Source organism: Colwellia sp. E150_009 (assembly GCF_053543955.1).
In genome coordinates, this window is the sequence record NZ_JBHFOM010000037.1 from 1 (window position 1) to 47,759 (window position 47,759).

A 47,759-nucleotide genomic window follows, 5' to 3' on the forward strand; every position below is an offset into this window, starting at 1 on the left:
AAACTTTTACCTTGTACTTTCGGCATAAAACTATCGCCTGATAATGCCATTGCGGGCATATCTAACCACCTTCCCAAAAAAGGTATCGCTTTACTTAACGGATGATTAATTTCAGTGGTATTTTGTTGTCCCCAAGTTGCTTGACTAAGTAACTGTTTATCACCAGAGCTTAAGGTAACCATATCATCAATGGTTTTTTGTAACGCTTGATTAAAAACAGCCTGCCAGCTATTAAGTGGCCGCATAAGGAAATTTTCAGGCTGTTGATTGACTAATTTCCACAAAGGGGTTTCTATTTGATGGCGAATACTACGAAAACTATAAGATTCACTTAAGTTATTTAATGTAGTATTAAGTTCACTAAAAATTAAATCACGCACATTAATGCGAAAGTTTCTAACGATGCGATAGCTTACTGAATCAATACTCGCACTTAATGCTTTGTCTTTTGATAACAAGTCTTTTACTTCGTTGAATTCAGGGTGTTTTGCTAATGTTTGTTCATTAAGCACTGTTGTTAATAAGAAAGACTGCCAAGGTTTTAAAAATTCGGCATGATCATCTAAACCTATTACTAGTAAAGATTTTTCGTCAAATGTTTTAAGGTTGAACAAATCATCACGAATTTGTTTTGCACGTGCACCTAGTGCATAGCCGCCATTACCAATTTTTTGTAGCATTTTTCCACCTACAACACGAGCGTTTGCTGTCCATAAACGACTACTTTCTGGATTCAAAATACGAGGGTATTCTTGAGGCGATAAATACCCCGCCCAACCATTTTTACCTTGATGCCAAAAAGTAGGAGTTTCGCCTATTCCACCAAATTTATTAGGTAAAGGTCCCATAATTGTCCAACCTAGGTTTCCTTTTTTATCACCTATTATAATATTTTGCGCAGGCATGCCACTTTTAGCTGCAATACTAAATGCTTGTGTCACCTGTGTAGCAAGCTCTAACTCTGTTGAAGCAAAATTGACCGCTTGTTTATCGTGCGCGACCCAGCGGTAAGCAAGTAGTTCGCCTTGATGGTTTTTGCCAATAACAGGTCCCCAAATGGTTTCCTTTATTACAACCTCAACGGGTTGCTCGTTTTTAATGGCAATGAGTTGTTTATGAAAAGTGAAATCTTTAACACCATCAAGAGTTAGGTATTGTTTGTCATTATTAATGCTTTTAAGTTTAATTACGTCATTATAATCACCATAACTATTCGTGAATCCCCAAGCAATATGACCGTTGCTTCCCACAATCATACTAGGCACACCAGGTAGGGTTGCTCCTGTCACTTTTATGTGTTGATTATTAACAGGGTATTCAAAGCTGGCTCTAAACCATGTATTTGGAACACGTAAGCCTAAGTGCATGTCATTTGCTATAATGGCACTGCCTGTAGATGTTAGCTGTCCTGATATTCCCCAATTGTTAGAACCTGGGAAAGCATCTGCTTGATATTTTGCTTGTGCTTCATTTCGGGCTACTTGGTTTGATGGTGCTATTTGGGGTAATGCTGCATTCGAGGCTGACGGCCAAGCCTCTTCAGGCATAGGTGATGGTTGATATTGACTATTATCAATGGCAGCATCCCATATACTGCCTTTAGGGTTTAAAAAGGCATAAACATCGGCTGATAATATAGCTTTCATTAATCCTAATGTGCGTTCACGTTGTCCATCTTTATATTGCAAATCTATATACATACTAAAAACCGCTAAAATTGAATCTTCTTCGCTCCATTGAGTCGGCTCTTGTTGCAATAGCAGGTATTCAAACGGGTGTGAACTTATGTATTTTAGTCCTTGATTCACACCTCTAGTATAAGCTTTTAGTAAGGCTTTTTGATCTTTAGGTAAATTATTAACTATTTCTATGGCTCTTTCTCTAAATCGATGAACACGAATTGATTTGTCGTAATTAAGCGCGACATTACCAAATAGACTGGACAGTTCTCCAGCAGAGTTTCGCCTTAGTAAATCCATTTGAAAAAAACGTTCTTGTGCATGAACAAAACCTATTCCAACGGCAATATCTAAACGATTACTGGCTTTTACTGTAACAATACCCTGTTCATCACGCTCTATGATTGCGCTTTTAATTAAGCCGAAAACTGTTTTTTTACCATCTAAAATTGGTAATGCTCCTTCTACTTGACTATATATCCAAGTAATACCAGAAGCGATAATAAGAGAGCTAATTAGTAATAAAGAAACAGCAATTTTCTTAAAAGGCGTAGTTTTTAACATAACATAGTCATAAAGCGTGTTGAAAAATTAATAATAAGTTGTGAATTAAAGAATAACTTATTAACACAAACTAACGAAGCTTTTGTTGATTTTATTAAAATGGTAAGAATGTAAAATACTAAGTGTATGTTTTTTATACTCAATAAGTACAGGTAAAAAAGTTGATTTTTATTTAGATTTTACGGTTAATCGAATGTTATAATTCCTGATTAGTTATTAGTGTGTATCGTTTTCGGAGTTTTAAGTGACAGAACCAGAATCAATGTCAAAACATGTACAAATTGGGGATTGGATTTTTGAAGTTAAAATGGTGAGAGCGTTAAAAGTTGCCGAGTATGGACAACCATATTCAGCTATTGCCAATTGCAATATTAATGGTGATGCAATGTACATTGATGGCTTATTAACCCAGGAAGGTCAGAACTTTACACGTAATGATTTTAAAATTTTTAATAATTTTTGTTATCAAATGGGGCTTAAGCAATGCTCATATCATCGATATCAAAATGGTGAGTCAAGAACCAAAGACGTCATGATAACACCTCCTGAACAAACAAATGTGGTCAAGAATGATAGGCATATCCAGCTGGTAAAATAAGCATACAGTTGGTTAAAGTATAGGTAAAACTAAATTACGCTTCTGTTGCTAAATGGTCATATTTAGCGGCACCACAAATTAATTACAGCTTCGTGCGAAAATTAGCTCCTTTTTCTAAAAAGCTACATTAATGTAGTCATCCTTGCAGAATTAATAACATTTTATGTTAACTGTTCATCTCGTAAAGAGAGATAAAGTGAACTGAAATATTATGAACAGATAAATTATTTAAGGTTTGTCTCTTTATCTTTTATTGTTAGAATAGCTTATTAGCAATAGTCATAAATAACAGTGCACTAACAAATATAGCATTAAATACGGTTAAAATTTATCATGGCATCACTTCAAGAACAATTACTTAAAGCCGGTTTAACGACCAAGCAAAAAGCACGACAAGCAAATGCGGATCAACGTAAAAAAAATAAACAGAAACGCAGTGGCGTTCAGCATGATGCAACGCTACAAGAACAAGTTAAACAAGATTTGGCGAAAGAGAAAATTGTCAAACAAGAAAAAGACAACGCGTTAAATGCATTGAAAAAGCAGCAATTAGCAGAGAAAGAACAAGTGTTACGAATCAAACAAATTTTAATTCATCACCAAATCGTGAATGTTGAAGGAGATAATGACTATAATTATACTTTTGGCAGTAAAATTAAAAAGCTATCGTTAGATTCCGCAACACACAAAGCATTAGTTAATGGACGCTTATCCTTATGTGGACTTGAAGATGTTACTTACCTTGTTACGAGAGAGACCGCTGATAAGCTAGCTGAATTGGATAAAAATGTTGTTTTAGTTCAAAATGATAAAATGATAGACGAACAGATTGATGAAGACGATCCTTATGCTGATTATCAAATTCCAGATGATTTAATGTGGTAAGTGGCAGCGAATACTTAGTGTAAACATAACTCTCTATAATCAGGTTATGTTTATTACTTAGATGAATATTAATAATAACTGACTAATACTATTACTTTTGTAATCCAGTATGTAATAATACAACTCTAGAAACCAAAATTGAGAGGGTTATATGGCCCACGAGGATAGTAGTAATATGTCAAATAATACTGAGTTGAATGCCGAAAATAGCATTAATGAACAAAAAACTACTCAACAACAGTTAGCTGATGCACATAATGAAATTGAAGATTTAAAGCTACAAATAGCTTGGTTAGAGCGCTCTTACGAATAAACCTAAATAGCTAATATTGAAAAGTCGATAAAAAGGCTAGCATAAAAAATTATGCTAGCCTTTTTGCTTTTTATGGAAGTGTATTTGTATTGTTTTATTGTTTCGATCATTTATATTTATATTTAAATGATCCATTACTTGCATTAGTGATAATTCGTGGTATTTTCGTCGCTTATTTTTCAATGTTTCAATATTTGTATAATTAAAGGAGTTTCCCATGCCAAAGGCAAGTGAGATTAAAAAGAATGCTGCGATAGAGCATAATGGTAAAGTTTTAATTGTTCGAGATATAACACGTTCAGTACCGCAAGGTCGAGCAGGTGGAAGTTTATATCGTATGCGTTTGTATGATGTAGTTACTGGCGGAAAAGTTGATGAAACCTTTAAGGCAGAAGATATGCTGAATTTGGCAGATTTAAGCCGTCGCCCAGCAATGTTTTCGTATATAGACGGTGAAGAGTATATATTCATGGATAATGAAGATTACACACCTTATAACTTAAACAAAGACAGTATCAGTGAAGAAGTGTTATTCATCAATGAAGAAACTCAAGGTTTATCAGTTATTATTATTGATGACGTCCCTGTAGGTATTGATCTTCCAGCCAGTGTTGATTTAGTTATCACTGAAACTGACCCATCTATAAAGGGCGCATCGGCAAGTGCACGAACAAAACCTGCAACATTATCAACGGGTTTAGTTATACAAGTGCCAGAGCATATTTCTAATGGCGATAAGATCAAAATAAATACTGCAGAGCATAAATTTATGGGTCGTGCAGACTCTAAATAATAAGAGCCGCGAATGCTAAAGGATAAGTAGATAAGCTAACAGAACAAAGCAATAAATTAAAATGGGTAAAGTATGACAAACAACGTTGAAAATTCTATTGGTACATTAGGGCAAAAATGGAATGAAATTGATAAGCTAAAATGGTTTGAACAACAAACCATTAAACGTTCGTATCAAGACGAGGTTATTAGTAAAATTACCCTTTTATCACCTACTTTTGACATTGTGGAATATGGTTATTTACCTGTAGATAAACAACGTTACCCATTATTTGCATTAAAAAGTAAACATTGGCAACGTGATAAAAAAACGCTACTGGTTACGGGAGGAGTACATGGCTATGAAACGAGTGGTGTACAAGGTGCTTTGCGCTTTTTAGAGAATGAAGCACTTAACTCAGATAACCAGCAATGTGCTAATTATAGTCAATTATTTAATTTGGTTGTTGCTCCCTGCGTTAGTCCATGGGGTTATGAAACTATTAATCGCTGGAATCCTAATGCGATAGACCCTAATCGTTCATTTTATGAAAATAGTCCTTCGCAAGAAGCGGCTAATTTAATGGCTTTTATACAATCACTTGATGTTGATATTTTTGCGCATATTGATTTACATGAAACAACAGATACAGACAATACTGTATTTAGGCCAGCTCTGTCAGCGCGTGATGCTATAGAACAAAAGAATTGGAACATTCCTGATGGGTTTTATTTAGTCGGTGACACGCTCAACCCCCAAGTTGATTTTCAGCAGGCTATTATTACCGCTGTAGAAAAAGTTACTCATATAGCGCCTGCCGATAAAAACGGTCAGCTTATTGGTGTTCAATTAGCACAATGTGGTGTTATTAATTATGCAGGAAGAGAGTTAGGGTTATGTATGGGGCTAACCGATGCAACCTATGTTACCACTACCGAAGTTTATCCAGACAGCCCTAAGTCAGATGATGAAAACTGTATTCTTGCACAGGTTGCCGCAGTAACAGGAGCACTGGAATACATCATTAATTGTGCTGGTGTTACCTAATAAGTCAGCGTTCAATTACCATTCGCTTTTTTCCCAATAAATCTCCCTGTGAATTAGCAATAACACCGTGAGTTAGTGAGCTTCAAAATCAACGTAACCACACGTCAGTTCAATTAAAGTACAGTTCATAAAAATGAAATATTACTGAAACCTAACCGTCATATTTCTATAACTTAAGTGTCACATTTACTCGTTAGACTTACCTCAATTATTTTATGACAAGAGATAGGTAAATCGATGAAATTATCACACCTTGCCAAAGCAAGTTTAATGCTTAGCTTTAGTACTATTACCTTGCTTAATGCTAGTGCTAACCAAGATGAACAGCTTGATAAAGTGGTTGCAGCAGGGCAAAAAATAAACCAATCAGCTGCTAATTCACAGTTAAAAGTAAACAGTTTAACCGAGCAAGTGCAAACTAAATTACAGCAGTTTAATACTGTTACTAAAGAACTTGACGGTTTAACTGTATACAACCAACAAATGCAAGCGCAGCTTGATAACCAAATGGCAGAGCTAAGCCAACTGGCTAAGTCAATGGAAGAAGTTAGCGTTATTGAACGACAAGTTTCTCCTTTAATGGCTCGTATGATTTCTACATTAGAAAACTTTGTCAAGCTTGATGTTCCGTTTCTACCACAAGAACGTAGTAAGCGCCTAAATGACTTAAATGACATGATGATTCGAGCAGATATTTCTGTGGCTGAAAAGTTTCGTCGTGTTCTTGAAGCTTACCAAGTTGAAGTTGATTACGGTCGTACTATTGAAGCTTATAGTGGTCTTTTAGCCCTTGGAGGACAAGAGATGGATGTAGACTTTTTACGTGTTGGCCGAGTGAGTTTTATTTATCAAACACGTGACGGTAGTCAATTAGGTCAGTGGGATCAAACTACGGGACAATGGCAAACGCTTTCACAAGACTACCGTTTAGGTGTCAATAAAGCTCTTCGTATTGCGCGTAAACAATTAGCACCTGATTTAATTATGGTGCCATTAACAAACACCCAAGCCAAGCTATAGCAGAGTAACAATCATGACTATCATTAAAACGGTTAAATCGATTACAACTATTAGCCAACATTGTAAAAAAACAATCACTTCGCTCACTCTTTCTCTTGCCATGGTATGTGGCGTAAGTGTGGCTCAGCAAGCGACTAACTTAGACGATTTATTAAACCAGCTTCAGCAGGGAAAAATTGCTCAATCTAAACAAAATAAAACAAGAGAAGCTGAGTTTAAAGCCAAAGTAAACCAACAACAATCAATGCTTGATGACATTAAAAGTAAAAGAAATTCAGCGATAGAACTGAGTGCACAATTAGAGCAGTTGTTTGCTGATAATGAAATTGAATTAGCAAATAAAACTGATGCACTTGACAAACGTTTAGGCGAATTAAAAGAGTTGTTTGGTGTATTACAGCAAGTGTCAGGCGATACTCAAAGTAAATTTCAAACCTCAGTAATATCGGCGCAGATACCAGCTCGTGGCGAGTTCTTAAATGAATTTTCTCAGAGCATGGGGTCAAGCAGTAAATTAGCCTCAATTGAAGAAATAGAACGTTTATGGTTTGAGTTACAAAGAGAAATGACTGAAAGCGGAAAAATTCATACCTTTAATCGTGAAGTCGTTTTAGCTAATGGTGAACGAAAAAATACTGATGTTACACGTGTTGGTGGCTTTAATTTAATTGCTGATGGTAAGTATTTAGAATACATCGATGAAACGGGCACTGTAGCTGAGTTAATTAGACAACCAGCAAACCGCTATTTATCGACAGTTGATGCTTTAACAACCAGTAAAGAAACCACTGCTTTTGCGTTAGATCCAACGGGTGGTTCAATTTTAAGTTTACTTGTACAAGCACCAGACACACGTGAACGAGTAGATCAAGGGGGGGTCGTTGGTTACATCATTTTAGCTATTGGTGCTGTGGGTTTACTCATTGCGTTAGTACGTTTCATTAATTTAGTGTCAGTTGGTGCCAAAGTTAATCGTCAACTTAAATCAGATAAAGCTTCAAATGACAATCCGTTAGGACGAGTCATGCAAGTTAAAGATAACAACCCAGGTTTAGATATAGATACATTAGAGTTAAAACTTTCTGAATCTATTTTACGAGAATTACCCAAACTGTCTAGCATGCTCACTTTGATTAAAATTATCTCTGTTGTAGCCCCTTTAATCGGCTTGTTAGGTACAGTAACTGGCATGATAAATACATTCCAAGCAATAACCTTATTTGGTACAGGTGACCCCAAATTAATGGCTGGTGGTATTTCCCAGGCATTAGTAACAACAGTACTTGGTCTTGTTGTTGCCATTCCTATGGTATTCCTATTCGCTTACTTAAATAGTCGCAGTAAAAATATTATTAATATTTTACAACAGGAAAGCACTGGAATAATCGCTCAACGCTCTGAAAATGCAGCATTAGCAGGTCAAGGAGCATAAAACGTGATTGCCTTAGCTGAAATGTACGATGCAATAGTTGAGTTTATGGACACTGGTGGGCAGGTTTTAACTGTGATTGGTTTTGTGATTTTTATCATGTGGTTAATGATTTTTGAACGCTTTGTCTTTATTTCATTAAGCTATAAAAGTGTTAAACAACATTTGATTAAAACATGGGAAAACAGAACTGAGCATACTTCATGGAACAGTGAGCAAATTCGCACCGCGTTAATTTCGCGCGGTGCAACTAAGCTGAATCGGAATATTGTTCTTATTCAATCACTTGTGGTGCTTTGTCCTTTGTTGGGATTGTTGGGAACAGTGACGGGAATGATTGAAGTATTTGATGTGATGGCTATTTCAGGAAGTGGAAATGCACGTTCAATGGCATCTGGTGTTTCAAGAGCTACTATTCCAACAATGGCGGGTATGGTTGGGTCATTATCTGGGGTATTTACGGTTGCTTGGATAAAACGCAATGCTAAAAAAGAAACAGAGTTATTAGCAGATAGCCTGATTGTTAAACATTAAAAGTATTAAGTAAACGGTGCCTTCAAAGTATGTCTTCAAGGTATGTATCCTGATCATTTGTTGATTAAGGGTTGTGTATTAATAAAGTAGGAATAAGAAATGCGTCATTTAAATAAAATGCTCCAAGCGCAAGAAGAAAAAGAAGAAATTGATATGACCCCCATGCTGGATGTGGTTTTTATATTGCTAATTTTCTTCATTGTAACGGCCTCGTTCGTTAAAGAAGCGGGTATTGATGTTAATCGTCCAGAAGCGGCGACAGCAGTAAAAAAAGAACGCGCTAATATCCTAGTAGCCATCAGTGATAAAGGTGATATTTGGATCAACAAGCGTAAAGTGGATATTCGTAGCGTACAGGCAAATATTGAACGATTAAAAGCTGAAAACCCACAAGGAACAGTTGTTATTCAAGCAGATAAAAAATCAACAACAGATACTTTAATTAAAGTAATGGATTCAGCGCGTGCAGCTGGTGTGTTTGATGTATCTATTGCTGCGCAAGACGCATAACAAAAGTGGGAGATATTTACGTGTCTACAATTATAGTTCGTAGTGGTGTTCGATATGTTATTGCTGGAGCCATGGCACTAAGTATGACTTTTATTTTACTTTGGGGAATGCAAAAGCTTATCGCTGGCGGTAATGACGTAATGAAGGAACCAATTAAAGGAAATGTACTTGATTTTATCCGCTTAAAAAAAGATGAGTCTGTTGTAAAAAAAGAGCGCAAGGTACAAAAACCAGCTAAACCCAAAGAGCCGCCTCCGCAAATGACAACACCACCAATGCAGCAAAGTAATCCCAATGCCGCAGCGGCAAAAAATAGCTTTGCTGCCGATATTCAAACAGATTCAGGTTTGGCTGGAGGTTTGAATTTGGATAGTGGTGATGGGGATTACTTACCTATTGTAAAAGTGGCAGCTGTGTATCCACGTAGAGCACAAGCCCGAGGAATTGAGGGGTTTGTTGTTGTTGAATTTACGGTAACTAAAACAGGTGCCGTAACAAATCCTATTGTTGTGCATGCAGAGCCTGAAGGGGTATTTGACCGTGCAGCACTCGACGCTGTGGTTAAGTTTAAATACAAACCTAGAGTCGTTGACGGTGAAGCAATGGCGGTTGCTGGGGTACAAAATAAAATTAGCTTTGAAATAGACGGATAACCAAAGTTTTACATAAAAATAGCGAATGGGAAAAAATTATGAAGATGAAAAACACCTTATTATTAACGTCAACATTAAGTTTGATAGTCTTGTTCTCATCAAATAATGTAATGGCAAACAATAATAGTCAAACCGAGACTGGGCAAGCAAATAGTCAACAAGAACACAAAAGTTATCGTGCGAGTAAAAAAGTGCCTGCAATGCGAAACCGTGTTTATACGCAACTTGCCCGAGCACAGAAACTAAGTGATGACGGTGACAAAGAAGCAGGCTTTGTTGTATTAAGTGAAGTGGAAGGGCAAATTGATAGTTTAAACGGCTATGAACAAGCCATGCTTTATAACTTCTACGGTTTTATGCATTACGCGAATGATGATATTGATAATGCGATAGCAAGTTTTACAAAAGTGATTAGCGATGAGAGTGCTATTCCAGATACCTTGCTTAGTTCTACACGTTATTCACTTGCACAATTATCAATGCAAAAACAAGATTACGCAAAAGCCCTATCGCATTTAAAAGCATGGAAAGAAACGCAATTTAAAGCATTAACGGCTAATCAAGAAATGCTATTTGCTCAAATTTATTATCAAGACAAGCAGTACGTTGATAGTTTGATGCATATTGAAAATGCAATTAAGGTTGCTGCAGAAAAAAATAAACAACCAAAAGAAAACTGGCTGGTATTAAAACGCGCTACACATTATGAATTGGATCAGCCAAAGCAAGTTACAGAAGTTATGGAACAGTTGGTACGTTTATACAGTAAACCACAATATTGGTTACAGCTTGCGGGTATGTACGGTGAAATTGGCGAAGAAGATAAACAAATTGCAGTAATGGAAGCAGCCTATCAAGCAGGTTATATAACAAAATCAAGTGAGATTATAACACTTGCTCAATTATACCAATTTCATGGAGCGCCATTTAAAGCTGCTAGCTTACTAAATAAAGCGATAGAGCAAGGCGTTGTTGTTGCCCAAGAAGATAGCCTAGCATTATTATCTCGTGCTTATCTCAGTGCAAAAGAGCCAGAAAAAGCGATTGTAGTACTGAATCAATTATCGAGTATTGCAGATACTGGAAAATATGACGCCTTATTGGCACAAACATATTTAAATACTGAGCAATGGAAAGAAGCTATTACGGCTGCTGATCAAGCGATTGTTAAAGCTCAAAGTGAAAGTAATCCAGAATATTTAGGTAATATGTATTTGGCCAAAGGTATGGCAAACTTTAATTTAAATGACTTTAATAAATCGCTAGATGCTTTTGTAAAAGCTGAACAGTTACCCAAAATTAAAAAAACAGCTCAACAATGGGTTAAATATGTAGAACGCGAGCAGGAGGTTTTTGAAAGACAACAACAAGTACGTTTAGCGATGCTTAACTAGTTTTAAGTCTGTACCATAATTATTGAGCGCCTTCGGGCGCTTTTTAAAATTAATACTCAATATAACTAATATTTATTAGTTGCGATAATCTTACGAATCAAATCCTCCTGCGGCTGTTTCTAAAAATGCTAATATTTCCTATTATATAAAGCTGTTATAGCCTATAAGCAGTTATCATTTCAGCCGTAAGTTAACTGTATATTATACTGCTGGAATAGTACTAAAGTACTGCACTATCGCTTTAGTTTAAGACTAAAGGCGTATATAAAAATTACTGTAAAAAAATTAGCATTAACACAATCTTACTTATTTAAATAAAGTATCAAATAAAAATTATTACAATGGGTACTAACAACCCTGAAGGAATATTTCATGAACGAATTAAAACCTTGTTATCCTGTTTCAGAAAAAGCTAAAGCGCATACTTATATTGATAGCGCAACCTATGATGCTATGTACAAGCAATCTATTGAACAACCCGATGTATTTTGGGGGGAGCAAGCTAAAGAATTTATTGATTGGTATCAGCCTTGGGATAGTGTTAGCCAAGTTGATTTGAAAAATTCAGAAATTAATTGGTTTTCAGGTGCAAAACTTAATGTTAGCTATAATTGTATTGATCGTCATCTAGCCACTAAAGCGAATGACACTGCTATTATCTTTGAAGGTGATGATCCTAGCGATGACTTAAAAGTAACCTATCAAGAATTGCATGATCATGTTTGTCGTTTTGCTAACTTACTAAAAGAGCGCGGCGTAAAAAAAGGTGATCGCGTTTGTATTTATATGCCGATGATCCCAGAAGTTGGCTACGCTATGTTAGCTTGTGCTCGTATTGGCGCAATTCATTCTGTTGTTTTTGGTGGTTTTTCTACAGAATCAATCAAAGCTCGTGTACTTGATGCTGAATGTAAAGTTATTATCACTGCTGATGAATCAGTACGTGGTGGTAAGCATATTCCACTGAAATCGAATGTTGATGCGGCTGTTGCTGATTGTCCTGATGTGCATTCAGTTATTGTTGTTACTCGTACAGGGGGAGATGTTCCTTGGAATGAGAAAGTAGATATCAACTATGCAGACGCAGTAGCTAATTTACCTGCTGTTTGTGAACCTGAAGTGATGGATGCTGAAGATCCATTATTTATTTTATACACTTCTGGTTCTACTGGTACACCTAAAGGTGTGGTACATACTTGTGGTGGTTATATTTTATATGCAGCTATGACCCATAAATATGTATTCGACTATAGAGAAGGTGAAGTTTACTGGTGTACAGCCGATGCTGGTTGGATAACGGGTCACTCTTATATTTTTTATGGCCCATTAGCAAATGGCGCAACTACGTTAGTATTTGAAGGTGTACCAACTTATCCTGATGCAGGACGTTTCTGGCAAGTATGTGAAAAGCATAAAGTTAATGTTTTCTATACAGCACCTACGGCTATTCGTGCCTTAATGAGTGTGGGTAACGAGCTAGTTGAGAAAGCAGATCTTTCTTCATTGCGTTTATTGGGCTCAGTAGGTGAGCCAATTAACCCTGAAGCATGGCATTGGTACTATGAAGTTGTTGGAAAAAGCAACTGCCCAATTGTTGATACATGGTGGCAAACAGAAACAGGTGGTATTTTAATTACTTCATTGCCTGGCGCTGTCGATATGAAACCAGGCTGTGCCGGTAAACCTTTCTTTGGTGTGCAACCAGCGTTGTTTGATAAAGACGGTAATACACTTGAGGGCGAAAACCAAGGTTTATTAGTGATGACAGCTAGCTGGCCGGGGCAATTACGCACAGTATATGGCGATCATAATCGTTTCTATCAAACCTATCTTAGCCAATATCCAGGTAACTACTTTACTGGTGATGGTGCTAAACGCGATGAAGATGGTTTCTATTGGATTACAGGTCGAGTTGATGATGTATTAAACGTATCAGGACATCGTTTAGGCACAGCTGAAATTGAAAGTGCATTAGTGCTTCATCCTGCTGTAGCTGAAGCTGCTGTTGTTGGTTACCCGCATGAAATTAAGGGGCAGGGCGTATACTGTTATGTTACCTTGATGGCGAATGCCGAAGAGTCTGATGAATTGAATAAAGAATTAAAAGAGTTTGTTGCTAAAGAATTAGGCCGCTTTGCTAAACCTGATTATTTACAGTGGGCTCCTGGTTTACCTAAAACACGCTCAGGAAAAATTATGCGTCGTATTTTACGTAAAATTGCTGAGAATGACGTAGATAGTTTAGGTGATACATCAACACTTGCCGATCCAAGTGTAGTTGAAGACTTAATTGCGAAACGTATTGTTCATACAGGCTAACAGATAGTAAGCATTTATACTGTTGTTGAATAAAAAAGCGCTTATTAGCGCTTTTCTATTTTGAGAAGGGTTTTAAAAATTTGAAAGGCTTGATTACAATCAAAATAGTAGAGGTTTTTTAACGTTACAATAAAGGTTCTGTTTACTTTGAGTTACTTATTTTATTGGAATGGAGGAAACCTTAATGGAGCAAAAAATGAACCGATGTGGAAAATGCCAACAATTCACCAGAACCCCTGAAAACCAAAAAGATATTTGTGGCGCTTGGGATCAGCCTACTATTGCTACTCGAGGAGCTTGTGAATTTTATATTCCAAAGAAATCAGTTAGTAATTTAAAGAATAAAAACTAAATTTTTTATCAAATTTTTCTACCATAGTGCTTTAATCCTCTAGTGGTTTTTCTTTTCTATTTGCGGGTTTTGCTAAAATTTCTAAATAAAAACTTTCTAATTTATGCTGAGCCGCATCATCAATACTTTTATTGAGTGCTGAAACATGAATAACTTCAGCTTTGTCTTGAGTATGCCCATATTTACAGTCAAAATCCCAAAAGTCGGCACCATCAGGTAATGGCTTATTTCTTTCTCTTTTCAAGTATTTTTTTACTTCATGTTTAATGGAATCAATCAGTCTTGGTGTTTTGATTTTTTTATGAGTTAATAAAAATGTTTTTTTCATGGTTCGCCTTGAATAAGTACTTATACAGATAGGTTTTAAATGTTTCTAATGGTTCACTGAATACATCACTGAGCCGAATATTGCCTGATAGTTTACCATAGCACAAAGTTGCTTTTTACTTTATCTTGCTATGAACGTAAAATATGTTTGAATTTCCACAAATACGCAATATAAAAGGATATTAATATGAACAGATTAAGTATAATTATGATGTTAGTGTTAATTACTTTTTCAGCTGCTAGCCAAGCAGAGAAAGTACTAACCAAAGAATTAATCATGTCGTTTCAACACATGTCAGAACAATGGGAAGCTTTAGAAGTTAATTATCCTGAATTATCATCACTTGAAGACTTTGATTTATATCAGCCCGACAAAATCATAGCTCAGCTTAAACATTCAAAAGCCTACCCTAAAATCAAATCAATGTTAGATCAGCATGGTTTTTCAAATGTTGACGAATATTATGATGTGGCTATGCGTGTTATGGGCGGTTTGATGAACTATCAAATGCAAAATATGCCTCAAGGCATTGATATTGACTCTATGATGCAAATGCTTAAACAGAATATAGCGCAGATGAAAGCGAGTAATGCACCTAGCTCAATGGTTGATGAAATGAAACAGCAATTGGCTGATATGGAAAAAAACATGACAAAAATGAAAGCCGCAATGAAGAATACCAGTACTGCTGATAAACAATTTTTTAATGACAATGCAGAATGGGTGATGTCTGTATTAGACGAACAGTAAAATTTATGGGACGTTGAAAACTCTGTGTCTGCTTATGTGTAGTAGCTCATATCTGATCTTACAATTTCTATGAATAGGTTTGGAATTCACCTGACAGGCAGTTATGAGCGATTAGCGGACATACCGAAGTGACAAACGATTAATCAGGGGACATCACGTCCTTTTCATTTCATTCGATTGCAATCTCTGTGGCAAACAATGCGAATTGGCTAAACAGCATCATTTATTTTCTTGGTTGCGAAAATGAAGTAACTTCTACATCAAGACTACGAATCACTAAATCAAATTTATCCAATAAATTCTGTGCGTTATTATAAAACTCGACACCTGTAATAGCTCTTATTGGCTTAAGGTATTCTGGGAATGGGACTTCTATTCCTGTTTGATCATTTTCATGTTGCAAAGCTCTTGGCTCTACAAGGCGGAACTCTTTTTCTTGCACATAATTAATGTCTTTTGTTGTAAACAACCTAGTTAACGCTTCTTCAGGGCAAAGCGCGAGTTCACGGGCGGAAATAAACTCTCCATTATATTTCCCTCCCCAATGCTCGCGTGAAGAGTAGGTTACAGGGCGAATATTACTACGTTCATCTTGCATATATTCATACTCAATACAATACCCCTGTTTATCAGCATAGTTATTCCACATTTCAGGATCATCAGAATCTCCAGAAAAGAAGCAGCAAATCCCCACAGGTTTAAATAAATTTTTCTTAAAAAAATTAGCTAAATAAGCATTACCTAATATTGCATCAAAATACTCAGGAGAGTTGGCGGGAAACCGATCTTTAGCATAGCATTTGGATATGTATTCTTTTAGCTTTTCAACAAAATCCTTGGTTAAGATTGAATCTGAATAATTAAATTCAGCGTGATAGTAATTTCGGAGGAAGTCATTAAGTAGACGATAGCTCTCAGGTGACATAGATGGCATGCTCAGACCTGCTATACGACAATCAAACTCGTCTTTGAACTTGTCTGGCCGAGCCAGCCATAACTGTTTATTAACCAACGTGTCACATCGTCCTTCTTCAAGCTTCTCAAATCGATACAACTTCATTATCGCTCCTCCAAATAATGAATAATTTCAATAAATAGCAGGTGCAAATTTTGCCCAAAACACCAACCAAAGATTGAGTATGCCTTGGGCAATTAAAGGTAGCAACTGTAATGTCTGCTTTTGGCACATTTGCGACTGTCAGATTTGATTGAGTACTGTTAATCGAGTATGAAAGATCAAGTTAAGACTTATTCAGCTTATGCTTGTAAACGTTTATCGAGTTTTAAAACCCTAGTGGGTGGTTTAAAACTCGATTTGACGCTTTCAATTTAATACAATGAATCTTAACTTAGCTCGTAAAAGATTTACTTTTTCTTTGGTTACAACAAGCTAATATTTCTTTCTTTTCACTTTCTGATTTCTCTTGCCAACCTATAATTTCAGATATGTGACGGTAGCAACCTAAACAAATGTCATTTTGATCCAAACAACAATTCCTTACACAAGGACTAAGCTCTTTTTTATTATCTTGATTTGAACGAGTTGACATACATTTACCATGAACTAAAGATATAACCATTTTATCTTAATAGATTAAATATACGCAATTCGCACATATTTTTGAACATAAAAGAAAGTCATTATGCAACATAGCAACCTCTACTTAAATATATAAATGATCGTGTTTACTTTGCTGACAAGGTGAACTATTTATTAAATTACTCAGGTGTTTTATCCACAAGAATATCAACTTGGCGTTTACTATTTTGCTGAGAAATAATAACTCGAATAGTTTTATTCTCATTGTTAAAAGTTAACATCAGGCGATCTCGCTTCCTTTCTTTAAAAATAGATTCACCAAATCTTTGCTCATAAAAATCAATTATTTTATCTTCAGATGAAGAGGTGAAATAATTTAAAACAGCAGGTATGTCATGAGTGAAATTTGCAAAAACATGTGCATTATCTATAACAGGAATAAAAACAGAGTGAGGAGCATCCAGCGCAAACACTGTGGTGTTTACACTCAATAAAACTGCCCCAGCGAACAAACTATATTTATTCATGCGTGCTTTTGTCATTTCATCACTTCCTGTTATGTTAATTCCACTTGTTTAAATATATATTATTTTTATATAGAGTGCGATAGAGCTAATTAATGATATAAAAACTAATGATATAAAAACTAATGATATAAAAGCTAAGATGACAAAAATTCGTCACGGTAATGATCAACCCAAAGCGCTGTTGCACCGCAAATTGCAACGGGCATGATAATAAGGTTTACAATGGGGATCATGGCAAATATTGTTACAGTCACTCCAAAGCTATAACTTAATCCTTGCTGTTTTTTCAAGGCTTGTTTCATCTCGTTGAAGGGAATTTTATGATTATCAAAAGGGTAGTCTTTATATTGTACTGCCATCATCCAAGCGACGAATAAAAACCAAATTATTTGGCCCACAACGGGTAGTATCCATAGCAAAATGAAGAAACCAAAAGCCCGAGGAATATAATAAGCGAGCTTTGTCCATTCTCGCGCTAAGGTTCTAGGAATGTCTTTTATAATGGCTAACATATTATCGTCAGAGGACGTAGTACCGACTAATATATTTTCTATTTTTTCAGATAATAAACCATTAAAAGGTGCTGCTAACCAATTGGCGGCAGTACTAAATAAAAATGAGAAAATAATGAGTATTGTGATAACTGCGAATGGCCATAGTATTACGTTAAGCCAGTCTAACCAACTTGGTAACCATGCCATTATGGTAGCCATGTAATATTCAAGTTCTTTATACAAAAAATAGAATGCACAACTAAAAAGTATTAAATTAATCAATAAAGGAATAAGAACAAATCGACGGATCCCTTTTAATCGGATAAGCTCAAAACCTTTAAACAAATACCCCGCACCACTTTGGGCAAGGGGAATATGTGATGGGTGAAAATTATTTTTGTGTGAATTAGGCATGTATAAATAGTAACATATTGATATTAATGAATAGATTATAAAGTTTGTTTCAAGGTATTTACAATACTAACATGTTACAAAATGCCACTGTTTCTGTTAGAGTTTACTCTATATAATAAAAATACCAACTTTTTCTTTAAAGTATCAAAAGACAGGCATAAAAATGGAAGATAATTTCAGAAACGCATTAATTATTCTTAGCGGTGTTATTATTGCTGCTATTTTTATTCATGGTTTGTGGACCATTAGAAAACAGAAAAACCCTTATAAGCTTAAAACTAGCCAAACCAAAGTAGAACCTATATCGAGAAACTTTGATGGAAGTGGTTTTGATCAAGATGGCGTAGGACAAGTTAAAATATTAAAACAGGCAAACGAGCCAAAAGTAGAAAGTGAAAAAGACTTTGAACAAGCGATTAGCCTTGAAGAAATCAGCCATTTAGAAAATGGTCAAAATGATGAGTCGTATAGTCGGTTTTCTTCTAAAGAACAAATATCTGAACATGATACTGAATATAATAAGCCAAGTAATCCAAATAATACTGACGAAACGGTAAAAGAAAAAATCTCATTAGAGCAACCTATGTATCAACAACCTGTTACAAAGGCTAAACCGTCAGTGGTAAAAAATACTAAAACAGTGAATAAAAAAACTATATCAAAAACTCCTTCAGCATCAGAGATTAAACGTAATCAAATAGAAATCAATTTTGGTGAAGGGCTCACCGCTGATGAGCCAGTACCCAATGTGAATGTTGATGAGATAGATACACCAGCTAAAGAATCAACGCCAGCTAAGAAGGTTGATAAGCTTGCACCTGATACACAAGTTATTATTTTAAGTGTAGTGATGCCTGAAAACCACCAAATGTCAGGAGCCGCGCTTTTACCCAGTGTATTAACGTTGGGCATGAAGTATGGTGACATGAATATTTTTCATCGGCATCAAGACAATGCGGGTAACGGCCCTGTTACCTTTAGTTTGGCAAATATGCTGAACCCTGGTTCGTTTGATTTAGATACGATGGAAACCTTTGTTACGCAAGGGGTTAGTTTATTTATGACATTGCCTAACGCTGGTGATCCTTTTGCCGCGTTTGAACAAATGTTGTCAGCAGCTAAACAATTAGCCGCAGAATTTAATGCGCAGTTACTTGATGACAAACGTAATGTAATGACCAAGCAAACAGAACAACATTATATAAGTAAAATACGCGAATTTGACCGACAATATCGCCTTGCTAGTGTTGAATAATAATCTATATATTAAGTGCTGTTTTTAGAGTAATAGAAACAGTAACGCTATTGCGCTTTTCTTTGTTTTATCGAGTTAATTATCTATGTCAACAACCAAGTCTATACACCCCTTATCAGCACGAGTAAAGGAACTTCATCAAGAAATAAACCATTATAATTATCAATACTATGTACTTGATAAACCCAGCGTACCTGATATTGAATATGATAGATTATTACGCGAATTACTGATTATTGAAAAAGAGCATCCAGAGTTAAAAACTGTTGATTCACCTAGCCAAAAAGTAGGCGGTGAAGCACTTAAAGTATTTACTCAAGTGACTCATCAAGTACCTATGCTATCTCTGGATAATGTTTTTTCTGTTGAAGAATGGGATGCATTTATCAAACGTATTCAAGACAGGTTGGGAAGTAATAAAAATTTAGTTATTTGTGCTGAACCAAAACTTGATGGTTTGGCGGTTAGTTTACGTTATGAACAGGGTATGTTAGTACAAGCGGCTACCCGTGGTGATGGCGCTACAGGTGAAAACATCACTGAAAATATTAGAACAATTAAATCTATTCCCCTGAAGCTTATGGGGGAATGTGATATTGATTATCCTGATATTTTAGAAGTTCGTGGTGAAGTTTTTATGCCAAAAGCGAGTTTTGAACAATTAAATAAAGCGGCAATTAAAAAGGGGGAGAAAACTTTTGCGAACCCTCGTAATGCCGCAGCAGGTAGTTTACGCCAGTTAGATTCAAAAATTACCGCTAAACGCAATTTAGATTTTTATGCATACGGATTTGGTTTTGTTAGTGCACTTAAGCGTAATGTTCTAAATGGAAGTGAAGCAACCTTTTTAAAAAATTCACACTATCAACGTTTATGTCAGATTAAATCGTTAGGTTTACCTATGTGTCCTGAAGTTCGCTTGTTAGAGAGCCAAGAGGAAGTACTGGCTTTTTATCAAGATATCCTTAATAAGCGAGACAAATTAACTTATGAAATAGACGGTACCGTTCTAAAAGTTGATGATATTGCCTTACAAGAACGGCTTGGTTTTGTCGCCCGAGCACCACGTTGGGCAATGGCTTATAAATTTCCAGCACAAGAAGAATTAACCATCGTTGATGATGTTGAATTTCAAGTAGGGCGCACTGGTGCAATAACGCCCGTTGCGCGTTTAAAGCCAATTTTTGTTGGGGGAGTAACTGTTTCAAATGCGACTTTACACAATCAAGATGAAATTGAACGTTTAGGTTTAAAAATTGGTGACACTGTTATTGTACGTAGAGCGGGAGATGTAATACCTCAAATTGTTTCTGTGGTACTTGAAAAGCGTAATGATGATGCTAAAGATATTGTGTTTCCTACAGTATGCCCTGTGTGTAATTCAAAAGTGGCTCGTGCAGCAGGAGAAGCGGTATTGCGTTGCACTGCAGGCTTGTTTTGCCAAGCACAACGCAAAGAAGCAATTAAACACTTTGCTTCACGAAAAGCGCATGACGTTGATGGTTTAGGTGATAAATTAGTAGAACAGCTTGTTGATGAAGGATTAATTTCAACACCTGCAGATTTATTTAAATTAACCGAAACAGACATAAGTACTATGGATCGTATGGGGGTTAAATCAGCAAAAAAACTCATTGCATCCATTGACAAGGCAAAAGAAACAACTTTAGCTAAATTTATCTATGGACTTGGTATTAGGGAAGTAGGTGAGGCAACAGCGACGAACTTAGCGAATCATTTTTGTACCTTATCTGCAATACAAACGGCAAACTTTGAGGCATTAAAAACCGTTGATGATGTTGGTGAAATTGTTGCTAAAAATATCATTAATTTCTTCAAAGAAGAGCATAATTTGGCTGTGATCATGGCATTAAGTGCAGAAATGACATGGCCTGATATTGTTGTAAAATCAGTAGATGAACTCCCTTTATCAGGACAAACATTTGTGTTAACTGGCACGTTAAGTCAAATGGGGCGAACTGAAGCGAAAGCTGCACTGCAACGATTAGGCGCTAAAGTTTCTGGCAGCATTTCAGCCAAAACGCATTTTTTAGTGGCGGGAGAAAAAGCAGGCTCAAAACTAACCAAAGCGCAAGATTTAGGCGTTGCTGTATTAACAGAAGATGATTTAGTAGCGCTATTAGCAAAGTACCATTAATATTCAATTTTCTAAATATATAACATAAAAAAAGCTTTATTGACCATGTATAAATTTTGTATTGTAGTATTACTGATCTGTATGCAAACACGCGCTATAGCTGAACCTAATAGTGCAGGTAAAGCCGAATTGACTAGTCAACAAGCTAAGGCACTTCAATCATTAAATGACGTAGAAGAGCAACAAACAAGACGAATTAGCAAAACATTACGCTTGAAAATTACTAAGTTGAGTGATAACCGAGGACAAGAATATATAGGTGCCACTGTAAGCCGCGCAGAGTTACAGCCATATTTAGCTAAGCTAGAGTCTATACTTGGCGCGAATTTTCAACAATACCGTGAACGGCAAGCAGCGCGTGATCATCAATTATTTCATATGACTATAATTAGCCCACCCGAGTATCAAGTTGCAGACAAAACAGACATTGAAAAACTATTGTCTTTAGACGTTATCAATGGCAGCTTTTCAGGCGAGGTTAATGTCACACTACTTGGGTTAGGTAATGTACAATTAGATAACAAAGAAACATATTTTATTGTTGCACAAAGTAATGATGCTCAGATGATTCGTCAACACTTTCTATTGAAAAACAAAGATTTTCATATAACGTTAGGTTTTAATCCCGATGATATTTATGGCGTAACAAAAAATAGCAGTACATTAATCAAAGAATAAAACATAAATTATTAGTCTCAAATTTGATTAAATCAAATTCCAACCAAACTACCAGTGCGAAAGCTAGCTGAAATTAAACGCTAGCTTTAGTCATTTTCCAAAAAGCAATGCCTGCAGTAAAAAATAAGATCATTGGATAAAACGCATGAGAAATTACTGCTAAGGGTGATATCCCTAGGGTGGTACCTAATAATAGCGCTTGTGCGCCGTAAGGTAACAACCCCTGGTTAATGCAGGCGAATATATCTAGTAAACTAGCGGATTGCGCAGGTGTTAGCTCTCCGTCAGTTGCTAATTCTTTTGCAGTTTCACCTGTAATGATAATTGAGACAGTGTTGTTAGCCGTAAAAAAGTTACAACCAAAGGTTAATCCCGCAATACCTAGGCCAGCAGCACGTTTTTTATTTTTAGGGCTTAATCTTCTTGCCAATGACTCAATTGCTTTTGTTAAAGCAGACAGCCCACCTTGATGACGAATTAACTCACTTAACCCACCAATAAATAAAGACAAAATAAAAATATCTTGCATACTAGAAAAACCTGAGTTGATGTCACTAATCCAAGCTGATAATTGGTAATCATTTGTTAGTATGCCAATAGCGGCTGCTAATACTATACCTAAAGAAAGTACGACAAAGACATTTACGCCTGATAATGCAAGCACTAGAATAACCATATAAGGAATGAGTCCAAAAACAGCTGGATCGCTTGTCATTTCATAATCGATGTTTTGGCCCAAAGTAGCAAAAATAACGAGGCAAATAATTGCGGCAGGTATAGCAAATTTAAAGTTTACTTTAAATTTGTCTTTCATATGCGCGCCTTGGCTTCGAGTTGAAGCAATGGTGGTATCTGAAATGATAGACAAATTATCACCAAAAATGGCGCCTGAAATTAAGCAACCTGCGATTAAAGCCGAATCAATACCCGCTGATTCAATAAATCCTAGCGCAATGGGGGCAATAGCAGCAATTGTCCCCATGGATGTCCCCATTGCAGTGGATAAAAAAGCAGCGACTAAAAATACCCCTGGCAACAACAAGTAAGTTGGAAAAATAGCTAAACCTAGCTGAACACTCGCATCTACACTCCCCGTTGCTTTTGCTACGCTAGCAAATGCACCAGCAAGCAAATAAATAATGCACATAGTAATGATATTGGCGTGGCCAGCACCACTAATAAACTGTCCTATTTGCTTTTCAATCGGCTCCTTATTAACGACTTTGCCTAAAAAAATAGCAACAAAAACAGCTGGAATAATAGCGATACTCGCAGGGAGTTGATAAAAAGCAAAATCACTGCCTTGAAACGTGAGAATTATACCTGTGCCTAAAAATATACCAAGGAATACAGCAAAAGGTAGTAGCGCTAATAGTTTTTTTTTAGCTGGTGTAGACTCTGTTGCAGCCGTTGTTGTGGTCATAAATTATATTCTTATTAGGGTGTGATGACCCTTTATGTAAATTGCTAACTCATTATATTCGTTAAATCATCGATGTGTGAAGTAATGTTTTGCATTCATTCGCTTATAAAAAAGAACAAATAGCCATGCTTGCCCCCTACATACCCGTAAAGGTTTATGATAAACTCTCGCGAATTATTTAATTCCTATTAATTTAAAAATAAGTGAAAGTTATGTCTGAAAACAAGTTCGAAACGATAGAACAACGTGTAAGCTATGGTGTAGGTCGTCAGTTAGGTGATCAATTGCGTAACAACCCATTTAAAGATTTTGATGTTACCGCAGTGCAAGCCGGTATTGCTGATGCCTTAGTTAATGCCGATAGCCAAGTATCAGATGAAGATTTAAATGATGCTTTCTCAGTAGTCTCTAAAAAATTGCAAGAGCAAGAACAAGCTATTGCTAAAGAAAAAGCAGCTGAAGGTGAAGCTTTTCTAGCTGAAAATGCTAAACGTGATGAAGTTACTGTAACAGAGTCAGGTTTACAATATGAAGTTATTACAACAGGTGATGGCGAAAAACCAACGGCGGCAAGTACTGTACGTGTTCATTATCACGGTACTTTTGCTAATGGTGATGTGTTTGACAGTTCTGTAGAACGTGGTCAGCCAGCAGAATTTCCAGTGGGCGGTGTTATTGCAGGCTGGACAGAAGCGTTACAGTTAATGACTGAAGGCAGTAAGTGGAAATTAACCATTCCATATAACTTAGCTTACGGAGAACAAGGTTCACAAGGTGCAATACCTCCTTATGCAACCTTAGTTTTTGATGTTGAGTTACTAAGCGTCGTTAGCTAGTTTAGCTATTTTAAAAGCCCTCATTTGAGGGCTTTTTTTTAATTGATATAAATGGATGAGGGTAAAAGTGCAAACGGAAAAAATTGTCAGCTTATTTAATGAATATATAACGGCATTTAAACAGTATAAACTTAATGATGTTGTAGAATACTATCACTTACCTTGCACGTTACATACTCCAGATAAAGTGGTGTTACTGGAAAAAAAAGCTGAGTGTATTCAAGAGTTAGAGACTATTTTTAGCCAATTAAAGCAAGCTAATACCCGCGATATTCTCGCAAGAGAAGCAAGTTACTCATTAGTAACTGACCATGTATTATTAGCCTGTATTCATTGGACGTTCATTGATGAACAAGGAGAAACGTTTGCTGATTTTTGCGCTATATATCATGTAATTTTAATTGGTAATCAATTGAAGATAATTAATGTGGTTTCCCATGAATTAGATAATTTAATCGTATTAAACTTTCCCTTTGAGTTAATTGATTAATGAATTGTTCTTAAGCAGAGGGTAGCAATAGTCTAATAGTCATAGTTTATTAGTAAATAATTTAATAATAGAGAAAAAAATGAAAGTAAAAGTAGCTATCTTAGGTTGTAGTGGCCGTATGGGGCGTAATCTTATTCAAGCAGCCCATGAACATGAAAATATTGAATTGGTTGGCGGTAGTGTTCGCACAAGTTCCTCTTTTGTTGGGTTTGACCTAGGTGAATTGGCGGGTATTGGCGCTATAGGGTTAACGGCTTCAACTGAGTTAAGTCAGTTAACTAATGCAGATGTTTTTATTGATTTCACTTCAATAGAGGCAACACTTGAAAATATTAATTGGTGTCAAAAGCATAATAAAGCAATAGTGATAGGCACAACTGGCTTTAGCGATGAACAAATTATCCAGATAAAAAAAGCAAGTAATTTAATCCCTTTAGTATTGGCACCCAATACATCAGTAGGTGTAAATTTAATGTTTAAGTTACTTGAAGTGACAGCCAAAGCAATTGGTGACCATACTGATATAGAAATATTTGAAGCGCATCACAGATTTAAAAAAGATGCACCTTCAGGCACTGCTGTAAAAATGGGGCAAGTGATAGCCGATACATTAGGGCGAGATCTAAATAAGTGCGCAGTGTATGGCCGAGAAGGTATAACGGGTGAAAGAAATAAAGAAACAATAGGTTTTGCTACGGTAAGGGCAGGGGACATTGTAGGAGAGCACACCGCATTCTTTGCTGATTTAGGTGAACGTATAGAAATTACACATAAAGCTAGTTCTCGTATGACTTTTGCTTTAGGGGCTATGAGAGCCGCATTTTGGTTGAGTGAAGCTGATAATGGTTTTTACGATATGCAAGATGTTTTAGGGTTAAAGTAATAGATAACTACTGTTTTTAGGTGTTTCGTGGTTAAAAATGATTTAATCACATAAAAACATCATTTTATAAAATTTTTACTAGACGTAAGGAAGCTACAAGCGTAAAATAAGTGGATTTTGTCAAAAGTTTAGCGGAAAGCTGGTTTTTGACATTTTTTATGTGCAAATTTTGTGATTGTTTTGCATTTATTTTAAAGGAAATTTTAAAGTGCTCTAAATGACCTTTAAAATATATGTGTTGCATTCTTTTCTTCTTTTTGGAGGTTACATTGGCTATATCTGCTATTTTAGTACTGGAAGACGGTACTGTATTTAAAGGCACCGCAATTGGTGCAACGGGAACGGCTGTTGGTGAAGTAGTATTTAATACTTCAATGACAGGCTATCAAGAAATTTTAACTGATCCTTCCTATGCAGAGCAAATTATCACCCTGACTTACCCACATATTGGTAATACAGGAACAAACTGTGAAGATAAAGAGTCAGACACTATTTTTGCCAAAGGTTTAGTTATCAGAGACTTACCATTACTAGCAAGTAACTTTAGAAGTGAACAAAGTTTAAGCGAATACTTGGTTAGCAATAATATTTTAGGTATTGCCGATATTGATACCCGTAAATTGACTCGTGTATTACGAGAAAAAGGCGCGCAAAATGGCTGTATTCTAACACTTGATGATGTCAGCGATGACAGCTTACCGGCGGCACAAGATAATGCGTTAGCACAAGCAAAAGCATTTCCTGGCCTTAAAGGAATGGACTTGGCTAAAGTGGTTTCTACAAAAGAGATATATCAGTGGACATCAGGTAGCTGGTCGTTAGGTAGCCCTATGGGAAAAGGTTTCTCTGAGTCAGAAAAGTTTGACTTTCATGTGGTTGCCTATGATTTTGGTGCGAAAAGCAATATTTTACGTATGTTAGTAGATCGCGGTTGCAAATTAACAGTAGTGCCAGCACAAACGTCTGCCAAGGATGTTTTAGCAATGAATCCTGATGGGATCTTTTTGTCAAATGGTCCTGGTGACCCTGAACCCTGTGATTATGCAATTACAGCTATTAAAGAATTTTTAACAACAGATATACCAGTTTTTGGTATTTGTTTAGGACATCAACTACTTGGTTTAGCTAGTGGTGCCAAAACTATTAAAATGAAATTTGGTCATCATGGTGCTAACCATCCAGTAAAAGATTTTGCTCGTGATGTGGTAATGATTACGTCACAAAATCATGGTTTTGCTGTTGATGAGGACAATTTGCCAACCAATTTACGCGTAACGCATAAATCATTATTTGATGGTTCATTACAGGGTATTCACCGTACAGATAAACCAGCGTTTAGCTTTCAAGGTCATCCCGAGGCAAGTCCTGGACCACACGACGCAGCACCATTGTTCGATCATTTCATTGATCTAATTAATGAATATAAAGCCGAAAGTAAAGTAGACCAAGCTTAAACCCACCCTTGACAAGAGAAGATAAGAGAGAATAGTGACATGGCAAAAAGAACCGATTTAAAAAGTATCTTGATCTTAGGTGCAGGGCCGATTGTTATTGGTCAAGCTTGTGAATTTGATTATTCAGGCGCGCAGGCTTGTAAAGCATTACGTGAAGAAGGTTACCGAGTTATTTTAGTTAATTCTAACCCTGCAACCATCATGACAGATCCGGATATGGCAGATGCTACTTATATCGAGCCTATTCATTGGGAAGTTGTTAGAAAAATTATTGAAAAAGAACGTCCTTGTGCCGTACTACCTACAATGGGTGGCCAAACAGCCTTAAACTGCGCGCTAGAGTTAGAAGCAAAAGGCGTGTTAAAAGAATTTAACGTTGAAATGATTGGTGCCACCGCTGATGCTATTGATAAAGCTGAAAACCGTGAGCGTTTTGATAAAGCAATGAGAAACATTGGACTTGAATGTCCTCGCGCTGAAATTGTGCATTCAATGGATGAAGCACATGAAACGTCTAAGCGTATCGGCTTCCCTTGTATTATTCGCCCATCATTTACTATGGGGGGGTCAGGTGGTGGTATTGCTTATAACCGTGAAGAATTCGATGAAATTTGTACGCGTGGTTTAGATTTATCACCTACGTCAGAATTATTGATTGATGAATCATTAATTGGTTGGAAAGAATATGAAATGGAAGTGGTTCGTGACAAAAATGATAACTGTATCATTATTTGTTCAATCGAAAACTTTGACCCTATGGGAATTCATACGGGTGATTCTATTACCGTTGCCCCAGCACAAACATTAACGGATAAAGAATACCAAATCATGCGTAATGCATCACTTGCGGTACTTCGTGAAATTGGTGTTGAAACGGGTGGTTCAAACGTACAATTTGGTGTATGTCCTGATACTGGCCGTATGGTTATCATCGAGATGAACCCTCGTGTATCTCGTTCATCAGCCTTAGCGTCAAAAGCAACAGGTTTCCCAATTGCTAAAATCGCTGCTAAATTAGCGGTAGGCTACACATTAGATGAATTAACGAATGATATTACTGGTGGCAAAACACCTGCGTCATTTGAGCCAACCATTGATTACGTTGTCACTAAGATTCCACGTTTTAACTTTGAAAAATTTGCAGGTAGTGAAGACCGACTCACTACTCAAATGAAATCTGTTGGTGAAGTTATGGCGATTGGTCGTAATCAACAAGAGTCTATGCAAAAAGCGTTACGTGGCCTTGAAGTGGGCGTAAATGGTTTTGACCCAATGGTTGATGTTACACAACCAGGTGCGAAAACAAAAATAATGCACGAATTGCAAGAAGCAGGTTCAGATCGTATTTGGTACATTGCTGATGCATTCCGTCTGGGGCTTTCAGTTGACGATATTTTCCGTTTAACCAAAATTGATCGTTGGTTCCTTGTTCAAATAGAAGATATTGTTTTAGAAGAAAGTAAAGTCTCAGAAGGCGGTTTAAAAATACTAACCGATGATTATTTACGTAAACTTAAACGTAAAGGCTTCTCTGATGCTCGTCTCGCTGATGTTATTGGTGTTGCCGAAGCAGAAATTCGTAAGAAACGTCATAAAGCTAATATTTTTCCTGTGTATAAACGTGTTGATACGTGTGCGGCAGAGTTTAGCTCTGACACGGCTTATATGTATTCAACTTACGATGAAGAATGTGAAGCAAACCCTACTGATAAAGAATCAATTATGATTTTAGGTGGTGGGCCAAATCGCATTGGACAAGGTATTGAATTTGATTATTGTTGTGTTCATGCCGCATTAGCCCTACGTGAAGATGGTTATGAAACCATTATGGTTAACTGTAACCCTGAAACCGTTTCTACCGATTATGATACGTCAGATCGTTTATACTTTGAGTCGATCACTTTCGAAGACGTGTTAGAGATTGTTCGCATTGAAAAACCAAAAGGTGTAATCGTGCAATACGGTGGTCAAACCCCGCTTAAATTAGCACGTGCGTTAGAAGCCGCAGGAGTCCCTATTATTGGTACTTCGCCTGATGCTATTGACCGTGCAGAAGACAGAGAACGTTTCCAACAAGCTGTAGATCGTTTAGGCTTATTACAACCTGAAAATGCTACCGTTACTTCTCTTGAAGAAGCGATGGCTAAAGCTGAGGCTATTGGTTTTCCATTAGTGGTTCGCCCATCTTATGTATTAGGTGGTCGTGCGATGGAAATTGTGTATGATTTAGATGATTTACGTCGCTATATGACAGAAGCGGTAAGTGTATCAAATGATTCACCTGTGTTACTTGACCACTTCCTAGACGATGCTATAGAAGTCGATATTGACGTTATTTGTGATGGTACAGATGTTGTTATTGGCGGTATTATGCAACATATTGAACAGGCGGGTGTTCACTCTGGTGATTCTGCTTGTTCATTACCAGCATATAGCTTAAGTCAAGAAATTCAAGATATTATGCGTAAGCAAGTGACTGACTTAGCTTTTGAATTGGGTGTAGTTGGTTTGATGAATACACAAATGGCTGTTAAAAATAATGAGGTTTACTTAATTGAAGTAAACCCTCGAGCTGCACGAACTATTCCTTTTGTATCTAAAGCAACGTCAGTTCCTTTAGCTAAAGTTGGTGCGCGCGTTATGGCAGGTAAAACACTGAAAGAATTAGGTCTTACAAAAGAAATTATTCCTGATTATTTCTCTGTAAAAGAAGTTGTTATTCCTTTTAATAAGTTCCATGGAAGTGATCCGTTAGTTGGGCCAGAAATGCGTTCAACAGGTGAAGTTATGGGTGTAGGGAATACGTTTGAAGAAGCTTATGCCAAAGCTAATTTAGGTGCAGGTGAGTCTGTTCCTAAATCAGGTCGAGCATTAATTTCTGTGCGTAATTCGGATAAAGTTCGCGTGGTTGATTTAGCTAAACAAATGGTTGCTTTAGGCTATGAACTTGATGCAACGCACGGAACAGCGATTATACTAGGTGAAGCGAATATTCCTGTGCGGTTAGTGAATAAAGTACATGAAGGTCGTCCACATATTCTTGATAGAATTAAAAATAGTGAATATAGTTATATCATTAACACAACGGAAGGGCGTAAAGCTATTGAAGATTCTAAAGTGTTACGTGGTGGTGCATTACGTTATAAAGTTGCTTATACTACAACATTAAACGCTGCATTTGCTGCTTGTCAGGCACATTCTGCTGATGATAGAAATACGGTAACATCTATTCAAGAATTGCATAAGCGTTGTAAATAAGCGATTATTGTAGAAAATTTAAACCTTAAAACAAGCGCGAAAAATACCTGCTCTAGCATTATTAATGTAGCTGGATTTTAATCGCGCAACAATAAAGATTATAAAATTATGAGTCAATACCCTATGACTGTTCACGGTGCCAATGTGCTGCGTGAAGAGTTGAATATGTTAAAAACAGTTAAACGCCCAGAAATTGTTGCTGCTATTGCAGAAGCACGTGAACATGGTGATTTAAAAGAAAATGCTGAATATCATGCTGCACGTGAACAGCAAGGTTTTTGTGAAGGTCGTATACAAGATATTGAAGGCAAGCTTGGTAATGCACAAATTATTGATGTGTCAAAAATTCCTAATACAGGTAAAGTGATATTTGGTACTACGGTAACGTTATTGAATATTGACACTGAAGAAGAGGTTAAATATCAAATTGTTGGTGATGATGAAGCCGATATTAAGCAAAATAGAATTTCAATTAATTCACCTATAGCGCGTGGATTAATTGGAAAAACTGTCGATAGCGAAATTGAGATTGTTACCCCCGGCGGTGTAGTTGAATATGAAATTATGGCTGTAGATCATATTTAATAGATGAGTTAATTTATTTACCTAAATCATTGTTACTAAATTAATAAAACCCAAAACTATACTTAGTTTTGGGTTTTTTGTGTCTGCTATTTCAATAATTTGAATGGTCTTACGATCGGTGATGATTTATACCAGTTTCATACCTAGAAAAAATTGCCAAATACAAGACATTTATTTCAATAACTATTTGTTCTAATTACTAAATAAATAACGATGTAGTTGGTGGTTTTAGCAAGTAGAAATGATCACATAGTTAGTGAGATTGCTATTATATATGGTATAGTTGTTAGCATAATGAAAATCGGATTCTTACAAATAAAAGGACTTATTATGAAGGTATTATTACCACTCGCTTTTTTATTCTTAACACATCAATGTGCTGCCGTAGTCACCGAATGGATTGATTTTAATCTTGAACATGGTCATGTGAAAATACCTGCTACTATTGCAGATATTGATACCTATGCAATGCTTGATACGGGATCTCAATTGAGTGGTATTAATAAGGCTTTTGTTGCAAAGCATCAATTAACATTAGATAAAGGTAGTAAAAGAAAAGTTAGAGGTGTTTTTGGTGTAGAGAATAAAACTACATTTACTAATGTTCCAATTAGTTTTTTAGGCATTGAAACTACGGTTGATAAAATTACTGAAATGAATTTAGGGCATCATTCTAGTGGGCTTTTGTTTGGTAGTAGTTTTTTTGATAAATTTGTTACTCAGTTTGATTATCCTAATAGAAAAATGCGATTGGTCAGTGAAGATTCTATAGATGTTGCTAAGTTTCCAAATATAGAAGCAAGAAGACAGAAAGTTACAGGTATGTTGATTGTTAAAGTGGGTTTAGCCGACAACAAACACTTATGGTTGATACTTGATACTGGAAATTCAGGGGGGTTAGTAGTTGATCGTTCAGTAGCCAATAAAATGGGGTGGTTAGAAGGAATAGAAAGCGAGTCAACGATAACGATGGGAGTTAATTCTTTAAAAGAAACAGAAAGCTTTAGAATTCCACAATTAAAGTTTGGTCCATTTGAGCTGGAAAATGTATTGGTAACCATACCAGCCGAAGGTAATAATTCTACTTTAACTAATCAACATTATTGGGCTGGTTCAAAAATTAAAGGCAAAAAAGTTCAAGGTATAATTGGTTATGACATTTTGAAACATTTTTTAATTACTGTCGATTATAAGCGTGGGCATGCACATATTGGTTTGCCTGAGTAATGGTTTGATATGTTATACAATAGTAGACGATTAGTAATAAAAGAGTTTTAATAATTGTTATAAAGACTTAGAGGAAGAATATTCTTTAGAAGGGGTCTTTTAATATTTCGTCAACAATCCAATCATCGTCATCATTTTGAATTAATAAAAGGCGTTTCACATGATTTATTTTTCTGTCATTGTGAGTACCTACTAAAAAAATGGTCACCGCGATTTTGTCTTTAAATCGCTCTCTAATTTTTACGCCATTATCATCTGGTCTTATTTCAATGATTTTTTCAAAAGGCATATTAAACAGATGCCTAGCAACTGACTGAGATGTTTTGTAATGCCGCAATAACCGCCCCAATTTCAGGCCTGATACCGAAGCAGCTTTTTCAATATTTTTCTCAATGTAGATAGCTTCAAAAAAAGCAACAGCAACAAATTTTGGGTTTTCAATTTCGTGAATTTCTTCTTCACCACAAGCACTTAGGAAAAACAGAAAAACGAAAATAATAGAAAATTTTTTATACATAAGATGACGTTATTAAGTGAGGTTATGGTGTGTAAACTAAGCATAACGTGAATAGCTTAGTTTTTTCAATATAAGTTTTTTAATATACGATTAAACATCGTATATTAAAAAACTTATCCAATAAAAAAGGTGCCGAAGCACCTTTAAAGAATAGGATTCTATTAGATTGTTTTTACTGCACTAATTCTTTTTCTGTAAAGCTATCACTAAATAAAGCACTTGATAGATAACGCTCTGCAGAGCTTGGTAAAATTACCACAATGGTTTTACCTGAGTTTTCAGGTTTTTCAGCAAGTCGTTTTGCTGCAGCTACTGCGGCACCTGACGAAATACCAGCAAGAATTCCTTCTTCTTTCATTAATCTGTGTGACATTGCCATAGAGTCTTCATTAGATATTTGCTCTACACCATCAATAAGATCTAAATCTAAGTTACCAGGAATAAAACCTGCACCAATACCTTGAATTTTATGAGGGCCTGGGGTTAACTCTTCGCCAGCAAGTTTTTGCGTAATAACAGGTGAGTCAGTTGGCTCAACGGCAATGCTTGAAATTGCCTTACCTTCTGTTAATTTTATATAGCGGCTAATACCTGTAATTGTACCACCAGTACCAACACCAGAAACTAAAATATCAATTTTACCTTCAGTATCACGCCAGATTTCTGGGCCAGTAGTTTTTTCATGAATTTGTGGGTTAGCTGGGTTGTCAAATTGACCTAATAATACATATTTTTCAGGATTAGAGTCTTTAATTTCTTGTGCTTTAGCAATAGCACCGTTCATGCCTTTAGCGCCATCAGTTAATTCAACTTTTGCGCCTAGAGCCGATAATAACTTACGGCGTTCTAAACTCATTGTGCTTGGCATAGTCAAAGTAATACCATAACCTCTTGCAGCAGCAACAAAAGCAAGCGCAATACCTGTGTTACCACTTGTTGGCTCTACGATTTCTTTTCCTGGACTTAGTAGGCCTTTTTCTTCTGCATCCCACACCATGCCTGCGCCAATTCGGCATTTAACGCTAAAGCTTGGGTTTCTTGATTCTACTTTGGCAAGCACGGTTGCTGCTGGTGTGCCATCGCTAGTTTTGCTCGCAATTACGCGGTTTAGCTTTACCAAAGGCGTATTACCTATGGAGGTTGAATTATCTTCAAATATATTAGACATTGCAGGTTCCTGTGACTATGTTCACTTAATTATATTTGTTAAGATTAGCGCTTTACGAGAGAAAAAGAAGTGATATTTTGTTATAACTTATATAATTTTATGGAATAGATAAATGATTATCTAGTACTATTTTAAAAAATTAAAGTATCACGCTATTATTAACTATCACTCAGCATGATTTTTGGAAATAAAAATATGAGCGCATTTCAAGGCACAAGCAATTATATTGCATCAAATGACTTACAATTAGCGGTTAATGCCGCTATTGCTTTAGAGAAACCATTGTTAATAAAGGGTGAGCCAGGTACGGGTAAAACCATGTTAGCTGAAGAGCTAGCAATGAGTTTAAACGTGGAACTTATTCCATGGCATATAAAGTCAACCACTAAAGCACAACAAGGTTTATATGAATATGATGCCGTATCACGCTTAAGAGACAGTCAGCTAGGTAACGAAAAAGTCAATGAGATAAGTAATTACATCATTAAAGGTAAATTGTGGCATGCCTTTACTGCTGATAACCGCCCCGTTTTATTAATTGATGAAATTGATAAAGCAGATATTGAATTTCCAAATGACCTTTTATTAGAACTCGATAAAATGGAATTCTTTGTTTACGAAACGCAAGAAAAGGTTATAGCTAAACAAAGACCAATTATTATCATAACGTCTAACAATGAAAAAGAATTACCCGATGCTTTTCTTAGACGTTGTTTTTTCCATTACATTAATTTTCCTGAAAAGGATGAAATGCAAGCAATTGTTGATGTGCACTTTCCAAACATTAAAAAAACGTTATTAGATGAAGCGCTAGCTTTATTTTTTGATTTGCGAGAAATGCCAGGTTTGAAGAAAAAACCATCGACCTCGGAGCTTATTGATTGGCTTAAATTATTATTGGCCGAAGATATATCAGAGGAAATATTGCATGAAACCAGACAGAAAAAAGTGATACCTCCTTTGCATGGCGCTTTATTAAAAAATGAACAAGATGTTCATTTGTTTGAAAAGCTTGCTTTTATGCACCAGCGTCACCGTTAGGTTTGAGGTGAATTGGTATGTTAATTGATTTCTTTTGTAAGGTGCGTGATTACAAAGTACCTTGCACCTTGCGCGAGTTACTTGATCTTCTGCGAGCGTTAGAGCAAGGCGTTGTTTTTGCAAATATTGATGACTTTTATAGTTTAAGTCGAACCATTTTAGTTAAAGATGAAGCGCACTTTGATAAATTTGATCGAGCCTTTGCTGATTACTTTAAAGGAGTGGCAAGTTTAGAGTTAGATCTATCAAAAATACCAGAAGATTGGTTAAAGAAGCAGCTTGAAAAACAACTGACTGATGAAGAAAAGGCTAAAATATCTGCGTTAGGTGGTTTAGATAAATTAATGGAAACGCTGGCGGAGCGACTAAAAGAACAAGAAAAAAGACACCAAGGGGGTAATAAGTGGATAGGCACAGGAGGTACATCTCCTTTTGGCGCTTATGGTTATAATCCAGAAGGTGTCCGCATAGGACAAGAAGGCTCTAGGCATCGAAAAGCAACGAAAGCATGGGATAAACGCCAATTTAAAAATTTAGATGCGAATGTAGAAATAGGCACTCGTAATATGAAAGTGGCATTGCGTAAATTAAGGCAGTTTGCGCGTACGGGCACGAGTGAAGAACTCGCCCTTGATGATACTATTGCATCAACTGCAAGAAATGCTGGCTATCTTGATATTAAAATGAAACCAGAGCGTCATAATGCCATCAAGGTGCTGATGTTCTTTGATATTGGTGGTTCAATGGATGACCACATAAAAGTGTGCGAACAATTATTTTCTGCAATTCATGGTGAATTTAAACATTTAGAATTCTTTTATTTTCATAACTGTATTTATGAAAACGTTTGGCGAGATAATAGTCGAAGGCAAACTGAAAAAATAGATTTACTACAAGTTTTACACACCTATAGTCGTGATTATAAGGTGATTTTTGTGGGTGATGCGACTATGGGACCATATGAAATTACTTACCCTGGTGGTAGTGTTGAATATTGGAATGAAGAACCAGGCAGTGTGTGGATGAAAAGGTTAACCGACCATTTCGACAAAGTAATTTGGCTAAATCCTCAAGCAGAGCAACAATGGTCTTATTATGCATCCATTCAAATAATGCAGCAACTAGTTGCAAACAAGATGTATCCATTAACACTGGCAGGATTAGGGCAAGGAATTAAGGCATTAATATAAAATAAATAGGTGTTTAATATTCAGAGGCTTCAAATAATTCACGCACTTATAATTGCTAAACGCGTGAATTATTAGGTGAATATGCTTACAGCGAAAAAGCATAGCTAACTTTTGTAAAAAAGGTTTTTTCTGCACGGGTTAACTTAGTTAAGTCATTGTCTTGATAGCTATTGTCAGAGTAACCTAAGAAAAATACAGTTTGTGGGTTAAGCTTATAAGCATAAATAAGTTGGCTTGATAAATCTTTAATGTGTTCATCGTTAAAATAGTCAACATCATTATAAATTAGACTGAGTTTTAGGTAACTTTGAATATCAAATTGGTAAGATAAACGTAATTCTGAAATATTTGCTTTATAAACGTTAATATCTTTATTGTTATTTTGAGCATTTAGTTTACTGTAGGTTTGATAAAAATCTACTTCTAAATGGTCGGTTACAAAAACAGTGATATTACCCGTGGCTTCAGTTAAATCGCCTAAACGATTATGTGCATAATCAATTTTATCGCCAAGCGCCATATCAAGAGAAATATAGGTACGGTTGTTGATATTGGCACTGTAATACAACTTAAACTGATTTTCATTAAAAGACGTGGTGTTATTATCAATATTTGAATTGTTGTGATCATGACGAAGGCCGACTTTTTCACTATGAATTAAGTATAATTCAAGTATTGATTGTAGAGACCCATCAATAGCAAAACCAGCTGTTAACTCGCGTTCAATTAATTCGTTATTAGTATTGTGAATGATTTTCCACTCACCTGAAACTCTTGCTTCTTGCCAGATACTATCTTGTTCAGAATAAAATGTTCTTTCTAATACAGCTTGATCTATCTTTATATCCGCTTTTGGCATATAACCTAAATCAGCACGAAAATCAGCCCCAATATTTTGATGATCCAATTCAATTAACCAATATTCTGAGTTATGGGTGTAATTTAATTTAAATGCTTGGTCAGTAAAACTGTTATTGTTATGTTTAAAGGGCATGTTTGCGCTTAGTTCGTTAGGATATAAGGTGTCTGAGTTCAATACTTGTGCTTTTATTGCATCAGAATCAGACAAACGGTAGCGTGCATCTATACCTACAACATAGTTATGGTAGTTATTTGCTGAACGTAATGTTGCGATAGAGCCCAGTGTTAAGTTTTCATCAAAATCATACCGATAACGCAACGCACTTGTGTTACTTTTTTTGTTTAAAGTAACGAGGCGAGAATCTAAGTTGCCAGGTAAAAGTATGTTGGTTTCAGTGTCATTGGTATTAAAAATACCGTAACTGTGTTTATCAACCCTACCCGTTACTTTTATGCCATAATCTGGGTTAGCGATGTTACGGGTATAAACCAAGTTAAAATCACTACTGAAATAGTCGCTGTTATCTAAGAAAAAGGCACGTTTTTCTTCATAGAATAATGAAAAATTAGTATTAACGTTTAGTTGACCACTATCACTTTCTACCGTTGAAAAGTCAGGGTTTATTGTCGCATTTAATAAGTTATGGGCATTGATTCCCCAGCGTAAATCAAGACCAGCTTCAATATCATTATCAGCAGACCAGTTACTTTTTACGTCACTGGTATCAGCAAAAATATCACGCGTCTCATCTCTGGTTGCTGTTAATGATGGTGTTAAACGTATGTTTTTTCCTATATTGGCATTTTTAAAGCCTACTGCTTCTGGGTATTGACAAAGCCAGCAAGGATTGTCTCGATTAATAGGAACATTAGAGATGCGTAAATTTGTATCTCTAGGGTAGGTTCTAACAAGCTCTATAGCCCATTTTTTTTCTTGTCCGTCGCTTTCAAAATTTAATATATTGTAGGGAATTGCTATTTCTACTTGATAACCTTGCTCCGTTTTTTTACCAAAAGAAAACCAAAGGCCATCCCAAGAAGTATTCGCTTGGCTGGTTATTTCATTGAAAGTTGCATCGTTCTGTACACCGTAGGGATTAACAAAAAACTCATAATTTAAACGACGGTTATTGTGTGTATCTAGTTTAATACCCACTAAATCATGAGACCAAGCATTGTCACGGTCGGTGAAAAAACCTTGAATATTCTCAGGGGTAGGATCATCGGCAACAAATGCCACATAAAGGAATTTACCATTTTCTATCAATTTTGCTGTTGTTTTTATTGGGCTAGCAAGGTTATTCCATGGATTATTTACAATACTTAGCTCTATTGGTAGGGCGTTAGACCAAAGGTTGTCGTCTAATTCACCGTCAATTGTGATTTGCCCGTTAGCGTAGGGAATATTTAAAGGATGTAATGGTATGTTTTGGTTGAGAGTAAGTACATCGATTGCTTGTACAGCTGAGATTGGTGATACCAGCAAAAAAGCAACAAAAAGCACTAATAAGTTATTATAACTTAGCTTTTGCATAAATCGTCCGTAAGTTTTTGATTTTTATATTTATTATTTTATTGTTGTAATTCTAGTACGTTGAGTTAAGTAGAATTAAACTCAAATCGTTATGACATAAAAATAACCCGTACAAATTTTAGGTGAATTGTTACAAATTTAATTCATTAACACAATATCTACTTGTGAATACATCAATTTTGAATCGCTATTACCAAGAGTAGAAGCAGTGAATAAATTATTTTAAAAGATAAGCTAAATTATTGCTGGTATTAGGTTACAGTCTGATATTAACAAGTTAATATTGTATTGAGATATTTTAACTACCCGTTTTATGAGTGTTTACATGCCATTATCTATCATTGACATTTTTGCTTTATTAGTTTTTTTCCTTTGCTGGTCTGGTTATACGTGGTTTGCTCGCAAAAAAGCAAAAACAACTGATTGTTTAGCACGAAGTTTAAATCAACACAGAATTTACTGGATGTATGAAGTTATCACCAGAGAGGTAAGAGTAGGAGAGGCTGCTTTATTGGCGAATTTAGAACGAAATATCACTTTTTTTGCTTCAAGTACTTTATTGATACTCGCTGGTTTGTTAACGCTTTTTGCTAAAATTGATACGTTAGAAATGGTAATATCATCGATGCCTTATGCTGATCATCCTAGTCATTTAGCAATACAATTTAAGTTAACCTTGCTTGTATCAATTTTTGTTTTGTCATTCTTTCAATTTACTTGGTCTATGCGACAATATGGTTTTGTTAATGTTATGGTAGGTGCTGCTCCTATTGATGTTTCAGGTTTAAATGAAAATTTAAAGGCATATGCAAAACAAATGTCAATTGTACAAGACCAAGCTGCGCATTCGTATAATTATGGACTGCGTTCTTATTATTTTGCTTTAGCAGCAATTTGTTGGTTTTTTCATCCATTGTTACTTATTGTGATGAGCCTTTGGGTTGTTTATACCTTATACACTCGTGAATTTAATTCAAAAGCGGTGAAAGCAATTACAGCAGGGCAAGAATATTTAAAGCTTGAACGTAAATCGACAAAAAACCGTAAGGACGTTGGGTGAGCAATAAATATTCCAAAAAGTATCAACGTTATTCGGTTGAAGATTTTGATAGTTATGATTGTTTAAAACTATCTAAACGTTTTTATTTGGTATTGTTATTCATTTTACGTGGTTATATCGTTTGGTTGATGTCAGTTACCAATATGCGTGATAGAGTGAGTATTATTTCTTGGATTTATCCCGAAACTTCCTTATTTTACTTAAGCTTACTTTCGGGAGCTATTGGCTTGTTTGTAGTGCTTATTATTAGCTTACGTAGGCCTGAAGCAGCTAATTGGGTACAAGCAGCGTGGCAACACTGCCGAACAATTATTATTGTGGCATTATTGTTTGATTTACTTACCCATATGGTTGCCTATTTTTATTGGCAGTTATTTTCGCTAACATGGGTTTTTATTCAAATAATCATTAGCGTTGCCTTGATTGTACTATGCTATAGCAGTGAACGGTTTAAAATAAACCTAGAAGAATTTCCACAAAAAATACCAGAAAAATAATTTTATAAATGAAAAAAGATAGAGATAGTTATTGTGAGTATGAGTAGTTTTTCGAGTAACAATGAGTCCAAAGCCGATCTTAAACAAGAAGAACGTTTGATTATTCTTGATACTGAAACCACCGGCATAAACCCGAGAGAGGGACATAGAATAGTTGAAATAGGTTGCGTAGAAATGATTAATCGCCAGTTAACAGGGCGCACGTATCATGCCTATATAAAACCGCTTGACCCTCGTGGGCAAGTTTTACAGATGGACCAAGAAGTTATTAATGTACATGGTTTAACTAATGAGTTTTTAGATGACAAACCAACTTTCTCACAAATAGTTGATGAGTTTATTGATTTTATTCGCGGTGGTGAATTGGTGATTCATAACGCAAAGTTTGATGTGGGGTTTATGGATCATGAGTTTTCATTATTAAATTTTGCAGAGCGTTCTCGCAATAAAGTGCCAATGACAGAAGATATTTGTACTATTACAGATACTTTAAAAACATCAAAAGATGAGTTTGGCTCACCGAAAACGTTAGATTATTTAGCGCGTTTTTATAAAGTAGATAAGTTAATAGATCGTACTTATCACGGCGCTTTAATTGATGCTCAATTACTCGCGTTTGTTTACATTGAGATGACCCGGGAACAAGCTACCTTTAATTTATCTGTTGGTGATAATAACGGTGGTGATGAAAATGCTATTAGACGATTGCATAGTGATAGGACAAAACTAAAGGTTCTTACTGCTTCTGCCGATGAAGTGGAAGCTCATGTGAAAAGATTGTCGGTTATTCAGGAAAAAGGGGGAGAGCCACTTTGGAAATTACCAAATCATTAGTATTTTTCTATCTGCTATTAATCAATGTAAATTATGCTTTTTCAGTAGAAACAACACAAGAAGCAATAAATGTAGAGCACGAGAGTAAAACAGTTCAAAACGATGAACAATTGTCATTAAATGGAGAAATAGATTTTTATCACACAGATAATGTCACTAATGAAATTCCTTATTTTGACAACCGCTTTCGTATTGATGCTGAGTTAGATGAAGTAACACTTATTTTTTTCAGAAAAAGAGGAAGTAGACCTGTTATTCTGGTACAACCTGACGGTAAAAAAATTCGGGTACATGATTATGACCAAGCAAATGTACAATGGCATGATGCAAGTACATTTGACATGATAAAAATAATCAAGCCTACGCCTGGCCCGTGGCAAGCTATTGGTGACATTTTACCTGAGAGTAAAATCTTAGTTATGTCAGAAGTTACTATTGCAGTTGATCCTTTACCTGAGGTTGTACTTTCGGGAGAAACCTTAAAGATTGTAGGTAAGCTGTATAACGGTAATAAGAAAATTGATATTTCTGCATTTAAAGATGTTGTACAGCTAGACGTGAATTTTTTTAGTACAAACAATTCAGCTTACGATAATTTTGGTCGAGATGCTTTTAAATTAGCATCATTTGAAGATAATGGGCGTGGTTTGGATGAATATGCAGGTGACGGTATTTATACAGGCGAATTTGTTTTAGATTTTGCTTCAGGTGAATGGCAACCTGTATATAAAATTAAATTACCCCTAATAACAAGAGAACTTAGACAAAAGCCTATTTTTTTAAATAAATCACCTATTACTCTCTCAATAGAAACATCAGACACAGAAGCAACGGCACACAGTTTACTGATCACTATTGATTCAACCCATGTTGATCCTAGTAGTTTAGTTTTTCAAGGCAAAACAACTTTTCCTGATAGGCAAACAAAATCTTTTTCAATTATTGAAGATGAAACACCTGAATTTCCTGAAAGTCGAATTAAGGATATACCTTATACTGAACCAGGCATTCACCGAGTTAATTTAAGTGCATTTGGTAAAACCATATCAGGTAGAGAATTTCGTTTAGTTGTGCCAGAATTTACTTTTAATGTAAAAGGGGCTCTGAAACAAATATCGTTAACAACGCCTGAGAAAAAAAATGAAGTTCAGGTAGAAACGCCAGAACAAATTCTTGCAGCACAAAAAGCTAAGCTTGCTGAAGAACTCGCTTTACAACAAAAAATAGAAGAAGAAGAAAAGACACAAACAATATTAATGATAGCGGTAGTGAATGGTATTATTATTATATTAGCCTCTGTATCTTTTCTGGTGATGCGTAAAAGAAAAATAAAAAAGAAATAAGTAGTAATATAATTTAAGCTGCTTGTAGTAGAGAATAAATTGTTACGCTAGTTAATGTAACAATTTATCTTAAGTTGAAAATTTAATAAAATCATTAAATGCTGCTAAATCAATAGGTCTAGAGATAAAATAACCTTGCACTATATCGCATTTCATACTTTTTAGCATGTCCCAGTCTTGTTGTGTTTCTACTCCTTCAGCAACGCTTTTTACTCGTAGTTTATGAGCCATATGAATGCTTGACTCTACGACAATCCGTAAAGCTTCATTGTCAGCAAAGTCTTGTACAAATGATTGGTCAATTTTTAATTCGTTGAAGGGAATTCGTGTGAGTTGTTGCATGCTAGAATACCCAGTACCGTAATCGTCGATAGAAAGTGAAAATCCGTTCATGCGCAAACGGGTTAAGTTTTCCATTGCATTTGCAATATCCGTCATTGCTGCAGATTCAGTAATTTCTAACACAATGTATCTGTTCTCTAAGCCCGATTTTTTTACAATATTAGTAATTTTTTCTGCCAAGTCTTGATCACCCAGCGAAGCTAATGAAATGTTGACTGATACAGAAATAAAATGGCCATTGTCGTGGAATATACGACAGGCAGCAGCCGATTGCTCTAGCATATGAAAGGTTAATTCATCGATATTATTACTATTTTCAAGAATAGGGATAAAGGCATATGGACTGACTATTCCATGTTTTGGATGAATCCAACGTGCTAGTGCTTCAGCGCCAACTAAACGGCTTGACTTTAAGTCCACTTTAGCTTGAAAAAATGGTACAAATTGTTTGGCATGAATACCCGTTAAAATTTCTTCTAATGTAAAATGTCTTTCTGCAGTAATATTAGATGTTTTTGGGTTTTCTATGTGTTCAAACTTACTGAGTAATGTTTTAAGTTGAGTCAACATAATAGGTTTTTCTACTGCGCCCAGTAGTTGAATACCATGCATTTTTGCAATCTTTCCCGCGGCAACAAGTAACTTACTATCCAACGAACTAATAATAATAACTGCAATGTTTTGGTAGGCCCCACCTAAACGGCGAAGGAATTCTAAACCATCCATTTTAGGCATATTTAGGTCACACAGGACAATATCTGGTTTGACTTTCTCGCTGTGGACTATTTTTAGCATTTGTCTGCCATCGCTCCCTTCACGTATTGATGTTACACCTAATGTTTGAAGCATTTTTATAAGCATTTTACGTTGAAACTCATCATCTTCCATCACACAAAGGTTTAATTTATCAATATTATCCATTATTTTTTCACTCCTAGGATGTATGTCTCTACTCGTTGTATTTCTGAATCTAACACTATGCTTGCTTCTCTCGCACTAGGGACATCTCCATTGCTAGCCGACTGTTCAATTGCTAAACAAGCTTTAGCCATAGCTTCTGCCCCTACCATTCGACTAGAGCCTTTCATACGATGAGCTATATCTTTAATATTCTTTTGTTCCTCTTGTTCTAACATCTGGAGTAGTTCTTCATAGTCAGTTCGTATGTGTAGTATAAAATCCTGCAATATTTGAAGTTGCTTGCCACTGTCTGATTCAATCTGTTGTAGTACAGTATAGTCAATAGGTGTAGAAATTCGACTATTGGTGGCATAATTGATTGTAGAGGGACATTGGTTATGATTCATCTCATCAATAGATAACCATTTTGATAGCATTTGTTTTAATTGGATTAAGTTTGCTGGCTTTACTAACAGATCGTCCATACCCGCAGCGAGGCAGTTTTTTGTTTCTTCAGAAAGGGCATTGGCGGTCCATGCTATAATAGGAGTTCGAGGTAAGTTGTTTTCTGCTTCTTTTTTACGAACTTCAAGAGAAAAAGCATATCCATCCATTTCTGGCATATGACAGTCGGTAATAACTAGGTCAAAGCGGCCTTCTAACCACATAGATAACGCGACCTTACCATTTTCGGCTGATTCAGCTCGAAGACCAAGTAACTTGACTTGACGAGCTAATAGGTCGCGATTAATCGGATGGTCATCAACTGTCAGTACCAATGGTGTATTGATGTTTTTACTAAACAAGGGCTCAACTGCTCGTTGTGATACTTCTGGATGCAGACAGGTTATTTTTTCTGCAGGCTCGCCTGAAACTGGCAGTACCAATGTAATGCTGAAGGTTGCTCCCTGTTCTGGTTCGCTTTCTAATAAAATTTCACCGTCGAGCATATCTGCAAGACGTTGGCAAATTGCTAGCCCTAAGCCTGTTCCACCATACATGCGCGCAGTGTCAGAACTTTCTTGCCTATATCGTTCAAACAGATATTTTTGATTGTTTTTAGAAATGCCAATACCCGTGTCTCGAACTGAAAAACGAATGCGTTCTCCACTTTCGTGTACTTCTATTAATTCAGCAGTTAATTCAATTTCGCCTTTTTGAGTAAACTTAATAGCGTTACTGACAAAGTTATTAAGTACTTGTGATAACCGTAAAGGATCAACAAGATGTGCTGAACTGAGGCGTTCATCACTGTATTGTTTGATCATGAGAGATTTAATGCTGGCGGCACGTGAATAGGTATTAACAACTTCCTGTAATAATTGGGGTATAAAAGTAGAACAAGGCGAAATTTCTAGCTTTCCTTCTTCAATTTTAGACCAATCTAAGATATCGTTAACAATCCGTAATAAGTTTCTAGCTGAATCCCATGCTGCCTGTAGTGTTTCAACTTGATCTTTTTTCAGCGGGGCCATGGAAAGCACTTCTAACATACCTAACATGCCAGTAAGCGGGGTACGAATTTCGTGACTCATGGTGGCTAGAAAAGAATCTTTTGCCCGATTAGCCATTTCTGCTTTGTTTTTGGCCGAAAGTAAAAGCTGTTTGGCCTGCTTTTGTTCGGTGATGTTGCGAAATGAAACAATGACACCAATAACATTTCTTTCGCTGTCTCGCATAACTCTAGCGGCATAAGATACTGGTATATTGGTACCGTCTTTACAGCGAAACAATTCATCATCAACTTGACGAGGTATTTCATCATTGAGTGTTGCATAAATAGGACACTCGCAACTTAAATAAGGGGAGCCATCAGCGCGTGTTTGATGTATTATTTCATGTGCAGGTTGCCCTATTATTTCTTCGTTATCCCACCCCAATATTCTTATAGATGCTGGGTTTTCTATCATTATGTTTCCATTAATATCAATGCTATAAATGCCTTCACTCACAGCATTAAGAATGGCTAGAATGCGGGCTGAGCTGTTACGTAACGCCATTTCTACTTGTTTGCGGTTTAAAATTATTCGAGCAACAGATATGCTAGCCAACCCGAGTAGTAAATAAATAACACCTAGCAATACTTTACTTAAAGGTTGATTGTAAATGGTATTAACAGAAAGAGCTGTGTGTGGGATAAATGATACAATCTTCCAATAATGATCATCCATCGTAACTGAATTTAACGTTGTAACTGAATTTAACGTTGAATCTTGCCAATTTGATAAATGGTAGGCTGTGGTAAAAACAAAGAGTCCTTCTTCTGTGAGTAGAGTACCTTGTTTAGAAGAGGATACAACTTGCCAAACATCAGGATAGTCATGTCCAAAAGTTTGATTTTCCTTACCAAGCATAAATCCCCATTCATCTTCATGATTAGGGCCAGATAACCAGTATCCATCTCGATTGAGCAGCATGGTTGAATAGAGCGCTTGTTTTTCTTCACGAAATATACGCAATAATTTGCTACCAAGATAATTAAGTAGAATAATGCCTTTTTTATTATTGTTATTGTCAAATACTGGTGTGCCGTAACGAATGACAGGCTTAAAAGGTCTTTCTAATTTGCCGAGCTCCATATTTAAATCTAATGGCGAAACGAAAATCTCATCTTTATTGAGTTTAATTGTATCTATGAAATAATAACGCTCTCTCTTATTTTGCAATTTATTACTAGGTACAATGGCAGGATAACCGTTATTATAATTAACGCGAAATACTTCGTGACCATCAGTGTCTAAATAACGCATTTGATCATAGCGTTTTGTTTCTCTGCTAAAATTAAGAAAAAAGTCTTCTATTTTTGTTTTTAATAGGGGGTTTCCACTATTAACATACTCTTGAAATAAGGGCATGTTAACGATTACTCGTAAGTCAGTATCAACTACCGACAGATCTCTTGTAACACGCTCTTTAACAAGCTCAATACGGTTAGCTTCTTGGGATTTCTTTCTGTTTATTTGTAATTTTTTGTCTACATTAACACTTAGAAAAAGAATGCTGGTGAGTATAAAAGCAATAGGCAAAAAAATCAGAGCAGAGCGTTTAAGCAATGATGCTATTGGAATATCAGAAAGGTTTTTCGTGGGAACACCTTGCATACCTTTTACTCCTTTAAAAGCAACGAAATTATCCTTAGATTTATTTATAAAGGCTTTTTTATAAAAACGTTAAAAATAAATCTAATCAGGCACACTAGTAATACATACCATGTTTTTTTAGTCTAATACAAGGATGATTACTAATTCATCAATAGATATTTATACGCGTTAAAATATTTTGTTTAGATGTAATTGTTTGGCATTAGCTGCTTTAAAGGGGGCTCTTGCCGTTAATCTAGCTAAGTAAGCTTGAGTATTTGGGCCAAACTTATCATCAATACTTATTTCTGTTGCAAGAATAAGTGCGTAACCAACACAAATATCTGCAATGGTAAATTTATTAGCACACAAATATTCTTTATTCTCTAGTGCTGATTCAATACATCTTATACGGCTATTGAACCATTTGCGGTAATCTTCAACAACTTGTGGCTGAAGTCTTTCGGTAGGCTCGTATCGTGAATATCGAAGTACTAAGGTTTGGGGGAATGTAAAGGTAGTATCGCTTCTATGCAGCCAATTCAAATAACTACCATACTCTGGATGTTCACTTGATAAACCAATAGTTGAATCTTTGTATTTATCGACTAAATATTGGCAAATAGCCGTTGATTCGGTTAATGTGATAGCCCCGTCAAGTAGTGTTGGTACTGTGCCTAAAGGGTTGATTTCTAAGTATTCTGGAACTTTATACCTAGGTGGAAACTCCATGTTAACTAGTTTGCAGTCAATATTCATTTCTTCAAGTGCCCATAAAGGGCGTAAAGAGCGAGAATCCCGACAATGATAAAGTGTTAGTTCAGACATAAATAATACCAATTTGATTAAATTTCTTCCCAACTCAGAGCTTCATTAGCGAGCTTAGAACAAGGAAAATTGAGTAAACATAGTTACTCTATATTTCTTCAATTTTGTGATGTTATCAGTTTGCTAATGAGCTCCCAAAGGGCGAGTTTAAAAGGCTTATATGCGGCGTTATTGATTTTGACAAGGGAATGACCA

General features: G+C 36.0%; 43 protein-coding genes. 30 read left to right on the top strand and 13 right to left on the bottom strand.

The annotated features are described in order from the left end of the window. The coding region (locus tag ACE1OF_RS14685) for a penicillin acylase family protein (RefSeq protein ID WP_448895398.1) at positions 1-2,243 on the bottom strand (2,243 nt) is incomplete at its 3' end. 244 nt (positions 2,244-2,487) lie between these two features. On the opposite strand from ACE1OF_RS14685, the gene ACE1OF_RS14690 reads away from it, so the two are divergent. The 13 genes from ACE1OF_RS14690 to ACE1OF_RS14750 all read left to right on the top strand — a co-directional run bounded on the left by ACE1OF_RS14690 (position 2,488) and on the right by ACE1OF_RS14750 (position 14,069). Then, a complete protein-coding gene (locus ACE1OF_RS14690; RefSeq protein WP_448895399.1) occupies positions 2,488-2,841 on the top strand; it encodes a hypothetical protein in 354 nt (117 codons plus the stop codon). Between the two features lie 333 nt (positions 2,842-3,174). Next, positions 3,175-3,726 carry a DUF2058 domain-containing protein gene (locus tag ACE1OF_RS14695; RefSeq protein WP_448895400.1) on the top strand — a complete coding sequence of 184 codons (552 nt, stop codon included), beginning with the start codon at positions 3,175-3,177 and terminating at the stop codon, positions 3,724-3,726. Positions 3,727-3,901: 175 nt separating this feature from the next. Then, complete coding sequence (locus tag ACE1OF_RS14700; protein ID WP_448895401.1) at positions 3,902-4,039, top strand: hypothetical protein; 138 nt, start codon at positions 3,902-3,904, stop codon at positions 4,037-4,039. A 217-nt stretch (positions 4,040-4,256) separates the two neighbouring features. After that, the gene (gene efpL, locus ACE1OF_RS14705; protein ID WP_448895402.1) at positions 4,257-4,832 is read left to right on the top strand and encodes an elongation factor P-like protein EfpL; all 576 of its coding nucleotides are present in this window, start codon (positions 4,257-4,259) and stop codon (positions 4,830-4,832) included. 72 nt (positions 4,833-4,904) lie between these two features. Continuing rightward, on the top strand, positions 4,905-5,858 hold the full coding sequence (locus ACE1OF_RS14710; RefSeq protein ID WP_448895403.1) for a M14 family metallopeptidase: 954 nt from the start codon (positions 4,905-4,907) through the stop codon (positions 5,856-5,858). A 237-nt stretch (positions 5,859-6,095) separates the two neighbouring features. After that, complete coding sequence (locus ACE1OF_RS14715; RefSeq protein ID WP_448895404.1) at positions 6,096-6,878, top strand: DUF3450 domain-containing protein; 783 nt, start codon at positions 6,096-6,098, stop codon at positions 6,876-6,878. A 49-nt stretch (positions 6,879-6,927) separates the two neighbouring features. Beyond that, a complete protein-coding gene (locus ACE1OF_RS14720; protein ID WP_448895439.1) occupies positions 6,928-8,310 on the top strand; it encodes a MotA/TolQ/ExbB proton channel family protein in 1,383 nt (460 codons plus the stop codon). Positions 8,311-8,313: 3 nt separating this feature from the next. Further along, positions 8,314-8,841: a MotA/TolQ/ExbB proton channel family protein gene (locus ACE1OF_RS14725; protein WP_448895405.1), complete on the top strand. Its 528-nt coding sequence runs from the start codon at positions 8,314-8,316 to the stop codon at positions 8,839-8,841. A gap of 99 nt (positions 8,842-8,940) precedes the next feature. Further along, positions 8,941-9,351: an ExbD/TolR family protein gene (locus tag ACE1OF_RS14730; RefSeq protein WP_448895406.1), complete on the top strand. Its 411-nt coding sequence runs from the start codon at positions 8,941-8,943 to the stop codon at positions 9,349-9,351. Between the two features lie 71 nt (positions 9,352-9,422). Continuing rightward, positions 9,423-10,004, top strand: a complete 582-nt coding sequence (locus ACE1OF_RS14735; protein WP_448895440.1) for an energy transducer TonB — start codon at positions 9,423-9,425, stop codon at positions 10,002-10,004. A gap of 38 nt (positions 10,005-10,042) precedes the next feature. After that, complete coding sequence (locus ACE1OF_RS14740; protein WP_448895407.1) at positions 10,043-11,398, top strand: tetratricopeptide repeat protein; 1,356 nt, start codon at positions 10,043-10,045, stop codon at positions 11,396-11,398. Between the two features lie 372 nt (positions 11,399-11,770). Continuing rightward, positions 11,771-13,717, top strand: a complete 1,947-nt coding sequence (gene acs / locus ACE1OF_RS14745) for an acetate--CoA ligase (RefSeq protein WP_448895408.1) — start codon at positions 11,771-11,773, stop codon at positions 13,715-13,717. A gap of 184 nt (positions 13,718-13,901) precedes the next feature. Beyond that, on the top strand, positions 13,902-14,069 hold the full coding sequence (locus ACE1OF_RS14750; protein WP_448895409.1) for a hypothetical protein: 168 nt from the start codon (positions 13,902-13,904) through the stop codon (positions 14,067-14,069). Between the two features lie 31 nt (positions 14,070-14,100). Here the strand turns inward: ACE1OF_RS14750 and ACE1OF_RS14755 are convergent, their stop codons facing one another. Beyond that, positions 14,101-14,397, bottom strand: a complete 297-nt coding sequence (locus tag ACE1OF_RS14755) for a DUF6172 family protein (protein ID WP_448895410.1) — start codon at positions 14,395-14,397, stop codon at positions 14,101-14,103. Positions 14,398-14,583: 186 nt separating this feature from the next. Between ACE1OF_RS14755 and ACE1OF_RS14760 the strand changes: the two genes are divergently transcribed. Further along, a complete protein-coding gene (locus tag ACE1OF_RS14760; RefSeq protein WP_448895411.1) occupies positions 14,584-15,147 on the top strand; it encodes a hypothetical protein in 564 nt (187 codons plus the stop codon). A 223-nt stretch (positions 15,148-15,370) separates the two neighbouring features. Here ACE1OF_RS14760 and ACE1OF_RS14765 read toward each other — a convergent pair whose 3' ends face one another. The 4 genes from ACE1OF_RS14765 to cysZ all read right to left on the bottom strand — a co-directional run bounded on the left by ACE1OF_RS14765 (position 15,371) and on the right by cysZ (position 18,122). Next, a complete protein-coding gene (locus ACE1OF_RS14765; RefSeq protein ID WP_448895412.1) occupies positions 15,371-16,207 on the bottom strand; it encodes a hypothetical protein in 837 nt (278 codons plus the stop codon). 289 nt (positions 16,208-16,496) lie between these two features. Further along, positions 16,497-16,697, bottom strand: coding sequence for a DUF1289 domain-containing protein (locus ACE1OF_RS14770; protein WP_448895413.1), 201 nt, complete (start codon positions 16,695-16,697; stop codon positions 16,497-16,499). Positions 16,698-16,866: 169 nt separating this feature from the next. Next, on the bottom strand, positions 16,867-17,229 hold the full coding sequence (locus ACE1OF_RS14775; protein ID WP_448895414.1) for a hypothetical protein: 363 nt from the start codon (positions 17,227-17,229) through the stop codon (positions 16,867-16,869). 119 nt (positions 17,230-17,348) lie between these two features. Continuing rightward, entirely contained in the window at positions 17,349-18,122 is a 774-nt protein-coding gene (cysZ, locus tag ACE1OF_RS14780) for a sulfate transporter CysZ (protein ID WP_448895415.1), read from the bottom strand. A gap of 163 nt (positions 18,123-18,285) precedes the next feature. Between cysZ and zipA the strand changes: the two genes are divergently transcribed. The 3 genes from zipA (at position 18,286) to ACE1OF_RS14795 (ending at position 22,213) form a co-directional block, all read left to right on the top strand. Continuing rightward, positions 18,286-19,377, top strand: coding sequence for a cell division protein ZipA (gene zipA / locus ACE1OF_RS14785; protein ID WP_448895416.1), 1,092 nt, complete (start codon positions 18,286-18,288; stop codon positions 19,375-19,377). Positions 19,378-19,462: 85 nt separating this feature from the next. Continuing rightward, positions 19,463-21,535 carry an NAD-dependent DNA ligase LigA gene (ligA, locus tag ACE1OF_RS14790; protein WP_448895417.1) on the top strand — a complete coding sequence of 691 codons (2,073 nt, stop codon included), beginning with the start codon at positions 19,463-19,465 and terminating at the stop codon, positions 21,533-21,535. Positions 21,536-21,580: 45 nt separating this feature from the next. Further along, complete coding sequence (locus ACE1OF_RS14795) at positions 21,581-22,213, top strand: hypothetical protein (protein ID WP_448895418.1); 633 nt, start codon at positions 21,581-21,583, stop codon at positions 22,211-22,213. Positions 22,214-22,286: 73 nt separating this feature from the next. Here the strand turns inward: ACE1OF_RS14795 and ACE1OF_RS14800 are convergent, their stop codons facing one another. Beyond that, on the bottom strand, positions 22,287-23,636 hold the full coding sequence (locus ACE1OF_RS14800) for a Na+/H+ antiporter NhaC family protein (RefSeq protein WP_448895419.1): 1,350 nt from the start codon (positions 23,634-23,636) through the stop codon (positions 22,287-22,289). Positions 23,637-23,848: 212 nt separating this feature from the next. Here ACE1OF_RS14800 and ACE1OF_RS14805 point away from each other — a divergent pair, with 212 nt between their 5' ends. The 7 genes from ACE1OF_RS14805 (at position 23,849) to ACE1OF_RS14835 (ending at position 32,369) form a co-directional block, all read left to right on the top strand. Further along, the gene (locus ACE1OF_RS14805; RefSeq protein ID WP_448895420.1) at positions 23,849-24,472 is read left to right on the top strand and encodes an FKBP-type peptidyl-prolyl cis-trans isomerase; all 624 of its coding nucleotides are present in this window, start codon (positions 23,849-23,851) and stop codon (positions 24,470-24,472) included. Positions 24,473-24,539: 67 nt separating this feature from the next. Then, on the top strand, positions 24,540-24,962 hold the full coding sequence (locus ACE1OF_RS14810; protein WP_448895421.1) for a hypothetical protein: 423 nt from the start codon (positions 24,540-24,542) through the stop codon (positions 24,960-24,962). Between the two features lie 79 nt (positions 24,963-25,041). Then, positions 25,042-25,845 carry a 4-hydroxy-tetrahydrodipicolinate reductase gene (gene dapB, locus ACE1OF_RS14815; RefSeq protein ID WP_448895422.1) on the top strand — a complete coding sequence of 268 codons (804 nt, stop codon included), beginning with the start codon at positions 25,042-25,044 and terminating at the stop codon, positions 25,843-25,845. Between the two features lie 269 nt (positions 25,846-26,114). Then, positions 26,115-27,299, top strand: a complete 1,185-nt coding sequence (gene carA / locus ACE1OF_RS14820) for a glutamine-hydrolyzing carbamoyl-phosphate synthase small subunit (RefSeq protein ID WP_448895423.1) — start codon at positions 26,115-26,117, stop codon at positions 27,297-27,299. A 39-nt stretch (positions 27,300-27,338) separates the two neighbouring features. Next, entirely contained in the window at positions 27,339-30,557 is a 3,219-nt protein-coding gene (gene carB / locus ACE1OF_RS14825) for a carbamoyl-phosphate synthase large subunit (protein WP_448895424.1), read from the top strand. Positions 30,558-30,665: 108 nt separating this feature from the next. After that, positions 30,666-31,142, top strand: a complete 477-nt coding sequence (gene greA, locus ACE1OF_RS14830; RefSeq protein WP_448895425.1) for a transcription elongation factor GreA — start codon at positions 30,666-30,668, stop codon at positions 31,140-31,142. A gap of 330 nt (positions 31,143-31,472) precedes the next feature. Further along, entirely contained in the window at positions 31,473-32,369 is an 897-nt protein-coding gene (locus tag ACE1OF_RS14835) for a pepsin/retropepsin-like aspartic protease family protein (RefSeq protein ID WP_448895426.1), read from the top strand. An 85-nt stretch (positions 32,370-32,454) separates the two neighbouring features. Here the strand turns inward: ACE1OF_RS14835 and ACE1OF_RS14840 are convergent, their stop codons facing one another. Then, positions 32,455-32,886 carry a hypothetical protein gene (locus ACE1OF_RS14840; RefSeq protein WP_448895427.1) on the bottom strand — a complete coding sequence of 144 codons (432 nt, stop codon included), beginning with the start codon at positions 32,884-32,886 and terminating at the stop codon, positions 32,455-32,457. Positions 32,887-33,058: 172 nt separating this feature from the next. After that, the gene (cysK, locus tag ACE1OF_RS14845; protein WP_448895428.1) at positions 33,059-34,054 is read right to left on the bottom strand and encodes a cysteine synthase A; all 996 of its coding nucleotides are present in this window, start codon (positions 34,052-34,054) and stop codon (positions 33,059-33,061) included. 195 nt (positions 34,055-34,249) lie between these two features. Here cysK and ACE1OF_RS14850 point away from each other — a divergent pair, with 195 nt between their 5' ends. Continuing rightward, on the top strand, positions 34,250-35,095 hold the full coding sequence (locus ACE1OF_RS14850; protein ID WP_448895429.1) for an AAA family ATPase: 846 nt from the start codon (positions 34,250-34,252) through the stop codon (positions 35,093-35,095). Between the two features lie 17 nt (positions 35,096-35,112). Further along, positions 35,113-36,285, top strand: coding sequence for a vWA domain-containing protein (locus tag ACE1OF_RS14855; RefSeq protein WP_448895430.1), 1,173 nt, complete (start codon positions 35,113-35,115; stop codon positions 36,283-36,285). A gap of 85 nt (positions 36,286-36,370) precedes the next feature. Here ACE1OF_RS14855 and ACE1OF_RS14860 read toward each other — a convergent pair whose 3' ends face one another. After that, on the bottom strand, positions 36,371-38,680 hold the full coding sequence (locus ACE1OF_RS14860) for a DUF5916 domain-containing protein (RefSeq protein WP_448895431.1): 2,310 nt from the start codon (positions 38,678-38,680) through the stop codon (positions 36,371-36,373). A gap of 325 nt (positions 38,681-39,005) precedes the next feature. Here ACE1OF_RS14860 and ACE1OF_RS14865 point away from each other — a divergent pair, with 325 nt between their 5' ends. The 4 genes from ACE1OF_RS14865 to ACE1OF_RS14880 are packed head-to-tail and all read left to right on the top strand — an operon-like array spanning position 39,006 to position 42,414. Beyond that, complete coding sequence (locus ACE1OF_RS14865; RefSeq protein WP_448895432.1) at positions 39,006-39,740, top strand: DUF599 domain-containing protein; 735 nt, start codon at positions 39,006-39,008, stop codon at positions 39,738-39,740. Then, complete coding sequence (locus ACE1OF_RS14870) at positions 39,737-40,237, top strand: DUF2919 family protein (protein WP_448895433.1); 501 nt, start codon at positions 39,737-39,739, stop codon at positions 40,235-40,237. Before ACE1OF_RS14865 ends, ACE1OF_RS14870 begins: the two co-directional genes overlap by 4 nt. 39 nt (positions 40,238-40,276) lie before the next feature. Next, entirely contained in the window at positions 40,277-41,071 is a 795-nt protein-coding gene (dnaQ, locus tag ACE1OF_RS14875) for a DNA polymerase III subunit epsilon (RefSeq protein WP_448895434.1), read from the top strand. Further along, entirely contained in the window at positions 41,050-42,414 is a 1,365-nt protein-coding gene (locus ACE1OF_RS14880; RefSeq protein WP_448895435.1) for a TIGR03503 family protein, read from the top strand. Before dnaQ ends, ACE1OF_RS14880 begins: the two co-directional genes overlap by 22 nt. A gap of 69 nt (positions 42,415-42,483) precedes the next feature. Here the strand turns inward: ACE1OF_RS14880 and ACE1OF_RS14885 are convergent, their stop codons facing one another. The 3 genes from ACE1OF_RS14885 to ACE1OF_RS14895 all read right to left on the bottom strand — a co-directional run bounded on the left by ACE1OF_RS14885 (position 42,484) and on the right by ACE1OF_RS14895 (position 47,564). Continuing rightward, on the bottom strand, positions 42,484-43,677 hold the full coding sequence (locus tag ACE1OF_RS14885; protein ID WP_448895436.1) for an EAL domain-containing response regulator: 1,194 nt from the start codon (positions 43,675-43,677) through the stop codon (positions 42,484-42,486). Then, positions 43,677-46,757, bottom strand: a complete 3,081-nt coding sequence (locus ACE1OF_RS14890) for an ATP-binding protein (RefSeq protein ID WP_448895437.1) — start codon at positions 46,755-46,757, stop codon at positions 43,677-43,679. The genes ACE1OF_RS14885 and ACE1OF_RS14890 overlap by 1 nt, the downstream gene beginning before the upstream one ends. 168 nt (positions 46,758-46,925) lie before the next feature. Next, positions 46,926-47,564 (bottom strand): glutathione S-transferase family protein, encoded by a 639-nt coding sequence (locus tag ACE1OF_RS14895; protein WP_448895438.1) that lies wholly within the window; start codon positions 47,562-47,564, stop codon positions 46,926-46,928. Positions 47,565-47,759 lie beyond the last annotated feature (195 nt).

Excerpts from the sequence above, each read along its gene's own strand:
- cysZ (WP_448895415.1), bottom strand. The coding sequence starts at position 18,122 with ATGCCTAATTCACACAAAAATAATTTTCACCCATCACATATTCCCCTT.
- ACE1OF_RS14855 (WP_448895430.1), top strand. The coding sequence starts at position 35,113 with ATGTTAATTGATTTCTTTTGTAAGGTGCGTGATTACAAAGTACCTTGC.
- ACE1OF_RS14770 (WP_448895413.1), bottom strand. The coding sequence starts at position 16,697 with ATGTCAACTCGTTCAAATCAAGATAATAAAAAAGAGCTTAGTCCTTGT.
- ACE1OF_RS14890 (WP_448895437.1), bottom strand. The coding sequence starts at position 46,757 with ATGCAAGGTGTTCCCACGAAAAACCTTTCTGATATTCCAATAGCATCA.
- ACE1OF_RS14740 (WP_448895407.1), top strand. The coding sequence starts at position 10,043 with ATGAAGATGAAAAACACCTTATTATTAACGTCAACATTAAGTTTGATA.
- ACE1OF_RS14865 (WP_448895432.1), top strand. The coding sequence starts at position 39,006 with ATGCCATTATCTATCATTGACATTTTTGCTTTATTAGTTTTTTTCCTT.
- ACE1OF_RS14775 (WP_448895414.1), bottom strand. The coding sequence starts at position 17,229 with ATGACAAAAGCACGCATGAATAAATATAGTTTGTTCGCTGGGGCAGTT.
- ACE1OF_RS14885 (WP_448895436.1), bottom strand. The coding sequence starts at position 43,677 with ATGGATAATATTGATAAATTAAACCTTTGTGTGATGGAAGATGATGAG.
- ACE1OF_RS14700 (WP_448895401.1), top strand. The coding sequence starts at position 3,902 with ATGTCAAATAATACTGAGTTGAATGCCGAAAATAGCATTAATGAACAA.
- ACE1OF_RS14840 (WP_448895427.1), bottom strand. The coding sequence starts at position 32,886 with ATGTATAAAAAATTTTCTATTATTTTCGTTTTTCTGTTTTTCCTAAGT.
- ACE1OF_RS14805 (WP_448895420.1), top strand. The coding sequence starts at position 23,849 with ATGTCTGAAAACAAGTTCGAAACGATAGAACAACGTGTAAGCTATGGT.
- ACE1OF_RS14730 (WP_448895406.1), top strand. The coding sequence starts at position 8,941 with ATGCGTCATTTAAATAAAATGCTCCAAGCGCAAGAAGAAAAAGAAGAA.
- ACE1OF_RS14895 (WP_448895438.1), bottom strand. The coding sequence starts at position 47,564 with ATGTCTGAACTAACACTTTATCATTGTCGGGATTCTCGCTCTTTACGC.
- greA (WP_448895425.1), top strand. The coding sequence starts at position 30,666 with ATGAGTCAATACCCTATGACTGTTCACGGTGCCAATGTGCTGCGTGAA.
- ACE1OF_RS14710 (WP_448895403.1), top strand. The coding sequence starts at position 4,905 with ATGACAAACAACGTTGAAAATTCTATTGGTACATTAGGGCAAAAATGG.
- ACE1OF_RS14760 (WP_448895411.1), top strand. The coding sequence starts at position 14,584 with ATGAACAGATTAAGTATAATTATGATGTTAGTGTTAATTACTTTTTCA.
- efpL (WP_448895402.1), top strand. The coding sequence starts at position 4,257 with ATGCCAAAGGCAAGTGAGATTAAAAAGAATGCTGCGATAGAGCATAAT.
- cysK (WP_448895428.1), bottom strand. The coding sequence starts at position 34,054 with ATGTCTAATATATTTGAAGATAATTCAACCTCCATAGGTAATACGCCT.
- ACE1OF_RS14735 (WP_448895440.1), top strand. The coding sequence starts at position 9,423 with ATGGCACTAAGTATGACTTTTATTTTACTTTGGGGAATGCAAAAGCTT.
- ACE1OF_RS14860 (WP_448895431.1), bottom strand. The coding sequence starts at position 38,680 with ATGCAAAAGCTAAGTTATAATAACTTATTAGTGCTTTTTGTTGCTTTT.
- ACE1OF_RS14835 (WP_448895426.1), top strand. The coding sequence starts at position 31,473 with ATGAAGGTATTATTACCACTCGCTTTTTTATTCTTAACACATCAATGT.
- ACE1OF_RS14765 (WP_448895412.1), bottom strand. The coding sequence starts at position 16,207 with ATGAAGTTGTATCGATTTGAGAAGCTTGAAGAAGGACGATGTGACACG.
- carB (WP_448895424.1), top strand. The coding sequence starts at position 27,339 with ATGGCAAAAAGAACCGATTTAAAAAGTATCTTGATCTTAGGTGCAGGG.
- ACE1OF_RS14800 (WP_448895419.1), bottom strand. The coding sequence starts at position 23,636 with ATGACCACAACAACGGCTGCAACAGAGTCTACACCAGCTAAAAAAAAA.
- ACE1OF_RS14715 (WP_448895404.1), top strand. The coding sequence starts at position 6,096 with ATGAAATTATCACACCTTGCCAAAGCAAGTTTAATGCTTAGCTTTAGT.
- ACE1OF_RS14750 (WP_448895409.1), top strand. The coding sequence starts at position 13,902 with ATGGAGCAAAAAATGAACCGATGTGGAAAATGCCAACAATTCACCAGA.
- ACE1OF_RS14850 (WP_448895429.1), top strand. The coding sequence starts at position 34,250 with ATGAGCGCATTTCAAGGCACAAGCAATTATATTGCATCAAATGACTTA.
- dapB (WP_448895422.1), top strand. The coding sequence starts at position 25,042 with ATGAAAGTAAAAGTAGCTATCTTAGGTTGTAGTGGCCGTATGGGGCGT.
- acs (WP_448895408.1), top strand. The coding sequence starts at position 11,771 with ATGAACGAATTAAAACCTTGTTATCCTGTTTCAGAAAAAGCTAAAGCG.
- dnaQ (WP_448895434.1), top strand. The coding sequence starts at position 40,277 with ATGAGTAGTTTTTCGAGTAACAATGAGTCCAAAGCCGATCTTAAACAA.
- ligA (WP_448895417.1), top strand. The coding sequence starts at position 19,463 with ATGTCAACAACCAAGTCTATACACCCCTTATCAGCACGAGTAAAGGAA.
- ACE1OF_RS14695 (WP_448895400.1), top strand. The coding sequence starts at position 3,175 with ATGGCATCACTTCAAGAACAATTACTTAAAGCCGGTTTAACGACCAAG.
- zipA (WP_448895416.1), top strand. The coding sequence starts at position 18,286 with ATGGAAGATAATTTCAGAAACGCATTAATTATTCTTAGCGGTGTTATT.
- ACE1OF_RS14755 (WP_448895410.1), bottom strand. The coding sequence starts at position 14,397 with ATGAAAAAAACATTTTTATTAACTCATAAAAAAATCAAAACACCAAGA.
- ACE1OF_RS14795 (WP_448895418.1), top strand. The coding sequence starts at position 21,581 with ATGTATAAATTTTGTATTGTAGTATTACTGATCTGTATGCAAACACGC.